The following is a 56,377-nucleotide window of genomic DNA, read 5'->3' on the forward strand; positions in this document are numbered from 1 at the left end:
CCCCCCCCCCCCCCCCCCCCCCCCCCCCCCCCCCCCCCCCCCCCCCCCCCCCCCCCCCCCCCCCCCCCCCCCCCCCCCCCCCCCCCCCCCCCCCCCCCCCCCCCCCCCCCCCCCCCCCCCCCCCCCGGGTCAGCGCACGACGAGCCGGACCCGCTTCTGGCCCTCGACCACGCGGTCGGCCGGCCCGGCCGTGCGGACCTTGCGCACCTGCTCGCGGCGCTCGGAGAGCTCCAGCGCGACCTGCAGCTCGTCGTTGCGCACCATCCGGTCGACGACGCGCTGGGCCTTGGCCACGGACGTGATCTGCCCGCCGGTCCACACCCAGTTGCCGCCGGTGACGTAGACCCGGCCGGTCATCCCGGCCGCCTTCCCCGGCACGGTCATCCCGACCGGCAGGTGCTTGGTGCCTTCCGGACCGGCCAGCACGGCGCGGAGCCGGAGCCACGTCCCGGCACGCGCGACGGCGGACTCCCCGCGGCCGAGGGTCACCCAGGTGCCTCCGCGCCGCTGCTGCACGGCGCTGAGCCGGTAGGTGGTGTCGTCGTCGACGGCCTCGGCGTCGACGTCCACGCCGGTGAGGTCGACGTCCTTGATCGAGCTGAGCGCCCAGACCAGGTCGCCCAGCTCGAAGCCGACGGTCGAGGCGAGGTCGTACTCCGCGGCGTAGCGGTCGCTGAAGGACAGCTCGAACGGCGTCCCGTCGACGTCGGTGCCGGTGATCTGCCAGGTGGCCGTCTCCGAGCCGCCTGCGATCGAGTCGACGACCCGGTCGTGGTTGGCGACCAGCTGCGCGAAGGTCGTCCAGGCGGCGGCGTCGGCGACGCTGTTGTGGCTGGTGCCGGTGCGCGTCTTGCCGCGGTGGGACAAGGTGCTGGTGATCGTCGTCGTCTCGGGCAGCGCCCCGAAAGACCCGGCGATGCCGGTCAGGCGGTCCTGCGACACGGTGCCGGCGGGCGCGCCGAGGTTGGCGATCTTCATGCCGGACCAGGCCGGGTCCTCCTGGACGTAGACCGCGGACGCCGGGTGCAGCGTCATGGTCGTCTCGCCGCGGAACTCCATGGGGTGGCCGAAGCCGACGACCCTCCCGTCGCACACCGCGGTCGCGGTGCCCACGCCGGCCTGCGTGACGTCGCCGTAGGAGAGCGAGGCGGCCATGTTGCCGCCCGGCACGATCGTCTCCGGGCCGGCCGCGGCCGACCCCGCTCCCCCGAGCCGCTGCACGTCGCGCCGGAGGTAGGGGCGGTCCTTCGCCGCGTCCAGCCGCTCCGGGCTGATCCCCGAGACACCGACGGGCACCCGCAGCGGGGCGAGACCCTCACGCGCCTCCGCACGCGTGACGTCGGTCGAGCCGGCGATGCGGGCGGCCAGGCGAGGGGCGACCGGGACGTGGTCCGGCAGCGCGGCGAGGTGCTCGTCCATGTGCTCGTACGGCGTCACGCCGGCCACCGGCGAGGGCCCCATGGACAGCCCGTAGGCGACCGCCCCGATCAGCCGGCCGTCGGCGGCGTACACCGGCGAGCCCGACATGCCCTGCCAGATCCCGGCCTTCGCGACGGCGGGCATCTCGATGCGGACCATGACCATGTCGAGGCCCGCGCCGATGCCGTCCTCCTGGACGCCGAGGACCTCGCCGGTGAAGGCCTCCGGCTCGGTGCCGCGCGTGACGGTGAGCCCGGTGACCGCGTCACCCGGCGCGAGGTCGGCGACGGGGAACGCCTCGACGCAGTCGTCCGCCGGCTCGGCCGAGGTGGCGGGGCCGCTGAGCGCGGTGCTCCCGAGCAGCAGGCCGCTGGTGGCGGTGAGAGCGGCCAGGGCGGTCGCACGGCGGCGGGCCGAGGTGCTGCGAGGCGTCATGGGGGTCATGCGGGGTACGTCCTCCCGGAAGGGGCGCTTGCTGCGCCGGTGCAACGTACGACGCGGAGCGCGCCGCGTTGGTTGCCTTCGATCTCGGTCGGGTCTCGATCGGGTGGCCGTCGGGTGTCCGACCGTAGGCTGGCGCGCGTGAGCACGCCGTACCGGAGCCTGCAGCGCGTCGAGGCCGAGGCCCGCGCGGACCTGCTGACCGTCGAGTCCTACGACGTGCGGCTCGACCTCGCCGCCGACGAGGCGACGTTCGGGTCCGTGACGACGATCCACTTCGACTCGCTCGGCGGGCCGACGTTCCTCGACCTCAAGCCGGCGGCCCTGCACCGGGCGACCCTCAACGGCCAGCCGGTCGACGCAGACCTCCTGGACCGCGGCCGGCTGCCGCTGGAGACCGCCTCCGGCCCGAACGAGCTCGTGGTCGAGGCCACCATGCGCTTCCGCAACGACGGCGAGGGGCTGCACCGCAGCGTCGACCCGGCCGACGGCCGGCACTACGTCTACGGCATGTCGTTCATGGACGCCGCCCCCAGCATCTTCGGCTGCTTCGACCAGCCGGACCTCAAGGCGCCGTACACGTTCCGCGTGGTCACCCCCACGGACTGGACGGTCGTCGGGAACGCGCCCGCGACCAGCGCCGAGCCCGGCGTGTGGGAGATCGGTCCGACGCAGCCGCTGTCGACGTACTTCGTCACTGTCGTCGCCGGTCCCTACCACCTGGTCTGCGACGAGCACGACGGCATCGTGCTCGGGCTGAGCGCCCGCCGCAGCCTGGCCGCAGCGCTGGACGCCGACGCCCAGGAGCTGTTCACGCTCACCCGGCAGTCCTTCGACGAGATGCACCGGCTCTTCGGGATCCGCTACCCGTTCGGCGACTACCACCAGGCGTTCGTGCCGGAGTTCAACGCCGGGGCGATGGAGAACCCGGGCTGCGTCACCTTCCGCGACCAGCTGGTCTTCGACACCCGGGTCACCCGCGGCACCCGGATCGCGCGGGCGACCACCGTGGCCCACGAGATGGCCCACCAGTGGTTCGGCAACATCGTCACGCCCCGGTGGTGGGACGACCTGTGGCTCAACGAGTCGTTCGCGGAGTACCTCGGCAACCGGGTCACCGCCGAGGTGACCCAGTACGCCGACGCGTGGGTCGACCACTCCTTCGTCCGCCGCCAGTGGGGCCTCGTCGCCGACCTCGGGCCGGGCACCCACCCCGTCGCCGGGAACGGCGCGGTCGACGCGACCGCCGCGCTGCAGGACTTCGACGGCATCTCCTACGTCAAGGGCTCCAGCATCCTGCGCCAGCTCGCCGCGACCCTCGGCGACGACGTCTTCTTCGGCGGGGTCGTCGACCACCTGACCCGGCACCGCTTCGGCAACGCCACCATGGACGACCTGCTCGACAGCTGGGAGCGTGCGGGTGCGGGCGACCTGTCCGCCTTCGCCGACCAGTGGCTGCGCACCGCCGGCCCGGACACGATCGTCCTCGACCGCGGTGCCGGTGTGCTGCGTCGCACCTCCCCCGACGGGCACCCCGCCGACCGCACCCACACCTTCCAGGCCGCCGTCGCGGGGCCGGACGGCTGGCGGACCGAGCAGGTCGTGGTGGCAGGGCCCGAGACGCCGTACGACGCCGGCAGCGCGCCCGTCGTCCTCGACCCGTACGACGACACCTGGGCGGTGCTGCACCCCGACGCCGCCACGGTGGCGGCCCTGCCGGCCCTCATCCCCGACGTGACCGATCTCGGGCTGCTGGCCGGCATCTGGAACAACCTGCGCAGCGCCCTGCACGACGCCGCCGTCGACCCGACCGCGATCGTCGACGTGGCCGTCGCGCGCTTCCCGGTCGAGGATCCCGAGGACCCGCACCGGGCCTTCCCCCGGCGCACCATCCCGTGGCTCTTCCAGACCCTGCTCCCCCTCGCCCCACCCGGCTCCGCCGCACGTCTGCACGACGCGGCCCGGGCCCGCCTCGCCACGACCGAGGCCGGCTCCGAGCAGCAGCTGGCCGCCCTGCGCGCCTCGATCCGCTCCGCCGGTGACCCGGAGCTGCTGCGCGGCTGGCTCGAGCAGACGCCCGAGGGCATCGACCTCGACCTCGACCTGCGCTGGCGCCTCCTGGTCCGGTTGGCCGCGCTCGGCGCGACCGACGTCGCCGAGCTGGACGCCGCGCTGGCCGCGGCCCCGACCGCGCAGGCCACCGTCGAGCACACCCGGGCCCGGGCGGCGCTGCCGGACGCCGAGGCGAAGGCGTGGGCGTGGTCCCGGTTCACCGGCGAGGTCGACGTGCCCAACTACGAGCTGGAGGCGGCCGGCCTGGGGATGTGGCAGCGGGGCCAGGAGGAGCTGACCCGCCCCTACGTCGACCGCTACTTCGCGGAGCTGCCCGCCACCGCCGGGGTCCGCAGCGGCTGGGTGCTCGCGGAGGGGGCTGAGGCGTTCTTCCCCGCGACGGCCATGGAGCGGCGCACGGTCGAGCAGGCCCACCGGCTGCTGGCCGACCCGGACCTCGACGCGTCGCTGCGGCGCCGCCTCGGCGACGCGACCGACCACCTGGAGCGCATGGTCCGGGTGCGGGAGACGTACCCGTCATGACGGCGCGGGTGAGGCCCCGCCGTCCCGGGCCGACTGTGCGCACCCGGGTGATCGAGCTGCTCAGCGATGGCGAACGGCGCCACGAGGACCGCCTGGTCACCGAGGAGCCGCTGGAGATCCGGCTGGCCTGGCCGGGCGCCCCGGCCCACCGCGTCTGGCTGACGATGCGCACGCCGGGCCACGACTTCGAGCTGGCCACCGGCTGGCTGCTGCACGAGGGCGTCGCCGACCCGCGCCGCGACCGCGGGATCGCCGGCGTCGCCTACTGCACCGACACCACGCTCGACCCCGAGCAGGAGTTCAACGTCGTCACCGTCACCCTCGACGGGCCGCCGCTGACCGACCCGGGCCACCGCCACGACGGGCTCTCCTCCGGTTCCTCGGCGTGCGGGGTCTGCGGCAAGGACAGCGTCGCCTCGGCGCTCACCGCGCGCACCGCGGCGCCGTGGGCCGGCGAGCTGCCGTCCGCGGACGTCGTACGCCGCCTGCCGGGGGTGCTCCGCGAGCACCAGCGGCTCTTCGAGCGCACCGGGGGTGTGCACGCCGCCGGGCTCTTCTCCGCGGCCGGCGAGGCGCTGGTCGTGCGCGAGGACGTCGGCCGGCACAACGCCGTCGACAAGGTCACCGGCGCCCAGGTGCTGGCCGGTGCCGACCCCGCCGCGGCCGCCCTCGTGGTCAGCGGCCGGGCCGGGTTCGAGCTCGTGCAGAAGGCGCTGGCCGCCGGCGTCGGCGCCCTGGTGGCCGTCGGCGCGCCGACCAGCCTGTCGGTCCGGCTCGCCACCGACGGCGGCCTCGCGCTCTACGGGTTCACCACCGCCCGGCGGTGCGTGCGCTACACCTGAGTCCCCTGCCCGCCCACCTGCTCCGGCGGGTGATCCTCCTCGCCCCCGGCGTGGGTCCGGGAGAGTGTCGGCGCCGCCTCCTACGGTCCTCTTGTGCGCATCCTCCACACCTCCGACTGGCACCTGGGCCGGTCGTTCCACCGTGAGGGGATGCTGACCCACCAGGCCGCCTTCGCCGACCACCTGCTCGAGGTGGTCGAGGCCGAGCGCGTGGACCTGGTCGTGGTCGCGGGCGACGTCTACGACCGGGCCCTGCCGCACGTGGACGCCGTCCGGCTCGCCGACGACATCCTCGTCCGGCTCGCCCGGTCGCGCGCCCGGGTGGTGGTGTCCAGCGGCAACCACGACTCCGCCCAGCGGCTCGGGTTCAGCTCCCGGCTGATCGACGCCTCGGGCGTCTTCATCCGGGCCGACCCCGCCGGCGTCGGCACCCCGGTCCTGCTCGACGACGAGCACGGCCCGGTCGCCGTCCACGCCCTGCCCTACCTCGACCCGCACGCGGTCGCCGACCCGTGGGGCCTCCCCCGCCGCTCCCACGAGGCGGCGCTCACCGAGGCGATGCGCCGGGTGCACGCCGACCTCGACACCCGGTTCGGCACCCGCTCGGTCGTGCTGGCCCACGCCTTCGTCAACGGCGCGCAGCCCAGCGACTCCGAGCGCGACATCTCCGTGGGCGGCGTCTCGATGGTGCCCACCAGCGTCTTCGACGGCATCGACTACGTCGCCCTCGGCCACCTCCACGGCCGGCACACGCTGACCGAGCGCGCCCGCTACAGCGGTTCTCCCCTGGCCTACTCCTTCTCCGAGGCCGACCACCGCAAGGGCTCCTGGCTGGTCGACCTCGGCCCGCAGGGCGAGGTGCGGGCGGAGTTCCTCGACGCACCGGTCCCCCGGCCGCTCGCCCGGCTCACCGGCACCCTCGAGGAGCTGCTGACCGACGCGCGGCACCGTCGCCACGAGTCGTCGTGGGTCCAGGCGACGCTGACCGACGAGGTGCGCCCGCTGCAGGCGATGGACCGGCTGCGCCGACGGTTCCCCCACGCCCTGGTCCTCGGCTTCTCGACGCCCGCGCCGGGCCTGGGCGCCGCGCCCGCGACCCGCACCAGCGGGCGCACCGACCACGACATCGCCTCCGAGTTCGTCCGCGAGCTGCGCGGAAGCGCGCCGACCGAGGACGAGCGGGCCCTCCTCGACGCGGCCGTCGACGCCTGCTGCGACGACCGGGACCTCGACCGGGCGGTCGCCGAGCGGGCGGTGGCCTCGCGATGAGGCTCCACTCCCTGGAGATCCGGGCGTTCGGGCCGTTCACCGACACCGTCCGCATCGACCTCGACCGCGCGTCCGCGGCCGGGCTCTTCCTCCTCTCCGGCCCGACCGGCGCCGGCAAGACCAGCGTCCTCGACGCGGTCTGCTTCGCCCTGTACGGCGACGTGCCCGGCGACCGGAGCAGCGCGAAGCGACTGCGCTCGGACCGCGCCCCCGAGGGCGTCGCACCCGAGGTCACCCTGGAGGCGACCCTCGGCCAGCGACGCTTCCGCATCGTCCGCTCCCCCGCGTGGGAGCGACCCAAGAAGCGTGGCAGCGGCACCACCACCCAGCAGGCCTCGGTCACGCTGTCGGAGCTCGTCGACGGAGCCTGGACGCCGCTGTCCTCCCGGCTCGACGAGACCGGGCACCTGGTCAGCGAGCTGCTGGGCATGAACCTCACCCAGTTCACCCAGGTCGCGATGCTCCCGCAGGGCCGCTTCCAGGCGTTCCTCCGGGCCAAGTCGGAGGAGCGGCACGACCTGCTGCAGAAGCTCTTCCGCACCGGCCGCTTCGCCGACGTCGAGCGCTGGCTCCGCGACCGCCGCACCGACCTGCGCCGGCGGTCCGAGGCGTGCCACCAGGAGGTGGCCGACCTCGCCAGCCGGGTGAGCGAGGCGGTCGACGCACCGCTGCCGTGGGACGTCCGGGACCTGACCGGGGTGGCCGACGACGGGGCGCTCGAGGCCTGGGCCCGGGAGCTCGTCACCACGGCGGGGGCGGCGGCGAGCGCCGCCGCGGAGCGCGCCGCCGCGGCCGCCGACACGGAGGCGGCGGACCGCACGGCGTTGGACGACGCCCGCCGCCTCGTCGAGCGCCGGGCCCGGCTCGACGCCGCGGTGGCCGAGCAGGCTCAGCTGGAGGCCGACGCGGAGGCGGTCGAGGCGGACCGGCGCACCGTGGACGCAGCTGGCCGAGCCGCGACCGTCGCGCCGGTGCTGCGCTGGGCCGACCAGGCGGGAGCCGCCCGCGAGGCCGCGTTGCGGGCCGTCCCCGCCGAGGTGACCCGCGACGACCGCGACCGGCTGCTCGTCGACTGCGAGGAGGCCGCCACGGCCGCGGCCCGGGTGCAGGCCCTCCAGCCGCGGGCGGCCAGGCTCGAGACGGTCCGCACCGAGCTGCGGCGGGTCGAGCGCCGCGCCGAGCAGGTCGTCGCCCTGACCGCCGTCGCCCGCGACCGCTGCACGGCCGCCCACCTGTCCGTGCAGCTCGCCGAGGTGCGCACCCGGCTCGATGCGCACGCCACGGCCGCTCGGCTCGAGCGCGACCTGGTCGCCGCGCGCGAGGCGTGGCAGGACGCGCGGGAGGCGACGGTGACGGCGCGCGAGCAGGCGATCGAGGTACGCCGCGCGCGGCTCGACGGGATCGCCGCCGAGCTCGCCGGAGCCCTGGCCGTGGGCGCGTGCTGCCCGGTCTGCGGCTCCGACGACCACCCGCAGAAGGCGCTCGCCGGCGCCGAGGCCCCGGGCGAGGACGCCGAACGGGCGGCCCAGCGGGCCGTCGACGACGCGGCGAGCACCGAGCACCTGCGCGACGTCGAGGTCCGCGAGCTCCGCACCCGGATCGAGCACGCCCGCGCCGCGGCCGGCGAGGGCGACACCGGCTCGCTCGCGGAGGAGCGGCGCGAGCTCGAGGAGCGGCTGGAGTCGCTGCTCGGCGCGGACCCGCGGGTGAAGGTGTCCGACCCCGCTAGCGCGACGGCCGAGATCGAGGCGCTGGTCGCCGAGGCCGCGGCGCTGGAGGCGACGCGCAGCGGGCTGACCCAGGAGGTCGCGGGCATCACCGCCGAGCTGCAGGCCGCACTCGAGGACTCCCCCGCCGCGGACCTCGATGCCGTCCTCGCGCGGCATCGCGCCCGCGAGCGCAGCGCACGGAAGGCGATCGAGGCGGTGGACCGCCTCGACCACGCCGAGAACGGACTGGCCGAGGCGATCGCGGCGCTCGAGGACGCCGTGGCCGAGGCCGGCTTCGGCTCCGCGGACGAGGCCGCCGCTGCTCTCCGTGACCGCGCGGCGTGCGCCCGGCTGACCGAGCGGGTCCGCCGCCACGAGGACCGCCTCGCCGCCGTGGCTGCCGTGTTGGCCGAGCCCGGGGCTGCCGAGCTGGCGGCCTCGCCGCTGCCGGACGTCGACGCGCTCTCGGCGGCCCATCAGCGCGCCCTGGCCGCTCTTGGCGAGGCGCGCTCGGCGGAGGCGCTGTGGTCGGCCCGTGCCGCCCGCGTCGGCTCCCTCGCGGACCTCCTGACGGCTGCGCTCGACGCCTGGACGCCGCTCCGCTCGGACCTGGAGCTGACCACCCGCCTGTCGGCGTTCGTGGAGGGCAAGTCGGCGGACAACCGGCTGCAGATGCGGCTCTCGGCGTACGTGCTGGCCTACCGGCTGGGACAGGTGGTGGCGGCCGCGAACGAGCGTCTGGCGCGGATGAGCGACCAGCGCTACTCCCTCGAGCACACCGGGCGCCGCGGCGCCGGCGAGACCCGTGGCGGGCTATCGCTTCTCGTCCGAGATGACTGGTCCGGCGAGGCCCGCGACCCCGCGACACTGTCCGGCGGCGAGACCTTCGTGGTGTCGCTGGCGCTGGCGCTCGGGCTGGCCGACGTCATCACCGACGAGGTCGGCGGCGCCAGCCTCGACACCCTCTTCGTCGACGAGGGCTTCGGCTCGCTCGACGCCGAGACCCTCGACGACGTCATGGACACCCTCGACTCGCTGCGTGACGGCGGCCGGGTCGTCGGCGTCGTCAGCCACGTCGCCGAGATGCGCGACCGGATCCCCACCCAGCTGGTGGTCCGCAAGGCGCGATCGGGGTCCACCGTCACCGTCGTCGGCTGAGCCGGGCTTCACGATCACCGCGGCTCTGGTGGCCCGGACCCGCGCGTTCCTGGTGACCCTCGTCTCGCGAGGGCACCCTGGTTGAGCGTCGTGGCAACGGCGGGGCGAACGTCGCGTCGCGCTCGCACCGCCGCTGTCGGACGCATGCTCGGCCCCTTGTGCCCCAACGTCGCAGGCGCGGGAGCGGAAGGTCATCGTCAGGCGTCGCCCGGTCGCACCAGACCTGATTCGTAGGCCAGCACGACCGCTTGGACCCGGTCGCGCACGCCGAGCTTGGCGAGGATCCTGTTGAGGTGGCTCTTGACCGTCCCTTCGCTGACGACGAGCTCGCCTGCGATCTCCGAGTTGGACAGGCCGCGGGCGACGAGGACCAGTACCTCCCGCTCTCGATCTGTGAGGGTGGAGACTTCGCGTGGGATCCCGCCTCCCGGCGGGCGGCGGGTGAACTCGTCCAACAGACGTCGGGTGATGGACGGCGCGAGCAACGTCTCGCCGGCGGCGGTGGCGCGCACGGCGGCCACCAGTTGCTCGGGGGGCGCGGTCTTGAGCAAGAAGCCTGTTGCGCCGGCGCGCGCGGCGTCGTACAGGTGGTCGTCCTGGTCGAAGGTCGTGAGCACGAGGATGTGCGGCGCATCGCCGGGTGAGGCACAGATGCGGGCGATGGCGGCTATCCCGTCGAGGCGGGGCATCTGGATGTCCATCAGGACGACGTGGGGCTGCTGGTCGCGGGTGAGCTGCACGGCCTCGACGCCGTCGTTCGCCTCGCCGACCACCTCGAGGTCGCTGTGCGCCTCGAGGATGAGGCGGATCCCGCTGCGCACCAGGGTCTGGTCGTCGGCGACGAGCACCCGCGTGCGGTCGCTCATCACACCGCCCGCGAGTGGCCCAGCGGGATGCGGGCACGGACGGCGAACCCACCCGCCTGACGCGGACCGACGTCGAGGCTTCCGCCGTACAGCTGGACGCGCTCGCGCATCCCCACCAGGCCGTTGCCGCCGACCCCGGTCGGTCGGCTACCGACGCCAGAGCCCTCGTCGAGGACCGAGAGCACCAGCTCCCGCTCGCCATACTCGATGCTCACCTCGGAGTGCGCCTGGGGGGCATGCTTCAGCACGTTCGTGAGGGCCTCCTGCAGGATCCGGTACGCCGTGAGATCGAGCCCAGGGGCGAGCGGCTGTGGAGTGCCCCTCACGTCGACACGCACCCCGACGCCCGCTTGACGAACGTGCTCGACGAGCTGGTCCACGTCGCCGAGCCCCACGATGGACGGGGACTCCTCGTCGGTGTCGCGCAGCATCTGCAGCAACCGCTGCAACTCCTCGAGGGCTTGTCGGCCCACCTCCTCGACCAGCAACAACGACTGGGTGGTCCGTTCGGGGTCGAGCGCGACGTACTGCCGGGCCGCTCCTGCGTGCAACACCATCACGCTCACGCTGTGCGCCACGACGTCGTGCAGCTCGCGGGCGATCCGCTGCCGCTCCTCCGAGACCGCGGCGGTCACACGCTGCTCTCGACTCCGTTCGAGGTCGTCAGCTCGGCGCTCCCACCAGGCACCGTGCTGACGGAGTCCGCGGACCACGCGTCCCGCTCCCCACACCAGTGCGAAGAGGCCGAGGTTCCCCACCGCATCGGCGACCGACCTCGCCTCGCTGCGCACCGCGGGCTCGACGACGAGGGCGGCGGACAGGACGAACAGACCCGCTACTGCAGCCGGGCGGCGGGCGTGCGCAGCGACGGAGTAGGTCAGGACCAGGACCGCCAGGAACCCGCCGGCAACGGGTGCCTCGCCGAGTGCCACCGTCTGCACGGTGATCGCAGCCACGCACAGGGACAGCCCGGCCAGGGGAGCGCGTCGTCGCGCTGCGAGGCTCGAGGTCGCCAGCGCGAAGCAGGCGGCCTGACCGGCCAGCGGCGCCGTGACGCCGTCGTTGGTCCACACCTCGTACTGGGTGAACGTTGTCAGCAGCGCGGCGGCGCCGACGTCCCACAGCGGGAGGCTCCGCTCCTCCGGCGGTCGCACGGACATGCCTCGGACGCTAGTGCACACCCGCCTCCGTGTCCTGCACCCCAGGACAGAGCACGCCCACCTCAGGTTGCAGCACGGTACGGCTGGATCCGGACCCGCGATGCAGGTGGTGTGGCCCCTGGATGGACGAGGTAGCCACGGGCGCGGCCATAGCGTCTCGGCATCCGACGTCCCCACCTCAGGAGCACCGCGATGCCGATCCTCTCCGACCACCCCACCACTCGTCGTTCCCAGGCAGCAGCGCTCGTCGCGGCGCCGGTCGCCGGCCTCGTGACGACGCTCACATGGCCCCGCACGCCGCTCGACCCCGCCGAGCGACTCGTCATCCTCGCCGACGCCGCGGAGCGCACCCAGGTGGCCCACACGCTCAACCTGCTGACGATCCTGCTCTTCATCCCGGCCGTGGCGGGCATGTATCGCCTGCTCCAGCCGCGCCGTCCACGAGCGGCGATGATCGGGAGCAGCCTGGTGGCCGCCGGTCTCGTCGGATGGAGCGGTGTGCTGGCGCTGAGCAGCGCGGAGCTGCAGATCGCACGCAACCTGGACGGAGACGCCGGCCTGGCTGCAGCGGAGTCCTTGCCGAGCAGCCCCGTGGCGGTCGCGATGACCGCGATGTTCCTCCTCTGCACCTTCGGCGGCCTGGTCGTCCTGACGATCGCCCTGTGGCGATCCGGGGTGACGCGCGGTTGGGTGCCCGCTGCGGTGGCGCTCGCCGTTGTCGGCGACATGGCGGCGAGCACCCTGACGGTCGTCGTCGTGGCCGTGTGGGTCCTCATGACGGCGTCCTTCGCCGCCATCGCGCGCGCACGGGTGGCTGCGCCCGTGACCAACCCAGAGGCGGTCGCGGCGCCGGCATGAGCGCCGGTCCCGGCTCCGCTGCGCCCTGTGGTGCCGGCGCAGCGGAGCCGAGGTCTTCCGCCGCCCATGGTGCGAGGATCCATCACGGCGGCGCAGCCCCGCGAGGGAGTCGCTCAGCCCAGGCCGGTCCAGCCGGAGACGTCGAGCCCCCAGTCGTCGGCGAGCCGGGCCGCCTGCGGGCGGTACATCGTCTGCAGCGACTCCTTGAGCCCCGGCGTCCACTCCCAATCGGCCTTCGACGACGAGCCGGAGGCCCGGGCCACCTCCTGCAGCGGCACGGGGTCCACGCCGATGCGGCGCCAGACCTCGTCGACGGCCGCCTGCGGGTCCTGCCGAATGACCTCGTAGACCATGACGTGCATGCGCTCCCTGCCGACGGCGGCGGCCCAGGCATCAAGCTGGTCGGCGTAGAAGCCGCTCCAGGTCTGCACCGTGATCGGCACCGGGTAGGGCCACGGCGACTTGCCCCGCGTGGCGGCCAGCCGCATCGCGGAGCGGAACCGCTCGACCGGGTCGCGAAGCAGCACGAGGATCGGAGCGTCCGGCACCAGCCTCGCCGCCGCGGCGGGGGCGGAGGCGTGGCGCAGGTACTGCGGCGTCCAGTCCCCGCGGCGTACGCCGTCGGCCGGGAAGAGCGAGAGGTAGTCCTCCGCAGGCACCCGGCCGTCGGCCACCTTGTGCAGCAGCTGCTGCTCCTTCTTGCCATTGGTGCCGAGGTCGACGGCGGGGTGCTGGGTCAGCAGGTCGGTGAACCAGGTGGTGCCGCTGCGCTGGGCGCCGATCCCCAACCACGCCGGTGAGCTCATGGGCAGCACCCTAACGACGCGGCCGCGCGGGCGCCCGGCCCGGTCGGCGGCACCCGATAGGGTCCCCGACATGAGCGAGCCGAGCCTCGACCCGACGTTCACCGCCCTCCCCCACCGGCGGCTCGGCGACGCGGCGCTGGAGCGGGCGCGCCAGCTCGGCGCCAGCCACGCGGAGTTCCGGTTCGAGCGGGTGCGCTACCAGGACATCGGCGTGCGCGACGGCTCGCTGCAGGGCGCCAGCGACAGCGAGGACCTCGGGTTCGCGGTCCGGGTGATCCACCGGGGCGCCTGGGGGTTCGCCTCCGGGGTCGTGCTGACCGACGAGGAGGCGGTCCGCGTCACCGAGACGGCCGTCCAGGTGGCGCAGGTGGCCGCGGCCATGACCACCGCCCCCGTCGAGCTGGCGCCCGAGCCGACGTACGACGACGTCACCTGGATCTCCTCCTACCGCGTCGACCCGTTCACCGTCCCGCTGGCTGACAAGGTCGCGCTGCTCGTCGACTGGACCGACCGGCTGCGCGGCCACGCCGCGGTCGACCACGCCAGCGCCAGCCTGCAGCAGGTCGACGAGCACAAGTACTACGCCGATCTCACCGGCACCCGCACCACCCAGCGGCGGATCCGGCTGCAGCCGTCCTTCGAGGCGATGGGGACCGCCGGCGACGTCTTCGACTCGATGGCGAGCATCGCCCCGCCGGTCGGCCGGGGTTATGAGTACCTCACCGACGCCGCCCTCTGGGACTGGGACGCCGAGCTCGCCGAGACCCCCGGCCTGCTGGCCGAGAAGCTGGCCGCGCCGAGCGTCGAGCCGGGCACCTACGACCTGGTCATCCACCCCTCCAACCTGTGGCTGACCATCCACGAGTCCATCGGGCACGCCACCGAGCTCGACCGGGCGCTCGGCTACGAGGCCAACTACGCCGGCACCAGCTTCGCCACCCCCGACCTCCTCGGGACCCTGCAGTACGGCAGCCCGGTCATGAACGTCACCGGCGACCGCACCGTCGAGCACGGGCTGGCGACCACCGGGTACGACGACGAGGGCGTGGCGACCCAGTCGTGGGACATCGTCCGCGACGGCGTGCTCGTCGGCTACCAGCTCGACCGGGCGATGGGCGCGATGATGCCCACCCTCAACCCCGGCCCGGACGGCCGCGGCCGCTCCAACGGCTGCGCGTACGCCGACTCCCCCGGCCACATCCCCATCCAACGGATGGCCAACGTCTCCCTCCAGCCGGCGCCCGGCCGCCCCGGCGACGGGCCGTCGACCGAGGAGCTAATCGGCCGGGTCGAGGACGGCCTCTACGTCGTCGGCGACAAGTCCTGGAGCATCGACATGCAGCGCTACAACTTCCAGTTCACCGGCCAGCGGTTCCACCGCATCCGCAACGGGAAGATCGTCGGCCAGGTCCGCGACGCGGCGTACCAGTCGACGACCACCGACTTCTGGGGCTCGCTGGAGGCCGTCGGCGGCCCGCAGACCTGGCAGCTCGGCGGGGCGTTCAACTGCGGCAAGGCCCAGCCGGGGCAGGTCGCCTCGGTGAGCCACGGCTGCCCGACGTCGCTCTTCCGTGGCGTGCGGATCCTGAACACGACCGAGGAGGCGGGGCACTGATGGCCGCGACCAGCCCACAGACGCTCCTCGAGCAGGCGCTGGCCGCCTCGAGCGCCGACGACTGCATCGTGATCGTCCGCGACAGCACCAGCGCCAACCTGCGGTGGGCCGGCAACACCCTCACCACCAACGGCGTCATGCACGCGCTGCGCGCCACCGTCATCTCGTTCGTCCGCACCGCCGACGGCACCTGCACCGGCTCGGTCACCGGCAGCGCCACCGACACCGCGCAGGTCCGCGAGCTCGTCGCCGCCGCCGACGCGGCCGCCCGAGCGGCGTCGCCGGCCGAGGACGCCGACGAGCTGGTCCGCGACCGGACGACGCCGGACTGGGACGACGCTCCGGTGCACACCGACATCCACGTGTACGACGACTTCGCACCCGCCCTCGGAGAGGCGTTCGGCCGCGCCGGCGCCGCCGGCCGGCTGCTCTACGGCTTCGTCAACCACGAGATGACGACGATCTACCTCGGCTCGACCACCGGCCTGCGGCTGCGCCACGTCCAGCCGACCGGCCACTACGGGTGCACCGGGAAGCCGACCGACCTCTCCCAGTCGGCGTGGGTCGGCGGCGCCACCCGCGACTTCCGCGACGTCGACGCGCTGGCGATGGACGCCGAGCTCGAGCGGCGGCTGGGCTGGGGCGCGCGGCGAGTCGACCTGCCGGCCGGGCGCTACGACACGGTGCTGCCGCCCAGCGCCGTGGCCGACCTGATGATCGACGCCTACTGGTACGCCGGGGCGCGGGTCGCCCACGAGGGCCAGTCGGTCTACAGCCGCCGCGGAGGCGGGACCCGGGTCGGCGAACGGCTGGCGCAGCCCGGCGTCCACCTCGCCAGCGACCCGGCGTACCCGGGCCTGGAGGCGGCGCCGTTCGTGGTCGTCAGCTCCTCGGGCAACGAGTCCTCGGTCTTCGACAACGGCCTGCCGCTGGGCCGCACCGACTGGATCCGCGACGGCGAGCTCACGGCCCTGCTGCAGACCCGCCACTCGGCGCGGATGACCGACCTCCCCGTCACCCCGGCGATCGACAACCTCGTGCTGGACGTCGACGGCGGCGCCGGAACCGCCGAGGAGCTCGTGGCCGGCGTCGACCGCGGCCTGCTGCTGACCTGCCTGTGGTACATCCGCGAGGTCGACCCGCAGTCGCTGCTGCTCACCGGCCTCACCCGCGACGGCGTCTACCTCGTCGAGGGAGGCGAGATCACCGGCGTCGTCAACAACTTCCGCTGGAACGAGAGCCCCGTCGACCTGCTGCGCCGGTTCAGCCACGCGGGCGCCACCGTGCCGAGCTTCAGCCGCGAGTGGGGCGACGACTACTTCAGCCGCACCGCCACCCCGGCCCTGCGGGTGCCGGACTTCAACATGTCGAGCGTGTCGCAGGCGATGTGACCGTGGGCGTGGGGAACACACCGGCAAGGATCGTCACGAGGTGTACGGCTCACCGCCCAGCCTGACAGTGCCGCCGTCGAGGCCCGATGAGAGCTCTTCACAGTCGCCCGTATTGGGTTCGCACACCGACAGGGTGTCGTCGAGGAGCTTCAGGATGTGGCCGTCGGGGCTCCACCCGAACTCGACACGGCTGTAGTGGCCGTCGAGGACGTTGCTCAACTGCCAGGAGTCCCCGGTCGCGACCGAGAAGAACTCGTAGTCGACGGACGACTCCGACCCCTTCATGTTGGGGAAGGCGCGCATGAAGCGGCCGTCGGGGGAGAAGAAGCCGTACCACCCGGGGCGCAGGTCGAGTTCGCCGACCAGGTTCCCGTCGTCCATCGATCTGATCAGCCATCTCTCCCGGTTCGACCAGTCGGCCCAGACGCCGCCGGCCACCTCGTAGGTGGACTCCGAGCCCGTGACCGGCCGGACGTCGCCGGTACGCCAGTCCCACTCGGTCCAGGCACCGTCTCCGCGGACCCAGACGACGTCGCCGTGGATAGCGGCGGGGGGAGCCCGCCACCCCGAAGCCTGCGTGTCGAGCTCGACCGGCTGTCGCGCGACCTCCTCGTCCGTCGCAGCGTCGTGCACCACGAGGTCGAAGCCTGCGTCGGTGGGCTCGGCGTAGGCGAAGCGGGGTGAGGTGGTCTCGAAACCCACGATCTGGTCGTCGAGGGCGACGTCGATCGACGACCACTCACCGGTCGGGGTGACCAGGGCGTAGCTCGAGCCCCCCTCGTCCCGATCAGGGTTGGTGCCCGACTGGATGACGACGCCCGCGGAGGTGTAGTGGAGCGCCTTGATGGGCTCGTGCCATTGGAAGCGGTTCGCCCCGATGGTGAGCTCGTCGTCGATGGCGTACGCCCCCTCCGAGACATACGAAGACATCGCGCGGGACGTGTCGGCGATCCGTAGGTCACCGTCGAGGCGCTCCTCGTCCGCCGGGCCGCGGTTCAGCGCCACGAATCCCGCAGCGCAGACCACGGCGAGGGAGGCGAAAGCAGATGCGCGGATGCGAGCCCGTCGACGGCGTGCCTGCCGGCCCCGCGCAAGGATCTGCTGGGCCGGCGGCGGCGGGACCCCCAACTCCTCCGCCCGCTCGTGCATCAGCGCGGACAATCGTTCAGTCATGGTTCGCTCCTTGCCTGGAGGGGACCACCGCGTCACCGAGAACCACACGCAGCCGGGCGAGGGCGGCGGAGGTCTGAGACTTCACGGTGCCCTGGGAACACCCCAGGACATCGGCGACCGCCGCCACCGACAGGTCGTCGTAGAAGCGCAGGACGACGACTGCCCGCTGGCGTGGTGCCAGCGAAGCGAGGGCCGCCATCAGTGCCGGACGGTCCGTCAGGTCCGCCGTCACCCCGGTCACATCCTCGGGGACGTGCTCGTGAGGCGTCTCGTTACGCCAGGAGCGACGACGGAACCACGAGGTGGCCGTGTTGACGAGCGTGGTGCGGGCGTAGCCGTACGCCGCCTCCGGTTCCTGGATCCGGCTCCACGCGACGTAGGTCTTGGTCAGCGCGGTCTGCGTCAAGTCCTCGGCCATCCCGTGGTCGCCCAGCAGCAAGTGGGCCGTCCGGTAGAGCCGCGGCCACGAGGCGTGCACGAAGTCCGCGAAGGCCGCATCCCGCCCGCGCTCGTTCATTCGTCGCCTCCGTTGTTGTGCTTTGTCAGCCTCACCTCGAAGACGCCGTGAGCCGGCGTTCGGTTGGGTGCGCTCGTCAGGCAAGCGATCCCGGGGGCGGTCGGAGAAGTCAGCGCTTCTCGAGACACCGAGCGTCACCCGGCGGAACGGCGGAACGGCGGAACGGACACGCGCGGATCTGCCGATGAGCGGATGCTTGCGCTATTCGCGGTACATCGGCGACGCCTGGCCGTAGCGCACCCGTCGGACTGCGCCGGGTAGCGCTCGAACTAAAGCCCAGGACGCGTCAACGGAGCAGCCCACGGTGAACTCAATCTCCTCGTCGACTTCGCAGGCCAGGCACCAGGCGTGGTCCTCGGGCCAGACGAGGTGAGGCTCTTGATAGGCGTCCTGCGCGGAGCCGTACCAAGCCAGCGCTGGCGCGTCTCTGAGTTCGTCCACGGGGCCAGTGAAGAGCAGCATCTCCCGATTCGGAATCGACACTCGCGGGGCCATGGGGACCGGCTCCCGACTCGTCCAGCCTTCCCAGACCGCGGCGTATCCGCTTCGAGGCGTGGTCGTGTGGTCTACCAAGGTCGCTAGTGCGGTACGCAGCGAAGGTTCTTCGCCGTTCAGGTCCGCGCCGTCGGCGAAGGCGACCCGCACGTACACGTCGAAGCCTGGTGGGCCATAGCGAACAAGATCCCACCAATCGGCATCGGACCGAAGCAGCCAATGCGCTGGGTCCGCGGTCGTAGCCGGTCGCACGTTCGACATGTCCCAATTTTGGCGCAGCCCCGATTGAAGGAACGCACTCATCTGCCGCGTTGAAGGCGGCGACGACTGAGTGGACCGGGCGGGAACTCGCTCAGGGAAGCAGGCCGTAGACGTGGGTGGGCGCGACCCGCACGACGACCCGCCGTTCGTGCACCATCGCGGCGCGGTAGGCCTCCCAGTCGTCGTGCTCTCCCGCTAGCGAGCGGTAGAGCTCGACTAGCTCGTCGGTCGTCGCGTCGTGTGGGTCGACCGCGACCTCGGAGAGGCTGACTTCGCCCTCGACGACCGCGTAGGACCAGAAGTTGTCCCCGTCGACGTGCACTGCCGCCCACGGCGTGCGCCGCAGGTTGGCGTACTTCGCGCGGCTGGTGGTGATCGACACCCGGATCACGTCGTCGTCACCAACGCCGGCGAGGACGTTGGACAGCTGCGGCTTCCCGTCACGCTTCACGGTCACCAGGACAGCCTGGTGGTTGCGGCGTACGGCGGCGAGGGCGTCTGCGATCTCCATGCCGACGATCTTGCCCCGCCGTCGAGAACTCAGCCGTGCACCCTGCAGTTCCGCTCCGCATGGTCGCCGTCCTCGATCCCCTTGGCGACGCGGACCGCTCTCTGAGCGCGCCGCCGTCGGAGGTCCGAGCCAGGGTGGCTGCGACCACGTACCGGGTGAGCGCGCCGCGGTACCCGGACGTCGGGGACCCGGCCCGGTGGTTCATCCCTGTGGGTCGAGGCCTGGGACGCCGTTGCTGCGCAGCGTGCCGATCGCGTGATGCACGGCCTCGCGGGCCGGCGGCTGGAGGCCGAGGACGGGCCGGGGCAAGTTGGGGTGCTGGACCAGTCCGAGCTCCTCAGCGAGTGCGGACACCACGCGGTAGCTGCCGTGCTGGGCGAAGAGGTCCCACAGGGGACGGAGTTGGTCGGACAATTGGGTCGCCCCTGCCGCATCGCCGCTCGCTGCTGCCTCGACGATGTCTTGGCACGCCCGTGGGAGGGTGCCGCCCAGGACGCTGTACCAGGCGTCGCACCCGGCGTTGAGCGCGTGAACGGCGACGTAGTCGCCACTGATGCCGATGGTGACGTCGGCGGGAATCCTCGAGCGGAGGGCGTCGATCCGCTCGTGCATCGCGGCTGGTCCGGCCTCGACGGGTGGGATCTTGATGGATGCCACGTTCGGCAGCTGGGCGATGCGGGCGTGAAGGTCGTCGGTGAAGGTGACGTGGGTGGTGCCGGGGTTGTCGTAGACGACGATCGGCACCGAGGAGGCGGCGTCCACGTCCTCGAAGAGGCCGTAGACCTCCTCGGAGGTGAGTGGCTGGTAGGACACCGGCGCGAGCAGCAGGCCGGCCGCACCGGCGGCTTGGGCTTGCTCGGCGTGCCGCAGCACCTCGCGGGTGCGGGTCGCCCCGATGCCGGCGACGACCGGGATGCCGCCGGCGTTGGCCACCGCCAGCTGCACGACGCGGGCGCGCTCGTCACCGGCCAGGTAGGCGTAGCTGCCGGTGGAGCCCAGGACCGTGATGGAGTCGACCTTCGCGGCGCTGAGGCGTCCGATGAGGTTGGTGAACGCCGCCTCGTCGATGCCACCGCCATGGCGGTCGTCGGTGATAGGGGTGAGGGGGAAGGCACTCAGGCCGGTGAAGGGGCCGCGTTCGATCGGACTGGTCAGGGCGGCTGGCTGGGTCGGGTCTGGCACGGGTGCTCCTGGAACGGTGGTGCCGGGTACCCGTGAAGGGGTTTCCGGCTATTCGGCTGGCTGGCTGACTGGGTTGGTGTCAGTGGGCCGGGCCGTAGGCGGTGGTCAGGGAGACGTCGAGGTCGGCGATGAGGTCGTCGGCCGACTCCAGGCCGACGGCGAGTCGGACCAGGCCGTGCTCGCGGAACGGCTGGGCGAAGGCAGCGGCGGGTCCCTCGGGGTACTCCTCGTAGGCGACCAGCGTTTCGTCGTGACCCAAGGAGACCGCGGAGGTGATGACGCGGAGGTCGTTGACGAACGCGAGGCGGTCCGTGTGGGTGCCGCCTAGGGCGAAGGAGACGACGCCGCCGAAGCCGCCGGCCAGCTGGCTGTTGGCGACCTCGTGCTGCTCGTGACTCGGCAGGCCCGGGTAGCTGACGTGGACGACGCGTGGGTCGGCGGCGAGGAACTCCGCGATGGCCTGGGCGTTCTCGCACTGGCGTGCCAGTCGCAGCGGCAGGGTGGTGGAGCCGCGCATGATGAGCCAGGCGTTGAACGGCGAGATGGCTCCGCCTGCGTGCCACAGGGCGCCGGTGCGGACCTGCTCGACGAGCTCGCGGTTCCCGATGACGGCGCCGCCCATGGCGTCCCCGTGTCCGTTGTAGTACTTCGTGAGTGAGTGGATGACCAGGTCGGCGCCGTGGTCGAGGGGGCGCATCATCGGGGGCGGGGTGAAGGTGGAGTCGATGGTGAGCAGGGCGCCGGCGTCGTGGGCGATCCGCGCCAGCGCTGGAATGTCGGCGACGCGGAGGTCGGGGTTGGCGATTACCTCGGTGTGGACCAGTCGGGTGGTGGGCCGTAAGGCGGCACGGACGGCGTCAAGGTCGGTGATGTCGACGAAGTCGACCTCGATGCCGAGCTTCGCGGGGAAGACGGTCTCGAATAGCCCGGCTACCCGCATGTAGACGACGTTGGACACCACGGCGTGGTCGCCGGGGTTGAGGACGGTGAAGAACGCGGCGTGCAGTGCCGCCATGCCGGTCCCGAACACCGCGGCGGCCTGACCGTGGTCGAGGCGGGCCAGCTTCTCTTCCAGACCGCGCTGGTTCGCGCCGTGTTCGCGGGTGTAGACCAGGCCCGTGAAGCCGGGGTCGTCGATGGTGCTGGGGTCTTCGGGCAGCCGGTAGGAGTTCGCCATCACGATGGGGGTCCGGATGGCGCCGGTCGTCTGGTCGGCGTGGTTGCCGCCGTGTACTGACCACGTGTTGCCCGACAGGGTGTCGAAGTCGTGCTTGTCCGGCCTGGTCGCGGGTGTGCGGGTGGCGTGCTGGTGAGTCATGGGTTCTCCTGCGCTCGCGTGCGGGTCAGCGCGGTCGTCGTGGTGGGGACGGGTAGGTGGCTGCGTGGGGTCGCTGGTCAGTCGTGGCTTGCTGCGGGCTTGCTGGCGGCGCCGACACCAGGCTCGAAGACAGTGAGCGAGAAGCGTGCTTGCGTGGCGCCGTCGTTGGCGTAGGAGTGGTCCACGTCGCTGGCAAACGAGATCGCATCACCGACTTCGAGGACCTCGCTCTGCTCACCGACGCGGACAGTGACGGTGCCCTCGCGGACCTGCAGGATCTCCTTCGTCCCGGGGACGTGGGCCTCGCTGTCGTGCCGGTCGCCGGGGGCGAGGGTCCAGTCCCACAGCTCGAGCACGTCCGGTGGTGCCGTGCCGGCCAACAGCACACCGCGTCCACCGCTGGCACCGGTCCACAGAGCCGGCGCCTCGCCATCGCGCACGACCTTCACCCGCTTGGTCTGCGGAACCGCGACCAAAGCCTGGAGCCCGATGCCCAGGGCGTCGCTGATGCGCAGGAGCGTGGTGACGCTCGGGTTGGCCTCGCCCTGCTCGACGTTGATCAGCATCCGGCGGCTCACGCCGGTGACGTCGGCCAGCTGGTCCAGCGTCCACCCCCGGGCCTGCCGTTCGGCGCGCACCGTACTGCCGATAGCGGCGGAGAGCTCGCGGGCACTGTTGTCCATGTGGTGCACCTTAGTGCACTCTTGGTGCAATGCAATGGTAGCTTGAAGGAGTTCACATGACCGCCAGCCCGACCGGCCGCCCCGACGGCACGGCACCCGCAGAGGGCGCCACCTCGCCTGGGCCCGCAGGTGCCACGGGCGTCACGTCCGAGGAGCGGGCTGCTGTCCTGCGGACCGTGGCGCGGCGGGTGCTGTGGCTCTCAGCGGCCATCGTGGACGCCGCGAACCGCGGCCGCCCCAACGCAAGCGGTGTCAAGGTCGGCGGCCACCAGGCCTCGTCGGCCTCGATGGTCGACATCATGGTCGCCCTGTGGTTCTGCTCCCTGCGCCACTCCGACCGGGTCTCGGTCAAGCCGCACGCCTCCCCGGTGCTGCACGCCATCAACTACCTGCTCGGCGACCTCGACCCTCGCTACCTGACGACCCTGCGGGAGAAGGGTGGACTGCAGAGCTACCCGAGCCGACTCAAGGACCCCGACACCGTCGACTTCTCCACCGGCTCGGTCGGCATCGGCGCCACCGCCGCCCTGTGGGCCGCCATCGCCCACCGCTACACCCGCTCCCACTTCCCCGACACCCCCGACGCCGGGCGGTTCATCAGCCTCCTCGGCGACGCCGAGCTCGACGAAGGCGCCATCTGGGAAGCCGTCGCCGACCCCCAGGTCGCCTCCCTCGGCGAGCTGCTGTGGGTGGTCGACCTCAACCGCCAGTCGCTGGACCGCGTCGTTCCCGACATCCAGATCGAGCGCCTCCAAGGCATGTTCGCGGCCGCCGGATGGCAGGTGGTCACGCTCAAGTGGGGCCGGTTCATCTCCTCCCTGTTCGACCGGCCCGGCGGGCTTGAGCTGCGCCGTCGCCTCGAAGAAATGCCGAACGAGGAGTACCAGCGCATGCTGCGCGTCCCAACCTCCGAGGTGCCCGAGCGGATCCTGGCCGGACAACCCTCCAGCGACCTGTGGGACCTCGTCACGTCCATCCCCGCCGACGACCTCGCCGTAGCTGTCCGCGACCTCGGAGGTCACGACCTGCCCCTGCTCGTCGACACCTTCGACGGCGCCGACGACCACCGCCCCACCGTGGTGTTCGCCTACACCATCAAGGGCCGCGGCCTGGCCACCGAAGGCCACCCCAACAACCACTCCGCGCTGCTCACCGAACCGCAGATGCGGGAGCTGGCCCGCACCTGCGACATCGACACGACCTCACCGTGGGCCACCTTTGACGAGGGCTCCGAAGCCGGCCGGCTCTGCGCCGAGCGAGCCCATGCCCTGCGACGACCCGCCCCTACCGCCACACCATCCCTGACTGTGCCGACCTCGCTGGGGCACCCGCACCGCAAGCCCGTCTCTACCCAGGCCGCGCTCGGACGGCTCTTGGCCGACCTCGTCCGCGACGCTCCCGACGTCGCGGCCCGCCTGGTGACCTGCAGCCCCGACGTCGCCTCCTCCACCAACCTCGGAGGCTGGATCAACAAGACCGGCGTCTGGTCGGTCAAGGAACGCCACGACTGGTTCGCCGACGACCGCGAACGGGTCCTGCGATGGTCCGAGAGCGAATCCGGCCAGCACATCGAGCTCGGCATCGCCGAGGTCAACCTCGTCGGCCTGCTCGGCGAGCTCGGCACCACCTGGTCCCGATGGGGCCAGCGACTCATCCCCGTCGCCACCATCTACGACCCGTTCGTCAGCCGCGCCCTCGAGCCCTGGTCCTACGGCATCTACGCCGGCGGACAGTCCATCCTCATCGGCACCCCGTCCGGCGTCACCCTCGCCCCCGAAGGCGGCGCACACCAGTCCATCACCACCCCCTCCATCGGGCTCGAGCAACCAGGGTGCATCGCCTGGGAACCCGCGTTCGCCCAAGACCTTGAATGGACCTTCCTCCACGCCGCCAGCCGAATCGGCATCCCCGGGGGCACGTCCTCCTACTTCCGCCTCTCCACCCGACCCCTCGACCCCGCCGACGCGAACCTCCCCGAGGAGCCCGCACTCCTCGAGCGGCGACGCCGCCAAGCCATCGCCGGCGGCTACCGCCTCACCAACCACCCCGCCGCCGAAGACCACGTCACCCTGGTCGGCGTCGGCGCACTCATGCCCGAGGTCCTCGATGCAGCGAGGGTCCTCCACACCCAGGGGGTCACCGCTGGGGTCGTCTGCCTCACCAGCCCCGACCTCGTGTACCGGTCCTTCCACGAGCGAGGCAACCGCGAATCCGGCACGGTCGGCGCCATCGCCGACGAGTTGTTCCCCGCCCACGCGCCCGCACCGCTGGTGACCATCCAGGACGGCCACCCCCACACCCTGGCATTCCTCGCCGCCCTCCGCGGCGACCGCATCCGCTGCCTCGGCGTCACCGACTTCGGCCAGTCCAGCGACCTCGCCGACGCCTACGCCCTCCACCGCATCGACGCCGCCTCGATCGTCGACGCCGCACTCGGCCTCACCGGACGGTGATTCCGACCGCCTCGACCCCGGTGTAGAGCGCTCCGGCAGATCGCGTAAAAGCGCACGCATCTGCCGCTTTCCGCGCGATTCGGGGGCTGGCAGGCTCGACGGCGAGTCCGTTCCCGTGACAGATGCCGCAGTGTCATCGCGATGCACGCGACCTGCAGCCATCCGGTCGCCGGGGTGGTGGTGTTGTCGAACGACTTCGCCAGCCGGCGGGAGCGTCGGAGGGCAACCTCGACGCGCCAAGCGTGCCGGATGGGACGGAAGACCGGCTGCTTGTCATCCCAGCCCATCAGAACCGGCTCTAACCGCTCGGTGACGCCCTGCCTGGCCAGGTGCTCAGGCATCAACTCACTCGCCCGGTTCTCGTCGGTGAGGCGGGCACCACCACTGCGGCCACCAGAAGGCCGGTCACGTCGACGTACGACGGAACCGCCCGTACGGCTGACCCGTCCCACCGGCCGTCGGCGCACAACGGCAGCGCCACACGCCATCAGGCGCTTCGCCGGTGAAGCTCGGGATCGGGAGCGACGATGACTCGTGGACTGACCAAGCGCACGATCCTTCCCGCCGGGGTGATCGCCGCCGGGTGCCTGGCCGGGGCGCTTCTCGCCGCGGGCCCGGGCTCGACCGACGCGTCGGGGCTCGATCCGCGAGCTGGCGGTGGTTTCGACAAGCTCAACCACCGAGACGGCGGGGTCTCGACAGGCTCGACCGACGAGTCGGGGCTCGCACGACGGACAGAGCTTGCTGGTCGACCCGGAGACGCAGCCCTGTGCCATGGCCGAGAAGACCACGGTGGAGGACACCCTGCTTCGCAGCACGGCACCGATCCGCGTGCCCGACGAGAGCACGGCAGGTGGCGACCTCACCGCCGGCTACTTCTGCTCCGATGCCACCGGCCACCCCGTCTTGGAGCTCGACCACCGGCTCTGGGTCTTCTACGAGGACGGCTATCCGCAGGAAGGGCGGTCCGCGTGGCTTCACGACCTCGCTAACCAGGCCGGAGGCGAGATCGTCGAGATCGACGGTGTTGAAGCCTGGGTGATCCCCAGCGAGCGGCCCGGCGTCCGTAGTCAGATCCTGATCCCGCTGCCTGACTCCGACCGGCTGATCCGGATCCACGCTCCCTACGGCGTCGCGCCGAGCAGGCTTCACCGCCTGGCCACGTCGATCGACCTCCGAGGACCGATTGAGGCCACGTGGCACCCGTTGGCGGTCACCAGGTGACGCCGCGCCGCTCCTCAATCTCCGCCGCCCGGGCTTCCTCGCGGGCGTGGAGCCGGCCCAGCAGGAACGCCGTGCCCGTGTCCGCGCCGGCCGCCAACGCCCGCAGCTCGTCGCGGACCATGGACGCGTCCTGGTGCACGCCGAGCTCGCGGGTCATCCGCTTCGCACGCTTGCGGGCCTTCTTCGCCTCCTTGCCGAGCACCGGCTCGGCAACCTCAGCGGCATAGCGCCACCGCTTCGCGGCCTTCCGCACCTCGTGGACCTCGGTCTCCGCGTCGGCGACCCGCTCGGCGACGCGGCGCTCCTGCTTCGCCAGCCGCTTGCGCAGCAGCTTCGCCGTCACGGGCTTGGTGAACGCGGGGTCGGTCGCCAGGGCGTCGAGCGCGGCCAGCAGGGCGAGGTGGCGGTCCCCGGCCAGCTCCTCGCCGACCTCGCCCAGCGCGACCCGCTCCCGCTCGTCGTACGTCGACCGCACCAGCCGGCGCGCGGCGGCGACGCCCTCGCGCTCGTCCTCGAGCAGGTCGAGCAGCCGGGTTCGTATGGCGTCCGCGTCGCGCGCCGCGGCCAGGGCCCGGCTTAGGTGGCGCAGTTCGTCGCGGAGCGGCTCGGTCCGCTCCTGGTCCAGCGCCGGGCGCAGGACGGCGAGCGCCGCGCGCAGCCGACGCGCGGCGATCCGCGTCCGGCGTACCCCGTCGGCGTCCCCACGCCTCGCCTGGCACTCGCGGAGGCGGAGCTCGGCCACCTGGGCGGCCAGCCAGGCATGGACAGGGTCCTCGGGCGCCCCCGCCGGAGGCAGCCGGTCACCGAGAGTGACCGCGATCTTCCGGGCCAGCGGGCGCAGCTCCGCGCCCGCCTCGGCCAGGAGCTCGTCGGCGGCGGCCAGCAGGTCGGGGCCGCCCTCGACCAGCTCCAGCTCCCACTCGCGCCACCGCACCGGCGCCCCGCCGGTCGGCGTGCCGGTGACCTCGTCGTCCGCGAGCTCGGCCAGCACCGTGCCGTCCTCACCCAGCAGGCGGTACGACGTGCGCCGGGTCGCGACGACCGCGACCGGCACCAGCGTCGCGCCGAGCGTCCACGGCACCACCAGGTCACGCAGCCGCGCGGGCACGGTCCGGCCTCGCCCGAGCCGGTGGTGCAGCTCGTCGCGGCCGCCCGGCGCCGGCAGCTTCAGGTGCCAGCCCTCATCGGGCCCACCGGACCGGGCACGCAGCGTGAGCCCGGCCCGCGTCAGCGCCAGCTCCGCGGTGTCGTGGTACGTCGCCTCGAGCTCGTGGACCTCGGGATCGGCGACGCTGACGACACCGGGAAGCCCGGTGAGGTCGGGAAGCCGTGCGTCGGCCTGTGGCGCGTAGGTGTGCTCCACCTCGCGATGGACGTGCGGGCGTGCGGCCATGGCCAGCAAGGTACCCACCGACCGATCCGGGACCGCTCGTGATCAGCATGCAACCGGCTGCCGGCCCCGGGCGTATCCCCGGCGACACCAGACCGCGCCACCGACAGGAAGCACCACCATGCGCACCAGCACCCTCCTCGCCGGCCCCGTCCTCGGGCTGGCCGCCACCACCCTCGTCGGCCTCGGCGCCACCAGCGCCGCCGCCACCGAGTCGAGCTCCGAGTCCACCACCACCCGCGAGCGCGGCACCGTCATCGAGTGCGGCGGCAGCTACCGCGGCCAGGACGTCTTCGTCTCCGTCTACGAGAACGACGCCCACATGAACGTCCTCCAGGTCGTCGTCGGCGACGACGGGCTCGGCTCCTCGCGCCAGTCCGCGAAGGGGTTCGTCGACGGCCGCAACGTCCGGGCCGCGCTGAAGCTCGACGGCGACAAGGTCCGCGTCACCGGCAGCGCCACGCCGTACGGCAAGCGGGTCGCCGTCCACGAGGAGCACGACGACGCCGGCCAGCACATCGTCGTCGACGGCTACCACCGCCAGCTGCGCACCGACCTCACGATGACCTGGCGCAAGCAGAGCGTCGACCTCGACTGCGACGACGCGTTCCGCTTCGACCTCACCGTCACCACGACCGACACGACCGGCGACAGCGCGAGCTGAGCACCGGTCGCGTCACCACGGCCAGCAGCGGCCGTCAGCGACCCGGATGTCCCCCAGGTACGGGGGCGTCCGGGTCGTACGGCGTCCGGGTGAGGACGAACGTCGCCACCTCGAGGTGGCCGACCGACCCGTCCGCGCGGCGGACGACGTGGAGCTCCTCGCCGTGGTGGTGGCCGGCCGTGCCGACGACCCGCCCGTCGACGACCGCGAACCGCCACTTGTCGACCCCGTCGGCCGTCCGCGCCACGACCTCTCCCCCGGCGCCCTCCAGGGCGAGGACGAACGGGGTGTTCCCCCAGTGCCAGGTGCCGAGCACGCCGTCGAGCCCGGCCGGCACCTCGCTCGTCGGACGCCACGGCGGCGGGAGCGTCGGCTCGCACTCCTCCAGCTCCTCGAGCAGCGTGCGGGCCAGCAGCGCGGGTGAGAAGCCCGTGGTCGCCGGGGCGAGCACGACCGCTCCGGTCCGCCGCTGAGGATCGGTGAAGCAGGCGGCGAGGAAGCCCGGCATCGAGCCGGTGTGCCCGACGAGCGTGCCCGAGCCGCCGGCCACGACCTGGAAGCCGAGCCCGTGCGCGGCCGCGAGCCCGTCGCGCGGCGCACCCGCCTGCGGCCCCGACGCCCGGCGCAGCCACTCGGCGTCGAGCACGTCCGGGTGGCCCTCGAGGAGGAACGCGGCGTACGTCGCGAGGTCGGTCAGCGTCGACCACACTTGGCCCGCGGGCGCCATCGCGCGGGTGTCGGTGGCCGGCTCGGCCACCAGCTCCCGGGTGTAGGGGTCGACGCTCCAGCCCTGCGCCGCCGCGCCGGTGGGGAGGTACGTCGTGCGGTCCATGCCGAGCGGAGCCAGCACGTCGGTCTCCACGCACGACCACCACGACCGGCCCCCGACCCGGGCGACCACCTCGCCCAGCAGCGCGTAGCCGAGGTTGGAGTAGTGGAACCGGTCGCCGGGCGTCGTCACCGCGCCCGACCCGTCGTGGGCGTCCATCAGCTCCTCGAAGGAGACGCCGTCGGACCGCTCCCACCACGGACCGGCCGGCTCCGCCTGCGCCCCCGACGCGTGGGCCAGCAGGTGCCGGACCGTCCGGTCGCCGTAGGGCACCTCGCCGAGCACGGTGGAGACCGGTCGGTCGAGCTCGAGGCGGCCGTCGCGGACCGCCCGGAGCACCAGCACGGCGGTGAGGGTCTTGGTGATCGAGCCGATCCGGTGCTGCACGTCGGCGGCGCCGTGGCCGGGCACCGGCGGGTCGCCGTACGTCCCCCACCACGCCAGCGCACCGTCGCGCACCACGCCGGCGGTGACCGACGGCAGCCGGCCCGCCGACTGCGCCCGGGCGAGGTGGACGAGGAGCCGGCGGCCGGTGTGCGCGGTGACGGTCATGGCGCCCATCCTCGCGCGCCTACTCCGCGAACGCCTCGAGCGGCGGGCAGGAGCACTGGAGGTTGCGGTCGCCGTAGGCCTGGTCGATCCGGGCGACCGGCGGCCAGTACTTGTCCGCGGCGCCGTTCGGGCCCGTGGTGCCGGCCGGGAAGACGGCGAGCTCGCGGGAGTACGCGCGGTCCCACTCGCCCACCAGCGCACGGGAGGTGTGGGGCGCGTGCCGCAGCGGCGACTCCTCCGCGCTCCACTCCCCCGCGGCGACCCGGTCAATCTCCGCCCGGATCGCGATCATCGCCTCGCAGAACCGGTCGATCTCGGCGAGGTCCTCGGACTCCGTCGGCTCGACCATGAGGGTGCCCGCCACCGGGAAGGACATCGTCGGCGCGTGGAAGCCGTGGTCGATGAGCCGCTTGGCGACGTCCTCGACGCTGACGCCGGTCTCCTTGGTGATCCCGCGGACGTCGAGGATGCACTCGTGGGCGACCAGGTCGCCGTGGCCGCGGTAGAGCACCGGGTAGTGCTCCCCCAGCCGCGCGGCGACGTAGTTGGCCGCGAGCACGGCGACCCCCGTGGCGCGGGTCAGGCCGGCGCCGCCCATCATCCGCACGTAGGCCCACGAGATCGGCAGGATGCCGGCCGAGCCGTAGGGCGCCGCACTGATCGGGCCGATGCCCTCGCGCCGGGTGACGTCGGGGTGCATGCCGTGCGAGGGCAAGTACGGCGCGAGGTGCTCGCGCACCGCGACCGGACCGACCCCGGGGCCGCCGCCGCCGTGCGGGATGCAGAAGGTCTTGTGCAGGTTCAGGTGCGACACGTCGCCGCCGAACTCGCCGGGCTTGGCGTGCCCGAGCAGCGCGTTGAGGTTGGCCCCGTCGACGTAGACCTGGCCGCCGGCGGCGTGGACTACCTCGCAGAGCTCGGTGATGGAGTCCTCGTAGGCGCCGTGCGTGGAGGGGTAGGTGACCATGATCGCGGCCAGGTCGTCGGCGTGCTTCTCGCACTGCGCGCGCAGGTCGTCCATGTCGACGCCGCCGTCCGCGGCGGCCTTGACGACCACCACCCGCATCCCGGCCATGACCGCGGAGGCGGCGTTGGTGCCGTGCGCGGACGACGGGATCAGGCAGACGTCGCGGCCGGTGTCGCCGTTCGCGCGGTGGTAGCCGCGGATGGCGAGGAGGCCGGCCAGCTCGCCCTGCGAGCCGGCGTTCGGCTGGATCGAGACCCGGTCGTAGCCGGTGACCTCCGCCAGCCAGCCCTCGAGCTGGTCGACGAGCAGGTGGTAGCCGGCGGCGTCCTCGGCCGGCGCGAACGGGTGCAGGTCGGCGAAGCCCGGCAGCGAGACCGGCTCCATCTCGGTGGTCGCGTTGAGCTTCATCGTGCAGGAGCCCAGCGGGATCATGCCGCGGTCCAGCGCGTAGTCGCGGGCGGAGAGCCGGCGCAGGTAGCGCAGCATCTGGGTCTCGCTGTGGTGGGCGGAGAAGACCTCGTGCTCCAGGTACGGCGTGGCCCGCCGCAGGCCCTCCGGCAGCGCGTCGGCGGTGGCGCGGTCGAGCGCGGCGATGTCGGCGCCACTGGTCGAACCTGTCGCGGCCCCGAAGGACTCCAGGACCCGCTCGAGCGTCGACCGGGTCGTGCACTCGCTCGTGCTGATCCCGACGGTGTCGGCGTCGACGAGCCGCAGGTGGAGCCCCCGCTCGCGGGCGGCGGCGACGACCTCCTTGGCCCGGCCGGGGGCGGGCACCGCGAGGGTGTCGAAGAACTCCGCGTGCAGCGGCTGGTGGCCCGCCTCGGCCAGCGCAGCGGCCAGCACCGCGGCGTACCGGTGGGTGCGGGTAGCGATGGCGCGCAGCCCCTCGGGCCCGTGGTGCACGGCGTACATCGAGGCGACGACGGCGAGCAGGACCTGGGCGGTGCAGATGTTCGAGGTCGCCTTGTCCCGGCGGATGTGCTGCTCGCGGGTCTGCAGCGCCAGGCGGTACGCCGGCCGGCCGTCCGCGTCGACCGAGACGCCGACGAGGCGGCCCGGGAGGTGCCGCTCCAGCCCGCTCGCGACCGCCATGTAGCCGGCGTGCGGGCCGCCGTAGAACAGCGGCACGCCGAAGCGCTGCGAGGAGCCGACCACGACGTCGGCGCCCATCGCGCCAGGCGACTCCAGCAGCGTCAGCGCCAGCAGGTCGGCCGCGACGACGGCCAGGCCGCCGGCCTCGTGCGCCGCCTCGATCACCGGGCGCGGGTCCAGGACCCGGCCGGACGCGCCCGGGTACTGGACGAGCACGCCGGAGACCGGCCCCTCGGGCAGCCCCTCGGTCAGGTCGGCGACCAGGACCTCGATCCCCATCGCCTCGGCGCGGGTGCGGACCACCTCGATGGTCTGCGGCAGGGCGTCGGCGTCGACGACGAAGGGGCCCGACGCCTTGCGCTGGGCGCGGCGTACCAGCGTCATCGCCTCGGCGGCCGCGGTGCCCTCGTCGAGGAGCGAGGCGTTGGCGGTCGGCAGGCCCGTGAGGTCACCGATGACCGTCTGGAAGTTCAGCAGCGCCTCGAGCCGGCCCTGCGAGATCTCGGGCTGGTAGGGCGTGTAGGCGGTGTACCAGCTGGGGTCCTCGAGCACGTTGCGCCGGATGACCGGCGGGGTGAGGGTGGCGTGGTAGCCGAGACCGATCATCGCCTCGGCGGGCCGGTTCAGCGCGGCGATCGCCCGGAGCTCGCGAGCCGTCGCGTCCTCGGACTGCGCGGCCGGCAGGTCCAAGGCCGCGGCGGTGCGGATCCCGCCCGGCACGGCGGCCTCCATCAGCGCCTCGAGGGAGTCGAAGCCCAGCCGGTCGAGCATGCGCGCCTCGTCGTCGGGGCGGACGCCGATGTGGCGGTCGACGAACGGCAGCGCTGCGTCGAGGGCGGCCAACGAGGGGCTGGGCTGCGAGGGGCTGGGCTGCGAGGGGTCGGGCTGCGAGGGGTCGGGCTGCGAGGGGTCGGGCATGGCAGGCTCCTGACACGGTGGTCTCGGGGCCTCCCCCTCTGTCGCACCCTCGGTGGCGCTCCAGAGTTGCCTGGTCCGCACGGTCCGGGCGCCTGAGAGGTTCCGGGGAGGAATTGCCCCTTCGGCGCTCTGCTCCGGGACCTGCCGGGCCCGGAACGGAGACTCTCCCGTGCGGGATCGTCAGCGCGGCCGAATCTACCAGCAGAGGGACGACTCAGGCCCGCCACCCCGAGGGGCGACGGGCCTGCGGCGTACGTCGTGTGGGTGGTGCGTCAGCCGATCTTGCGGGCCGCGCGGCGGGCGGCGAGCTCGTCACCGGCCGTGGTCTCCGCGGCCTCGTCGGCGGCGGTGCGCTCGCTCGGCAGCTCGGCGAGGGTGCCCTCGATCTCGCGCCAGACGCCGCCGATGGCGATGCCGAAGACGCCCTGCCCGCCCTGGAGCAGGTCGATGACCTCGTCGTTGCTGGTGCACTCGTAGACCGAGGCCCCGTCGCTCATCAGCGTCACGCGGGTCAGGTCGTCGGTCCCCCGCTCGCGCAGGTGCTGGACGGCGGTGCGGATCTGCTGGAGCGAGATGCCGGCGTCGAGCAGCCGCTTGATCACCTTGAGCAGCAGGATGTCGCGGAAGCTGTAGAGGCGCTGCGAGCCGGAACCGCTCGCCCCGCGGACGGTCGGCTCGACCAGCCCGGTGCGCGCCCAGTAGTCCAGCTGCCGGTAGGTGATGCCGGCCGCGTTGCACGCGGTCGGACCGCGGTAGCCGGTGTCACTGGGCAGCGGCGACACGTCGTCGGTGAAGAGGAGACCCTGCTCCTCCGCCGCCTCGGCGGCGACGGCCGCCTCGACGCTGTCGCGCTGCTGCTCCTGCTCGTTCACACGGTCCTCCGCGGGTCTACTCCGTTTGCGCGTAACTACCGGGGAAGGTGCCGCAGCCGCGCGAGCGCAACCACAACGGTGGAGTTACAACAGAGACAGTTCAAGGTAGGCCTCGACCACAGTGCCCGTCAAAGATGCCCGACGGCGTGTCGCGAACCCTCAACCTGTGGTCGAGGGTCAGGCCCGGCGCCCGGAGCTCACTGCGACTCGAAGTCCTCGGGCGTCACCTGGTCGAGGAACTCGCGGAACTTCTCGACCTCGTCCTCCTGCTCGGCCGGCACGGCCAGGCCGGCCTCGTCGAGGACCTCCTCGGAGCAGACGATCCTGGTCCCCGTGCGCAGCGCGAGCGCGATCGAGTCGGAGGGCCGCGCGCTGACCTCGGCGCCGGAGCCGAAGACGAGCGTCGCGAAGAAGACCCCGTCCTTGACGTCGGTGATCCGCACCTCCGTGAGCTCGTTGCCGGTCGCCTCGAGCACGTCCTTCATCAGGTCGTGCGTCAGCGGCCGCGGCGGCACCACGCCCTGCTGGGCGAACGCGATCGCGGTGGCCTCGACGGCGCCGATCCAGATGGGGAGGTAGCGCTCCCCCGTCACCTCGCGCAGCAGCACGATGGGCTGGTTCGACGGCATCTCCACCCGGACACCCATGACATCGACTTCGCGCACCTCTTCACCCTACTCGGGCGCGGTAGACCCTCCCCGACCGCCGAGGTGGGTCGCCTGCAGGGTCGACGTGGGTCGGCTGCAGGGTCGACGTGGGTCGGCTGCAGGCTCGAGGTGGGCCGCCTGCAGGTGGTCCGGCGGGAAGCGCCCCACTTCGACCCTGTGTCCGCGCCACTTCGACCCTGTGCGCGCGCCACTTCGACCCTGTGCGCGCGCCACTTCGACCCTGTGCGCGCGCCACTTCGACGGGTCAGGTGGACCCCTTCGACAGGCTCAGGACGAGCGCAGGCCGGCCTTGACGAGGGTGGCGTGCAGCCGGACGGAGAGGGCGGCGATCTCACTGACCGCCTCCTCGGCGCGCGCTCGGGCGGCGGCGTCGCGGCCGCGCTTGTGCGGCGCGACGACCTGCTCCACCAGGCCGACCTCGCGGTCGGCCGCGGTCTTGAAGGCGCGCAGGTGGCGGGGCTCGAAGCCGAAGTCGGCCAGCTCCCGGGCGGTCTGGGCGATGACGAGCGAGTCGGTGTCGTAGTGGCCCGTCCCCGGGCGGGCCGACACCAGGCCGTACTGCTCGAGCTGGTCGAGCAGCTCCTCGGAGATCCCGGCGATCTTGACCAGCTCGCGCCGCGACAGCCGCATGGAGTCGTGGCGCCGGAACGACTCCGGGCTGGGCAGGCCGTCGGCGGCGAGCGCGACCTTCGGCACGGTCGGGACGACGGCCTCGATCGCCGGCGGCTCCAGCCCGCGGTCGATGGCGTCGAGGTGCTCGCCGATGACCTTGAGCGGCAGGTAGTGGTCGCGCTGCATCCGCAGGACGTAGCGCAGCCGGTCGAGGTCCTCGGGCGAGAACTTCCGGTAGCCGGCGGGCGTGCGCTCGGGCTTGATCAGCCCCTTGTCCTCGAGGAACCGGATCTTCGGGATCGTGATGCCGGGGAAGTCCGGGCGCAGGTGGTCGAGGACCTCGCCGATGTTCATCCGGGCGCGCGGCGCCCCCGCGGGCCCCGCGGCGGTCGAGCCGGTGGAGCTCATCCGGTGGCGGCCTAGCTGCCCTGGTGACCGGCGAAGAAGACCAGCCGGTACTTGCCGATCTGGACCTCGTCGCCGTCCTTGAGCCGCACCTTGTCGATCCGGTCGCGGTTGACGTAGGTGCCGTTGAGGGAGCCGACGTCGCTCACGGTGAAGCTGTCACCGGTGCGGTCGAACTGGGCGTGGCGTCGCGACACGGTCACGTCGTCGAGGAAGATCTCGCTCTCCGGGTGCCGGCCCGCGGTGACCACGTCGGCGTCGAGGAGGAAGCGGCTGCCCGAGCCGGGACCGCGCTGCACGACGAGCAGCGCGTGGCCGGCCGGGAGGGCGTCGACCGCGGCGGCGTCGACCGGGTTGAGCTGCCGGTCGGACGTCTCGGTCTTCTCACCGAGGCCGATCTGGATGGTGGCGGTCGAGTCGCCCTGCACCGGCTGACCGGCGGAGGTGATCGGCGACGCGCCGGTGCCGGTCGGCGTCTCGGTCGTCAGCCGGTTCCCGCACTGCGCGCAGAAGCGGGCGTCGTCGGGGTTCTGCCTGCCACACGCGGTGCAGTACGGCATCGGGATCCTCCCGGGGAGCGGCGTCGGACGGGCGGTGCGGGTCGTGCGGTCCTCCTCGTGCGAGGACGGTGCCGTGCGCCCAACCCTCACCAAGGGGTTGAGGTTGACGGTTGTCCGAACCTATCAGCCGGCGGCCCCCGATCAAGGCGGACCCGGAAGTTCGCCGGAGCGGCTCAGGACTCGAGCGAGGCCTCGTACGTCGCCGCGTCCATGAGGCCGTCGAGCTGCCCGGCGTCGGACGGGACGACCTCGTAGAGCCAGCCGCCGCCGTACGGGTCGTTGTTGACCAGCTCCGGCGTCGCGTCGAGCGACTCGTTGCGGGCCACCACCTCGCCGGAGACGGGCGCGTAGACGTCGCTCACCGACTTCGTCGACTCCAGCTCGCCGCAGGTGCTGCCCGCCTCGAGGGTCTCACCGAGCTCGGGCAGCGAGACGTAGACGATGTCGCCGAGCGCGTCCTGGGCGTAGTGGGTGATGCCCACCCGCACCGACCCCTCGGCCTCGCCGGGGGTCCGCAGCCACTCGTGCTCGCTGGTGTACAGCAGGTCGTCGGGGTACAACGCGTCTCCTCGGTGTGACGGCGGTCCGGCGGTGCCCGGGCGATGACGAGCACCCTACTCGGCGCCGGCCGACGCCGCGCTACTCGTCGGGGTCGAGCTCGGCGAACCGGGTCCGGGGGAGGTCGCGGACGCTCTCGATGTCCAGCGTCTGCCGCTGCTCGACCTCGACGACCGCGTGGTCGGCCTCGAAGGCGTCCTGCGGGCCCTGGTGGAAGGTGACGGCGCCCTCGAGGGTGTGCGGCTCGCCGATGGCGTCGATGACGTACGGCGGACCGACCAGCTCGCCGTCGACCAGGAGGCCGCCCTCTGTCTGGGCGAAGGAGGTCGACGCGACCAACCGCACCTTCCCGTTGACCTGCATCGCCTCCGCGCCGACCGTGCGCAGCTCCTGGACCAGGTCCAGCATGTCCTGGACCTCGACCGGCCGGTCGGTCTCGGTGATGGTGATCCGGATGCCCGGCCCGGTCACCGGGGTGAGGCCGGCCAGGACCGACAGGGTGGCGACCTCCGACTGGGCCTCCTCGAGGGCGGTGCGGACCTGGTCGGAGTCGGAGCGGAGGTCGTCGCGGGCCTCCTCGAGCCGCCGCAGCTCGGACTCGGCGCGCTGCGTCGTGCCCGCCAGTCCGTTGAGCACGTCGATGAGGTCCTGCTCGCGCAGACCGGCGTAGGTGTCGTCGACCTCGGTCGCCCGGACCTGCACGATGCCCGCGAAGCCGACGAGGGCGAGCAGGACACCGACCACCACCTGGCTGCGCGAGGGGCGGAACAGGGCGTGACGCAGCCGGTCGCGCCCGGTGGGCGGCGTCTCGGTGGAGCCGGCCCCCGGGTGTGCCTGGTCCTGCCCGCGCTCAGGCATGGAAGAGGTGGCGACGGATGGCCGCGACGTTGGAGAAGATCCGGATGCCCAGGACGACGATCACCCCGGTCGAGAGCTGGCCGCCCACCCCGAGCTGGTCACCGAGGTAGACGATCGAGGCGGCGATCACCACGTTGCTGAGGAAGGAGACGACGAAGACCTTGTCGTCGAAGATGCCGTCGAGGTAGGCCCGGAGGCCGCCGAAGACCGCGTCGAGGGCCGCGACGACGGCGATGGGCAGGTACGGCTCCAGCGCCAGCGGCACGTCGGGCTGGAAGACCAGCCCCAGCACGATGCCGAGGAGCAGGCCGAGCGCGGCGATCACAGTGCGTCCTCCGGCGGTCGTGGTCCGTCTCCCTCGAGCGGACCGGCGTGGCGCAGATCCCGGAGCCGGGCGCTCGGAAGCTCGAGGGAGTCATCGTCTCGCATCGTGAAGGTTAGCCCGTACCTCTCGGCCGCAGCGAGCAGCGCGTCCCCCTCGCGCGAGTTGAGCAGGTCCGCCTGGAGCGTGCGCTGGTCGCCGATCGCCTCGACGACGTACGGCGGGGAGAGGTTGACCCGGTTGACCCGGACGGTCAGCCCCGACATGCGGATGGCCGAGGAGGACGTGAGGCGCTGCCCGTTGATGGCGATCGCCTCCGCGCCGGCCCGCCACAGCGCGTTGGCGACCAGGCGCAGGTCCCTGTCGTAGACCATGCTGTCCTCCACCTCGGGCGGGCCGTCGTCCAGCGTGACCGCGATCCCCGGGCCCTGGACCGCCGCGTACCCGGCCACGACACCGAGCCGGCGCAGCCGGCTGGCCACGTCCTGGTACGTCGTCCGGGTGCGGGTCAGCTCCTGGTCGAGCTGGACGTTGCGCTCGCGCATCGTGACGACCCGGTCCTGGAGCCGGGCGACCCGCTCCCGCTCGTCGCTGATCTGGCGCAGCAGCGTCGCACGGCCGGCGGCGTCGACGTCCTCGTTCTGCGAGGTCTGGACGGCGGCCGTCGTGACGAGGATGCCGAAGACGGCGGCCACGGCCGCCGCGGTCCGGTGCGGCCCGGCCCGGCTGGGCCGCCGCTCACCGCCGCCCGCCGCGGCGGCACGCACCCGTCGCTCGGCGGCGTGCAGGTAGTCCTCGTCCAGCGACTGCTGGGTGATGAGGGTGAGCAACGGCAGGGCGGCGCGCTCCTGCACGGCGGCGGCGCGCTCGCGCCCGTCGTCCGCCGGCTGCTGCTCGGGGCCGGGCTCAGGCACCCTGCGCCGCCCGACGACGTGGCTCGGTGGTCGCCAGGAGCCGGCGCACCTGCCAGGCGTAGAGGACGCCGGCCCACCAGTAGAGGCCGATGCCCCAGATCGTGAACGCCCAGCCGAAGACCCGGGCGAGGGAGGCGACGACGCCCTCGCCGTCACCGAGCAGCAGCAGGGGGAACGCGTAGAGCAGGTTGAAGGTCGCGGCCTTCCCGAGGAAGTGGACCGGCAGGGCGGTGTACCCGCGGGTGCGCAGCAGCGGCACGAGGCCCCACATCAGGAGGTCGCGCAGCGGCAGCAGCACGGCCACCCACCAGGGGATGACCTCCCGCAGGGCCAGGCCGACCACGGCGGCGAGGATGTAGAGCCGGTCCGCGACGGGGTCGAGGACCTGGCCGAGCAGCGTGATCTGGTCCCAGCGCCGCGCGAGCCAGCCGTCGAGGTAGTCGGTGATGCCGGAGACCATGAGGACCGCCAGCGCCCACTCGTCCTCCTCCGGCCCGAGCACGAGCCACAGGAAGAGCGGTACGCCGGCGAGGCGCGCCATGCTGAGCACGTTCGGCAGGGTCCACACCCGGTTCGAGCGGGGACTGTCTGCTGCCACCCGCACAGACTAGTCGGAGGCCGCTCCGGTGGGCTCGTCGTGGTGCGCGGCGTCACGGATCTCCCCGACCAGCTCCTCGAGCAGGTCCTCCAGGGCGGCCAGTCCGAGCGTCCGGCCCTCCTCGTCGACGACCCGGGCCATGTGCGCACCCCGGCGCTGCAGCGTCTCGAGGGCGTCGTGCAGCGGCTCGTCGGCGCGCACCGGTGCGAAGGGCCGGACCCACTTCTCCTCGACCGGCCGCTCCCGGCGCTCCTCGTCGGGCTCGAGGACGTCCTTGATGTGCAGGTAGCCGAGGAGCTCGCCGTCGGGCGCCGCGACCGGGAACCGGCTGAAGCCGGTGGCCGCGCAGAGCGCCTCGACCTGCGCACCGCTGGAGCCCCGCTCGACGACGGCGAGAGTGTCGGTCGGCATGAGGACCGCCGCCACGGTCTTCTCGGTGAAGCCCAGGGCGCCCGCCAGCCGGTCGTACTCGTCCTCGCGCAGCAGGCCCTCGCCCCGGGACTCCTCGACCAGCGCGGCGACCTCCTCCCGGGTGAACGCCGAGGTCAGCTCGTCCTTCGGCTCCACCCGCATCAGCCGCAGGGTCGCGTTGGCGATGGCGTTGAGGGCCACGATCACCGGCCGGAGCACGGTGACGATGCCGAGCATCGGCGGACCGAGCACCAGCGCCGCCCGGTCCGGACCGGCGATGGCGATGTTCTTGGGGACCATCTCCCCCAGGACCACGTGCAGGTAGGTGACGACCGTCAGCGCGACGACGAAGGCGACGGGGTGGAGCAGCGCCTCGGGCACGCCGAGGGCCTCGAACCCGGGCTCGATCAGGTGCGCGATCGCCGGCTCGCCGACGGCACCGAGGCCCAGGGAGCAGATCGTGATGCCCAGCTGCGCGCCGGCCATCATCAGCGAGACGCTCTCCATCGCGCGCAGGGTGGTGCGGGCCATCCGCGAGCCCGACTGGGCCAGCGGCTCGATCTGGCTGCGCCTCGCCGAGATGAGCGCGAACTCGGCGCCGACGAAGAAGGCGTTCGCGCCGAGCAGGACGGCGGCGAGGACGAGCGCCGCGGTGTCGCTCATCGCTCGCCCCCGCGCTCCGCGCCGTCGACCGGAACGGCGGCCGCGGTGTCGTCACCGCGGGTCTCGGGGTCGAGCCCGTCGTGGATCCGCAGCGACAGCCGGTCGACGCGGAGCCCGTCCATGTGCTCGACGGTGAGCACCGCCAGCCGCTCGCGTGGCTGCTCGGGATCGCTGGTGTCCGGCACGGGCACCTCGGCGACGTCGCCCGTGGCCGGCATCCGCCCCAGCACGCGCAGCACCAGCCCGGCGACGGTGTCGTAGTCCTCGTTCTCCGGCAGCGCGACCCCCGTGAGGTCCTCGACCTCGTCGGGACGAAGGAGGCCGGAGATCGACCAGCTGCCGTCGCGGCGCTGGCGGCCCCGCGAGCTCATCCGGTCGTGCTCGTCGGCGATGTCGCCCACGATCTCCTCGACCACGTCCTCCAAGGTGACGATGCCGGCGTGACCGCCGTACTCGTCGAGGACGATGGCCATCTGGAAGCTCTCGGTGCGCAGCTGGGCCAGCAGCGGGTCCAGGCGCAGGGAGTCGGGCACCACGATCGGCCGCGCCATCAGGTGCTTGACCTTCGTCGTGCTCCGCTCGTGGAGCGGCAGCGCCACGGCGTTCTTCACGTGCACGGTGCCGACCACGGCGTCCTCGTCGTCGAGCACCGGGAACCGGGAGTGGCCGGTGGTCCGTGCGAGCTCGATGACCGCGGAGGCGCGGTCGTTGGCCTCGAGGCTGTGGGTGCGCACCCGGGGCGTCATGATCTCGCCGGCGGTGCGGGTGCCGAACTCCACCGAGCGCTCCATCAGCTCGGCGGTGTCCGCGTCGAGGGTGCCCTCGTCGGCCGAGCGGGCGATCAGCGACGCCAGCTCCTGAGAGCTGCGCGCGGAGCGCAGCTCCTCCTGCGGCTCGAGGCCGAGCCGTCGGACCAGGGCGTTGGCCGAGCCGTTCAGCACCCGGATCGGCACCCGGATGGCGGCGGTGAACATCCGCATGGGCCGCTGAGTGGCGCGCGCGGTCGCCAGGGGCAGCGCCAGGGCGAGGTTCTTGGGGACGAGCTCCCCGAAGAGCATGGTGAGCACCGTCCCGCCGGCAAGCCCGAGCCCGACCGCGAGCGGTCCGATCGCTCCGTCCGGCACGCCGACGGCGGCGAGCGGCTCGTCGATGAGGTCGGCGACCGCCGGCTCGGCGAGGAAGCCGATCCCGAGGTTGGTGATCGTGATCCCGACCTGAGCGCCCGACAGCTGGGTCGAGAGCGACCGCAGCGCCGCCTGCACGCCCTTCGCGCCCGGGTCGCCCGCGTCCGCGGCCTGGTCGACCTTCGTCCGGTCGACGGTGACGAGGGAGAACTCGGCGGCCACGAAGACACCGCAGGCGGCCACCAGCAGGAGGGCCACGCCGAGCAGGAGCAGGGCCGTCACGAAAGCTCTCCTGGAACGGAGAGCGGGCTACTTTGAGAGCCGTCCATCGGGGGTGTCTGGGTCCTTGTCGAGTCAGGGCGGGTCAGCGGACCACCCTACAGGTCCAGGCCGTGATGACCCCTGTGCGTGGCGCGCATAGCCCGACCGGGCCATCCCGGATCGGGCTGGAACCTGACGCGCAGCCAGCCGACATCCGACAGACTGGGCGCGGCCGCGAACCGGGGGGTATCACGCAGGCTGCCTGTCATCGCCGTACCCATGCCCCCCGTGACACGGAGCACCCCCCTGTGACCGACCTGTCCGCGAACCCCGCCCGGCCCCAGACCGACCGCCCGGCGCTGGCCCGCCGCTCCGCGCTCACCGGCGCCGTCACCGGCGCCGTCGCCGCAGGGGCTGGCGCCGCCCTCGTGCCGACCGCGGCCCAGGCCGCGACGCGCTACCGGCCGGCCCGCTTCCGCGGCGCCCGGCTGCTCAGCAGCGCCGACCGGCACCTGGTGACCCGCTTCTCCTACGGCATCACCCCCGCGCTCGCCGCCGACGTACGCCGCGCGGGCGGCGGGCGCCGGTGGTTCGAGCAGCAGCTCGTCCCCGACCGGGTCACCGACAGCACCGCCGCCCGGACCCGCGGCTGGTGGCCCAGCCTCGATCGGGGCCCGCAAGAGCTCTGGAAGCGCCAGGTCGAGGAGGTCGAGGGCGGCTGGGAGGTGATGGCCGACTACGCCCGCTGGGCGCTGGTCCGCCGGATCACCACCCGCCGGCAGGTCCACGAGCTGATGACCGAGCTGTGGGAGAACCACCTCAACGTGCCGGCCGTCGGCGACGCCCAGTTCACCTACCGCGTGGACTACGGCGACACGATCCGGCGCCACGCCCTCGGCCGGTTCGACGAGCTGCTGCACGCGGCCATCACGCACCCGGCCATGGGCATCTTCCTCGACAACGCCGTGTCGACCGCACGGCACCCGAACGAGAACCTCGGTCGTGAGCTCCTCGAGCTGCACACGGTGGGCCGCGGCCACTACGACGAGGACGACGTCAAGGCCTCGGCGCGGATCCTCACCGGCTACCGCGTCGACCTCTGGCGGACGTGGACGGCCACGTACGTCACCAAGGACCACTGGACCGGCCCCGTGCAGGTCATGGGCTTCTCCGACGCCAACGCCGCTGCCGACGGCCGCGGGGTCGTGCGCCGCTTCCTCTCCTACCTCGCCCACCACCCGGCCACCGCCCAGCGCGTCGCCCGGCGGCTCGCGGTGAAGTTCGTCAGCGACGACCCGCCGCAGGCGCTCGTCGACCAGCTCGCCCGGGTCTACCTCGAGCACGACACCGAGATCCGCCCGGTGCTGCGCGCGCTGGTGGCGAGCTCGGCGTTCCGCAGCTCGGTCGGCGCGAAGGTCCGCGATCCCGGCGAGGACGTCGTCGCGACCTACCGCGTGCTGCGGCCCCGGCTGAGCGCTGCGCCCGCCGGGGAGGCCGGCAACGCCCACGCGGTGAAGGCGATGCTCTGGCAGGTCGAGAGCGTCGGCACCGCGCCGTTCTCCTGGCCGCGGCCCGACGGGCAGCCCATCGACAACGAGTCGTGGGCCACGCCGTCCCGGATCGTCGCGTCCATGGAGGTGCACTACGCGCTCTCGGGCCGCTGGTGGCCGCGGGAGGGCATCGCCTACCGCACCCCGACGCAGTGGCTGCCCCGCCGCCGCATCCGGTTCGACCTCCTCGTCGACCACCTCTCCCAGCAGCTCCTCCACCGACGGTCCACCGCGGCCCTGCTCCAGGCCTGCTGCGAGGCGTGCGACGTGTCGCCCCGCGAGCTCATCTCCGCCGACCACGGGCTGGTGCGCTGGAACTTCCACCGCCTGCTCGCCACCCTGCTCGACTCCCCCGCCCACCTGACCCGGTGATCACCATGCCCTCCCTCCCGTCCTCCCCCACCGCCTCCTGCTGCGAGGAGTTCGCGCGCGTCTCGCGCCGCGGTCTCTTCGCCGGTGCCCTCGCCCTCGCCGGCACCGCCACGGCCATCGGCTCCGCGGTCGTCACGGCCTCCCCCGCGCAGGCCGCCTCGGCCCGGTCGGTCCTGGTCGTCCTCTCCCTGCGCGGCGCCGCCGACGGGCTCTCGCTCGTCGTCCCGCACGCCGACCCCGTCTACTACGCCGCGCGCCCCCGCATCGCGGTACCCGCCGAGCGGTTGCTGGCCAAGGACGACATGTTCGGTCTCCACCCGCAGCTGGGCGCCCTGATGCCCCTGTGGAGCTCGGGCCGGCTCGCCGCCGTCCACGCCACCGGGCTGCCCGCCCCCAACCGGTCGCACTTCGCGGCGATGGAGGAGGTCGAGGACGCCGCTCCCGGCTCCTCGACCCGGCAGGGGTGGCTCAACCGCCTCATCGGCACCGACGCCAACCGCTCGCCGCTGCAGGCGCTCAGCCTCGGCGGCGGCGTGATGCCGGCCTCCCTCTACGGTCCCGAGGCGGCGATGTCCGCCGGGGACGTGGAGTCCGTCGGCATCCCGGGTGCCGACCAGTACGACGCCAAGGGCGGTCGCACCCGCTCGCTGCACACCCTCTGGGACGGCCAGTCGGGCCCGCTGGGCCGCGCGATGCGGTCGACGTTCGACGCGGTCGACGGCTTCGCACCGGTCAAGGAGACCCCCGACCGCCGCTCGTCGTACCCCCGCAGCGACCTGGGCCGGGCGATGGCCGAGGTCGCGCGGGTCGTCAAGGGCGACGTCGGCGTGGAGGTCGTGACGGTGGACCAGGGCGACTGGGACATGCACTCCGACCTGGGCACCCTCGAGTGGGGCCGGATGCGGCGCAACACCGAGGACCTCGGCGCCTCGATCGCCGCGTTCTTCGCCGACCTGGGCTCGCTCGCCTCCAAGGTGACCCTGGTGACGCTGAGCGAGTTCGGGCGCCGGGTGACCGAGAACTCCAGCACCGGCCTGGACCACGGCTACGGCAACGTGATGCTGCTGGCGGGCGCCGGGGTGAAGGGGGGCCGCTACTACGGCACCTGGCCGGGGCTCACCAACAGCCTGGACGCCGACCTGCTCGTCACGACCGACTACCGCAGCGTCCTCTCGGAAGTCGTCGCCAGCCGCTTCGACGCCTCGACGGCCGCCGTCTTCCCGGGGTTCCAGCCGGAGCAGGTCGGCGTGATGACCAGCCTGTAGCCGGGAGCGTCGGTGGACGGCCGCCCGGGCCGCCACCACAGTGGGCTCCGTGCGCGTCGTCCAGTGGGCCACCGGCGGGGTCGGCAAGGCCGCGATCGAGACCATCCTGCTCCATCCCGAGCTGGAGCTGGTCGGCTGCTGGGTGCACTCGGCCGGCAAGGGCGGGCGTGACGTCGGCGAGCTCCTCGGCCGGGAGCCGCTCGGTGTGCGCACCACGACGAGCCTCGACGAGGTCCTGGCGATGGACGCCGACTGCGTCCTCTACTCCCCGCTCGTGCCGGACCGCGACGTGGTGGCCGCGCTGCTGCGCTCGGGCAAGAACGTCGTCACGCCCGTCGGCTGGTTCTACCCCTCCGAGCGGGACGGCGCGCCGTTGGCCGCCGCGTGCGAGGAGGGCCGCTCGACGCTGCACGGCACCGGGATCAACCCCGGCGGCATCACCGAGCTCCACCCGCTCGTCTTCTCCGCCCTCTCCTCCGCGGTGACGTTCGTCCGGGGGGAGGAGTTCTCCGACATCCGCACCTACGACGCGCCCGACGTCGTCCGCCACCTCATGATGTTCGGCGGCCGGCCCGAGGAGGCGATGGGCGGCCCCATGCTCGGCCTGCTCTCGGGCGGCTTCGTGCAGTCGGTGCGGATGTGCCTCGACGCCCTGGGCTTCTCCCGTGACGCGGAGATCCGCACCGCGCAGGCGGTGGCGGTGGCGACGGCGCCGATCGACTCGCCGATCGGCACCATCGAGCCGGGGCTGGTGGCGGGCCAGCGCTTCGTGTGGGAGGCGGTCGTCCGGGATCGGGTCGTGGTCCGCGTGGCGGTGAACTGGCTGATGGGCGAGGAGCACCTCGACCCGGCCTGGACCTTCGGACCGGAGGGCGAGCGCTTCGAGGTCGAGTTGCAGGGGGACCCACCGGCGCACGTGACGATCAAGGGGTGGCAGCCGGCGTCGGTGGCCGAGGGCCTCGCCCGCAATCCCGGCGTGGTCGCGACGGCGGTCCACTGCGTCAACTCGATCCCGTACGTCGTGGCGGCCGAGCCGGGGATCCGGACCTATCTCGACCTGCCGCTCGTCGCCGGGCGCGCCCATCCCGACCTCGCCTGAGCGCCCACCTCTCCGCGGCGCCGCCCGGCCCGGTCACTCCCGGGAGCCGCGTCGCTCCGCGCGTCGCTCGGCCGCCTCGTCGCCGTGGAAGAGCCCGGCCGACTCGTCGTGCCGGTCGACCGTCGCCTGCTGCTGGGGGTCGCCGACCAGCTGCACCCGCTGGCGCGGGAGGCCGGCGCTCTCGTGCTCGCGGACCCACCCGACCAGCTGCTCGCGGACGAAGCACCGCAGGTCGAACAGGCGCGGCGCGTCGGCAGCGGTCACCAGCACCCGCACCCGCACCCAGCCGCCGACGGCGTCGGTCACCTGCAGCACCTTGACCCGCCCGTCCCAGAGGTCGGTGCGCTCGAGCACCCGGTCGAGCTCCGTCCGCATGCCGCCGACGTCCACGCGCCAGTCGACGTCGAGCTCGACGGAGCCGAGCAGCTCGGAGCTGTGCCGCGTCCAGTTCTGGAACGGCGTCGACGTGAAGTAGGTGCACGGCAGCACCAGCCGGCGGTCGTCCCACGCCCGGACGACCACGTAGCTCAGCGTGATCTCCTCGATCCAGCCCCACTCCCCGTCGACGACCACGACGTCGTCGATGCGCACCGCGTCGCTGAAGGCCACCTGCAGCCCGGCGAAGACGTTGCTCAGCGCGCTCTGGGCCGCCACGGCGGCCACCACGCTGATCAGACCCGCCGACGCGAGGACGCTCGCCCCCACCGCCTCGACGCCGGGCAGGCTCAGCAGCGCCGCCCCGGTGACGACGATGACCCCCGACGCGATGGTCAGCCGGCGGATGATGAGGACCTGCGTGCGCAGCCGCCGGGCGTGCCGGTTGTCCGGGGCGTCGGTCCGTTGCCGGTTCCGCCGGAGGCCGAGGTCCTCGACGAAGAGCACCGCTGCGGTCAGGAGCCACCCGACCGCCACGATGGTCAGGACCTCTTCGAGCTGACGGATCCAGTACAGCTCGCTGTCGACCGATCGCTCGAACCGGTGGATCACCGGCCGGGCGGCCAGGACGACCACGAGCACCCGGAACGGCAGCCGGACCACCCGGTGCAGCCGGGCCGCGGGCGCCCAGCGGCGGCCGAGCAGGTTCGCGCCCAGCCGCGCGACGAGGATGACGAGCAGTGCGCCGACCAGCGCCACACCGGCAGCGGCCAGGTCGTCGGTCCATCGGTCCATCGGCCCATCCTCGCGGAGCGGCCGCCCGCGACGCCATCGGGTCCGCCGCCGGCCGGCGCCGGACCGGTCGTTGATCAGCTGACGAGCTTGAGGCCGATCACGCAGCCGACGAGGCCGGCCAGGAGCAGCACCCGCACGACGCTCACCGGTTCGGCACCGGTCACCATGCCGACGGCCACGGTCAGCGAGGCTCCGATCCCGACCCAGACGGCGTACGCCGTCCCGAGCGGCAGGCTGCGCATGGCGTAGCCGAGGCCCACCATGCTGGCGCTCACGGCGACGAGGAAGACCCCCGTGGGGAGCGGCCGGGTGAGGCCGTCGGAGCGGTCGAGCGCCACCGCCCAGACCGCCTCGAGCATGCCGGAGACCACCAGCACCAACCAGGCCACGTCGAGCTCCTCCTGGCCGTCTTGTCGCCCGCCGGGTACGGCTCCCTCGTCCGGTGGGCCGATGGCCGGCCCGGTCCGGAGGCTACCGGAGCCGGAGGGCCTCAGAGCACGAAGATCGCCAGCAGGACCACGGTGACCAGGAGCGAGAGCATCAGCGAGCCGAAGCAGCCGAGCCGGTTGCTGAAGAAGAAGAACATCAGGCACCCGGCGCGTTCTTTGACGGGTGCGCGTCCTGGTCGGCGGCGTCCTCGTTGCCGCCCGCGGTCGGGCGCTGGTCGGCGCCGTCGACCGCCGGCTCGTCCACCCCGGTCGGGCCGGTCTCGCCCGGCCCGGTCAGGGGCGGCTCGGAGTCCTGGTCGTGGGGGTCGGGGTTGCGCGTGGAGTCGGTCATGGCGGTCCGGTACCCGCCGCGCGGCGCTGCACCGGTCGCCCGTGAGGGTGAGGTTCTCGCGCCCGGCGACCGGGCACCAGCAAGCGGCACGACCCATCAGAACTCACTAGGAGCATCCGTGAAGCGCGCCCTCATGCTGTACGTCGTCCGCCTCCTGTGGGCCGGTCCCCAGCGCAGCGGCAACTGACGCAGCCGACCACCCACCGCGACCGGGCCGTCCCTCGTGGGGGCGGCCCGGTCGCGTCTCGCTCGGGTCTCGGTCGGGTCTCGGCGGCCCGCTCAGCGGTGGGTGCGGCCGGACCCACCCGACCGGCGGTTCTTCACCTGGTCGATCGCGGACTTGATCTTCGCCTGGTTCTCGGGCTTGCGCGACTCGTCGTACAGCTTCTTGGCGATACCCAGCATGGCCGCCGATCTCATGATCTTCATGGAGCGCCGGTACCCCGTCCACCACCGAAGGAGTCGCTCACCTGGCCGTGGTCCAGCACCCGCGCGGTGAGCGCTCCCCGGGCCGCCCGGCTGCGCAGCTCGGCGACCAGCGACTCGTCGTCTCCCGCCACGACCGTGAGGTTTCCGGGCCGCCGGGCCCGGAGGGTCGCCGGCTCGACGGCGACGGCGGTCCGGGCGAAGACCGAGCGGAGCCCGGCGACCACGTCCCGCGTCGCGGCGAACGGCGCCCGGTCGCTGAGGTTGAGGAGGAACCAGCCGCCTCCCTGGAGGACCCGGCGCACGTCGGCGAAGAACGCGACGGTGACCAGGTCGGGGGGCACCCGGCCGGCGTCGTAGGCGTCGAGCACCACCAGCTCCGCGGAGTCCTCGGCCAGGGCGGCCATCCCCGCGCGCCCGTCGACCGGCCGGACCCGCACGCCGCTGCGCCGGGGCAGCGGCAGGCGCTCCCGCACGAGCACGGTGAGCTCATCGTCCGGCTCCAGCACCACCTGCCGAGAGCGCGGACGGGTGGCAGCGACGTAGCGGGCGAGCGTGAGCCCGGCGCCGCCCACGTGGACCACCCGGGTCGGCTCGCCCGCCGGTCGGTGCAGGTCGACCACGTCGCCGAGGCGGCGCACGTAGTCGAACGCGAGGTGGGTGGGGTCCGCGAGGTCGACGTAGGACTGGTCGCGACCGTCGACGCGGACCAGGTACGCCTCCGCCCGGTCCGCCGCGACCACCTCGCGCACGGGGCCGTCGAGGCCGCCCGCTCCCGACCCGCCCGCGCCCGATCCGCCCACCCCGGACCCGCTCAGCGCCGCAGCAGGGCGGCCATCTCGGGCAGCTCGAAGACCTCGGCGGTCTCCAGCGCCGACCGCGGACCCTGCGCCGGGTCGGCCCCCGCCTCGAGCAGCGCGGTCACGATGTCGGCGCGCTGGCGGAAGACCGCGGCGGCGAGCGCGGTCTGCCCGCGGTCGTTGGCGCGCGCGTGGTCGGCGCCCCGGTCGAGCAGGCCGCGGACCAGCGGGGCGTGGGTGTGGTATGCCGCGAGGATCAGCAGCGTGTCGCCGGCGCCGTTGGTGAGGTCGACCGGCAGGCCGGCGTCCACGTGGTCGAGCAGGAGCGGCTCGCCCGCTCTCGCGAGGTCGAACATCGAGCGCAGGAACTCCAGCTCCGCGTCGGTCAGTCCCGTGGTCAGCCCCGTGGTCAGCCCCGTGTTCGCCCCGTCTTCGCTCATCGCAGCGAGGGTAGCCACCCGGCTGCGAACCGCTCGCCGATCAGCCGGTGGGTGGCCGCGTCGGGGTGCAGCGCGTCGGGGAGCGGCAGCCGGTCCGCGTCGGCCTCGCCGTACAGCTCTCGGCCGTCGAGATAGGTGATCGCGGGGTCCTCCTCCGCCCTCTGCTCGACGATCCGGGCCAGCTCGGCGCGGATCCGGCGCAGGGTCAGCCGCGTGCGGTCCGAGGGATCTCCGGTCGCGACGAAGCGGACACCGTCGGCGCTCACGTCCGGCGCGGCGGGGCCGGGGGTGTCCTCGTGCACCGGGCAGAGGATCGGCGAGACGACCAGCAGCGGCACGTCGGGGTGGCCGTCGCGGATCGTGTCGAGGAAGCCGTGGACGGCGGGGGCGAAGGCCCGCAGCCGCATCAGGTCGAGGTTCACCAGGTTGACGCCGATCTTGACGCTGACCAGGTCGGCCGGGGTGTCCCGGATCGTGCGGGCGACGAAGGGGTCGAGCAGGGCGCTCCCGCCGAAGCCCAGGTTGACCAGCTCGACGCCCGCCTGCTGGGCGGCCACCGCGGGCCACGTCTCCGACGGCCCCGCGGCGTCCGAGCCGTGGCTGATGGAGCTGCCGTGGTGCACCCAGACCGGCCGCCCGCGATCCGGCACCGGCGCCACCGGCGCGTCGGTGCGGAGCTCCACCAGCTCGGTGATCTCCCGGTGCGAGAGCCACAGCTCCAGGTCCTTCTCGCCCGCCTCGAGCCCCGAGAAGCGGAGGGTGGCGACCGGGCCCGGCTCGGTCGTGGTCTCCCCCGACGCCATGTCCACCGTCATGACGTGACCGCCGCCGGCGACGGCGCGGGCGGCCAGCCTCCCGTCGACGACCAGGTCGTGCACGCCGTCGGGGCGCCGAGGCACCCCTCGGTAGGCGACCTTGGTGGGCAGCACGTCGAGCTCCAACGCGGTGGCGCGGGTACGGACGACCAGGCGGACGCCGGACGGCTGTGCCTCGGCCATGGCCAGCTGGCCGTCGGGGACCTGCCGCCGGGCCCACGCCGGGAGCCGGTGCGGCAGCCAGCCGCGCTCGGTCCGCTCCAGCTCCAGGGCGCCCCACACGAGCTGGGGCGTGATCGGCGTGGTCGTCCAGCCGCTGCGGTCGTCGACGCTCACGGGGCAGCAGCCTGCCAGACCGGTCACTGCCCTCCCCCGGCTGGACGCCCGGCCCGGCGGGTACGGGGTGGGCATGAGCGAGCAGCCCGAACGCCCCGCACAGCCCGGTATCGAGACCGACGTGCCGAAGAAGGTCGTCGCCGACGTCCAGGCGGCCTTGGACGCCACCTTCAACGCCCGCGCCGACGGCTTCCCGGACTCGGTCGAGGAGCACCTCCGCACACAGCTGCGGGAGCGCGGCGTGCTCGACGGGGTCTCCGACACCTGGGTGATGCAGGCGGCGGGCGCGATCGCGGCGGGTGAGCCCGTCGCGGCCGAGCCGGGCGACGCCTGACCCTCCTGCCTCCGGCCACGCCGCTCACCGGGGGGTGCGACGATGCCGCCCATGCCTGCCTACTGGATCGCCACCTACGTCGAGGTCACCGACGAGGCCAAGCTCGGGCGGTACGCCGAGCTGGCCCTCCCGGCCATCACCGCCGGGGGCGGCCGCTTCCTCGCCCGCGGGATGCCGGAGCTCACCTACGAGGCCGGCCGGGCCACCCGCACCGTGGTCATCGAGTTCGAGAGCGTCGAGGCCGCGCGGGCCACGCACGACAGCCCGGCCTACCAGGAGGCGCTGGCGGCGCTCGACGGCGGGGCGGTCCGGGACCTCCGGGTGGTGCCCGGCGCCTGAGCCGCGAGTCACCGGCCGGCACCTACGCTGGGTGACGTGGCACGGCGGCGGACAGCGGCACTCGCGCTCGCCGGTGCGCTCGGGAGCGGGGCACTGGCGGGTGGCTGCGCCGACACCTCGACCTCCGGCGGCGAGACGCCCGCCCTCGCCCCCGACTACTCCTCCACCGGGCCTGCCCAGGGCGATGACGGCCCGGCAGGCCGGGCCGGCGCGTCCCCGGACGCGCTGCACCCCGCGGTCGAGGAGGCCCTCGACGGCAGGCTCCGCGTCGCCGCCGACGCCGCCGCGCTCGCCTCCGGGCTGCGCGCCGCCGACCGGCTCGTGCAGGACCCGGACACACCGGAGGACGTGCTCGCCGCTGCGGCGCGGGTGCAGCAGGTCGCCTACCGCCGGCTCGCCCAACGCCCGCGCTGGGACGACACGGTCCTGCGCCGGCTGCCGCGGAAGCTGCGCGCCGCGACCCGCGCGAACGTCTCGTCCCGTCGCGAGTTCCTCTCCATGCACACCAACCCCGGGGACACCCTTCCCGCCTGGCGCATCGTGGCGCCGGAGCCGGCCGACGAGCTGCTCTCGTACTACCGCGAGGCCCAACGCCGCTTCGGCGTCGACTGGGAGTACCTCGCCGCCATCAACCTGGTCGAGACCGGCATGGGCCGCATCCGCGGCACCTCCGTCGCCGGCGCCCAGGGCCCCATGCAGTTCATGCCCGCTACGTGGGAGCAGTACGGCCGTGGCGACGTCCACGACCCCCGGGACGCGATCCTCGCCGCGGCGCGGTACCTCGACGCCCGAGGGTTCAGCGAGCCCGGCGGGCGGCCCGGCGCGCTCTACGCCTACAACAACCACCCGGCGTACGTGCGGGGCGTGACCCGGATCGCCGAGGTGATGCAGGAGCGTCCCCGCGCCTTCCGGGCCTACCACCGGTGGCAGGTGTACTACCGGACCGAGGTGGGAGACGTGCTCCTGCCGGTCGGCTACGACGAGCGTCGCTCGGTCGACGTGCGCCGTTGGCTGCGGCGTCACCCTTCGGCCACCGTCCTCCCCGGCCCGGGATAGAATTCGCCCGCGCGGCAACGCGTGAGGCCAGGACGCAGGCCTCCTCGACGGTGGAGGCACGGTGACATCTGCGACGGGCGCACCCCACGGTGCGGACAGCGTCGGTGCCTCCCCGGGCGACCGCGCAGAGGCCGCTCGACGGCTCGCCCACGCCAGTGACCGGAGCCGCTCCCTCGACCGGCTGTGCGAGCTCGCCGCCGCCCTGCTCGACACGCCGTCCGCGCAGGTCTCCCTGATCAGCGACGTCCAGGTGGTGGTGGGTGGCTACGGCACCGGCCCCGCCGAGCCGCAGGGTCTGTCAGCACCGACGCCCGCCGAGGACTCGCTGTGCACGGTCACCGTCGGGCTCGGCCGGCCGCTGGCGGTCTCCGACGCTCCGCACGACGCCCAGGTGGCCCACCTGCCGCCGGTGACCAGCGGCGCCGTCGGGGCCTATCTCGGCGTGCCGCTCGTGACGGGGACGGGCCATGTGGTCGGCGCCCTCTGCGCCTACGACGGCTCGCCGCGCTCCTGGTCCGACCGCGACGTCACCACGCTCGAGCGGCTGGCGGAGTCGGTGGTCGCGGACCTCGAGCTGGCGGCCCTCAGCTTCGACTTCGAGACGGGCCAGGTGGCGTGGCGGCTGGCCACCGATGCCGCGGGGGTCGGCGCCTTCGACTGGGACCTGCGCACCGGCCTGCTCCGGTGGGACGACCGCCTCCTCGAGCTCTTCGGCCTGGACCGCGGCTCCTTCGACGGCCGGATCGAGACCTTCAACGCCACCGTGCACCCCGAGGACCTGCCCCGGGTGACCGCCGCCCTCGCCTCCGCGATCGCCGCGTGCGGAGAGTTCGCCACGGAGTACCGCATCCAGCTGCCGGACGGGCGGCTGCGGTGGATCGCTGCGCGCGGGCGGGCGCTTCGAGGCGACGGAGGCGTCGCCGTCCGGTTCCTCGGCGCGGCGTACGACACGACCGCGGTGCAGGAGGGCGAGGCCCGCGTCGCCCGCGTGCTGGAGTCGATGCCGACGGCCTTCTTCCAGCTCGACCGGGACTGGCGGTTCAGCTACCTCAACGGCGAGGCGGAGCGCCTGCTGGGGAAGGCCCGCGAGGAGCTGGTCGGCCAGGTCGTCTGGGAGGCGTTCCCCGCCTCGGTCGGGACGGACTTCGAGACCTACTACCGGCGCGCGGTCGAGACCGGCGAGCCCGTCGCGTTCGACGCCCACTACCCGGCGCCGCTGGACGCCTGGTACGAGGTCCGTGGCTGGCCGAACCCCGACGGGTTGGCCGTCTACTTCGTGGAGGTGACCAGCCGCCACCGGGCCCAGGAGCAGGTGGCGCGCGCGGCCCGCCGCGATGCCCTCCTGGCGCACGTGACCGAGCGGCTGAGCGGCACCCTCGACCTCGGCGAGGCGGTGGCCCGCCTCGGCGCGCTCGTGGTCCCCCAGCTCGGCGACTGGTGCGTGGCGACCCTCGTGACCGACGTCGGCCACGACGGACGCCCACCCACCCTGCGCGACGTCGGTGGCTGGCACCGCGACCCGGACTTGCAGCCCCTCGTGGAGCGCTTCGCAGACATCCGGCTGGCGCACCTGCTCGACACCTCGTTCCTCGCCGGCATCCTCGCCTCCGACCAGCCGATCGTCGTCGAGGACGTCGCCGAGGCGTTCGCCCGGCTCTTCGAGGAGGGCGAGGTCCGCGACCTCGTCCGCCGGCTCGCCCCCGAGCACGCCGTCGTCGTCACGCTGAGGGGCCGCGACCGGGTCGTCGGCCTGCTCACGGTGCTCCGCGCTCCCGGGACCGGCGCCTTCTCCGCCGACGACGTCGACACGCTGACCCAGGTCGCCACGCGCGCGGGCCTGGCGCTGGACAACGCCCGGCTGTTCGCCGAGCACCGCGACCTGGCCGAGGGCCTGCAGCGCAGCATGCTCACCGCTCCCCCGCAACCCGACCACCTGCAGATCGCGGTGCGCTACGAAGCGGCCGCCGAGACCGCGCAGGTGGGCGGCGACTGGTACGACGCGTTCCTCCAGGACGAGGGCGCGACCGTGGTCGTCATCGGCGACGTCGTGGGCCACGACACCGCTGCGGCTGCCGCCATGGGCCAGGTGCGCAGCATGCTCCGCGGCATCGCCGTCTTCACCGGCCACGGCCCGGCCGACGTCCTGCACGGCGTCGACCGGGCCCTCGACACGCTCCAGGTGGACACGACCGCCACCGCGGTGGTCGCCCGCCTCGAGCAGACCACGGAGGAGAAGGACCGGGGCGTCACCCGGCTGCGCTGGTCCAACGCCGGGCACCCGCCACCGGTCCTCGTCCGCGCCGACGGCCGGGTCGAGATCCTGGCCAGCGACGAACCGAACGTGCTGCTGGGGCTGGAGCCCGGGGCGGAGCGCTCCGAGCACGAGCTGGTGGTCGAGCGCGGGGCGACGTTCCTGCTCTTCACCGACGGCCTGGTCGAGCGTCGCGGCGAGGACCTCGACACGGGACTGGAGCGGCTCCGGATGGAGCTCACCCAGCTCGCCGCGGCCGACCTGCCCCTCGACCGGCTCTGCGACCGGCTCCTGGGACGCATGGTGCCCAGTCGCCGCGACGACGACATCGCGCTGGTCGCCGTACGCCTCCACCCGCAGGACGGGCCGCGGCCGGAGGAGGCCGGTCCCACCCGGGTGCCGGCCTCGGTCGACCCCGCCTCGCCCGGCGCGAGCAGCCGGGTCGTCCGGGCTCGGTTCGCCGCCGACGCCGTCAGCGTGCCCGTGGCCCGCGCCTTCATCCGCGACGCCCTCCAGTCCCACCCGCCGACGCTGGTCGAGAACGCCGCCCTCTGCGTCACCGAGCTGGCTGCCAACGCCGCGCTGCACAGCGGCGGGCACGCCCTGGAGGTCTCGGTCCGGCTCGACCCCGAAGGCGTCACCGTCGCGGTCGCAGACGAGGGCGACGTGCCCGCCGAGGCGGTGGTGCCGCGGATGGTCGTCGACAGCACCGGGGGGCTCGCCGAGGAGGCCACGACGGGCCGAGGACTCGGGATCGTCTCGGTCCTGGCCGCCGAGTGGGGCGTCGAGCGCACCCCGGACGGCAAGCGGGTGTGGGCCTGGGTCGTCGACGAGCCCGCCGAGCACCCCGTGCGCCCGCCGGACTCGCCGCCGAGCCCGTCGCCCGCCCTGCACGGCCCCGACGACCTCCCCGACGGATGGGGCGCGGTGCAGGTGGTCGGCTGCCCCGTGTCGCTGGCCCTCGCCTCCGACCAGCACTTCGACGAGCTGGTGCGCGAGCTCCAGCTGCTGGCCGCGGCGCGCGAGGACGGCGGCCCCTGCGAGCTGGTCGTCGAGCTCCAGCAGCTCATGGCCCGTCCGGCACCCGCCCGCCACCTGGCCCGGCTCACCGCCCAGCGCGCCGCCGCGGCCGGGCAGGAGGAGGTCGACCTCGAGCTGGTGCTGCCGCGCGCGGCCGCCGAGGACGTCCGGCGCCTCGTCGACGCGCTCGTGCTGGCCGACCGCCTGTGCGAGGAGCAGCACCTGCTCACCCTCTGCGCCACTGAGGGCGTCCGGCTCTACCGTGCCTGGATGGCCCAGCAGGTCGCCGGTCAGCTCCTCGACGGGCAGGCGCCGGAGGCCTGGTCGGTCTGGGTGAGCCGCACGTCCCCCGACGCGGCCGTCCGGCCCGCGCAGGAAGCCGGGGACAGCTCCGCCTGAGCCGGCCGTGACCGGAGCCGTCGGCCGGTCTCAGCGCTCGACGTACACCGACCTGCCCAGCTCCAGGAACTGGGCGGACTTCTCCGACATGCCGGCCGCGACGGCGGCGGTGGTGGTGTCCATACCCCGCTGCGCGGCGTAGTCGCGGACGTCTTGGGTGATCCGCATCGAGTCACCCAGCGGCCGGTTCGGCGAGGACGGCGCCTACGTCGTGGTCCGCGACGCGGGAGCTCACGCCGCGCGGGTGCCGTTGCACGAGACGTTCCACCTGTACGTCGACGCGCACGGCGTGCTGCGCACCGACCACGAGCTGCGGCTCTGGGGCGCGCCGGCAGTCCGCCTGCACTACAAGCTCGAACGCGTGTCGTGACGCTGCACAGCCTCCACCTCGCCGAGGTCCCGCGGGTCGTCGGGACACGTGCGCTCCCACGCCCGCCGACGAGCTCGACCGGCGGCAGGTGCTCGACGGGCAGGCACACGAGGACTGGTCGGCCGGGATGGTGTCGCGCTGTGCCCGCCGGTCAGGTGGTCGCGTCGGCCCAGTCGCGTGCCCGTCGACTGGAGACCAGCAGGAGCAGAGCAACGTCGACGACACCGAAGACGATTGCCTCCGTCTCCTGCCACCAGATCAGCTTGGCGAGCGTGAAGAGGATGCCGAACGTGGCATAGGCGATCACGCCGCGTCTGCCTCGTTCGCTGCCTCGGGCCAACGCCACGCCGGCCATCACTCCCAGGGCCGAG

General features: G+C 73.4%; 52 protein-coding genes and 2 riboswitches (1 of these 54 cut by a window edge). Of the genes, 18 read left to right on the forward strand and 34 right to left on the reverse strand.

Going from position 1 to position 56,377, the window contains the following annotated elements:
* Positions 1-129: 129 nt before the first annotated feature.
* Entirely contained in the window at positions 130-1,863 is a 1,734-nt protein-coding gene (locus ACSMHG_RS13115; protein WP_435745725.1) for a hypothetical protein, read from the reverse strand.
* 138 nt (positions 1,864-2,001) lie between these two features.
* On the opposite strand from ACSMHG_RS13115, the gene pepN reads away from it, so the two are divergent.
* The 4 genes from pepN to ACSMHG_RS13135 all read left to right on the forward strand — a co-directional run bounded on the left by pepN (position 2,002) and on the right by ACSMHG_RS13135 (position 9,433).
* On the forward strand, positions 2,002-4,455 hold the full coding sequence (gene pepN / locus ACSMHG_RS13120) for an aminopeptidase N (protein WP_435745727.1): 2,454 nt from the start codon (positions 2,002-2,004) through the stop codon (positions 4,453-4,455).
* A 47-nt stretch (positions 4,456-4,502) separates the two neighbouring features.
* Positions 4,503-5,297 carry a formate dehydrogenase accessory sulfurtransferase FdhD gene (locus ACSMHG_RS13125; RefSeq protein WP_435745729.1) on the forward strand — a complete coding sequence of 265 codons (795 nt, stop codon included), beginning with the start codon at positions 4,503-4,505 and terminating at the stop codon, positions 5,295-5,297.
* A gap of 93 nt (positions 5,298-5,390) precedes the next feature.
* On the forward strand, positions 5,391-6,566 hold the full coding sequence (locus ACSMHG_RS13130) for an exonuclease SbcCD subunit D (RefSeq protein ID WP_435745731.1): 1,176 nt from the start codon (positions 5,391-5,393) through the stop codon (positions 6,564-6,566).
* Positions 6,563-9,433, forward strand: coding sequence for an AAA family ATPase (locus tag ACSMHG_RS13135; RefSeq protein WP_435745733.1), 2,871 nt, complete (start codon positions 6,563-6,565; stop codon positions 9,431-9,433). The genes ACSMHG_RS13130 and ACSMHG_RS13135 overlap by 4 nt, the downstream gene beginning before the upstream one ends.
* A gap of 197 nt (positions 9,434-9,630) precedes the next feature.
* Here ACSMHG_RS13135 and ACSMHG_RS13140 read toward each other — a convergent pair whose 3' ends face one another.
* Both ACSMHG_RS13140 and ACSMHG_RS13145 read right to left on the reverse strand, forming a co-directional pair.
* Positions 9,631-10,299 carry a response regulator gene (locus ACSMHG_RS13140; RefSeq protein ID WP_435745736.1) on the reverse strand — a complete coding sequence of 223 codons (669 nt, stop codon included), beginning with the start codon at positions 10,297-10,299 and terminating at the stop codon, positions 9,631-9,633.
* Positions 10,299-11,459, reverse strand: coding sequence for a sensor histidine kinase (locus tag ACSMHG_RS13145; protein WP_435745738.1), 1,161 nt, complete (start codon positions 11,457-11,459; stop codon positions 10,299-10,301). Before ACSMHG_RS13145 ends, ACSMHG_RS13140 begins: the two co-directional genes overlap by 1 nt.
* A 192-nt stretch (positions 11,460-11,651) precedes the next feature.
* Between ACSMHG_RS13145 and ACSMHG_RS13150 the strand changes: the two genes are divergently transcribed.
* Positions 11,652-12,317: a hypothetical protein gene (locus ACSMHG_RS13150; protein WP_435745740.1), complete on the forward strand. Its 666-nt coding sequence runs from the start codon at positions 11,652-11,654 to the stop codon at positions 12,315-12,317.
* Between the two features lie 113 nt (positions 12,318-12,430).
* Here the strand turns inward: ACSMHG_RS13150 and ACSMHG_RS13155 are convergent, their stop codons facing one another.
* Positions 12,431-13,123 carry a sulfotransferase family protein gene (locus ACSMHG_RS13155; RefSeq protein ID WP_435745742.1) on the reverse strand — a complete coding sequence of 231 codons (693 nt, stop codon included), beginning with the start codon at positions 13,121-13,123 and terminating at the stop codon, positions 12,431-12,433.
* Positions 13,124-13,193: 70 nt separating this feature from the next.
* Here ACSMHG_RS13155 and ACSMHG_RS13160 point away from each other — a divergent pair, with 70 nt between their 5' ends.
* Both ACSMHG_RS13160 and ACSMHG_RS13165 read left to right on the forward strand, forming a co-directional pair.
* Positions 13,194-14,738 carry a TldD/PmbA family protein gene (locus tag ACSMHG_RS13160; protein ID WP_435745744.1) on the forward strand — a complete coding sequence of 515 codons (1,545 nt, stop codon included), beginning with the start codon at positions 13,194-13,196 and terminating at the stop codon, positions 14,736-14,738.
* The gene (locus tag ACSMHG_RS13165) at positions 14,738-16,129 is read left to right on the forward strand and encodes a metallopeptidase TldD-related protein (protein ID WP_435745746.1); all 1,392 of its coding nucleotides are present in this window, start codon (positions 14,738-14,740) and stop codon (positions 16,127-16,129) included. The genes ACSMHG_RS13160 and ACSMHG_RS13165 overlap by 1 nt, the downstream gene beginning before the upstream one ends.
* A 33-nt stretch (positions 16,130-16,162) precedes the next feature.
* Here ACSMHG_RS13165 and ACSMHG_RS13170 read toward each other — a convergent pair whose 3' ends face one another.
* The 7 genes from ACSMHG_RS13170 to ACSMHG_RS13200 all read right to left on the reverse strand — a co-directional run bounded on the left by ACSMHG_RS13170 (position 16,163) and on the right by ACSMHG_RS13200 (position 22,269).
* Positions 16,163-17,302, reverse strand: a complete 1,140-nt coding sequence (locus ACSMHG_RS13170; RefSeq protein WP_435745748.1) for a hypothetical protein — start codon at positions 17,300-17,302, stop codon at positions 16,163-16,165.
* Entirely contained in the window at positions 17,295-17,819 is a 525-nt protein-coding gene (locus ACSMHG_RS13175; RefSeq protein ID WP_435745876.1) for a SigE family RNA polymerase sigma factor, read from the reverse strand. Before ACSMHG_RS13175 ends, ACSMHG_RS13170 begins: the two co-directional genes overlap by 8 nt.
* 201 nt (positions 17,820-18,020) lie before the next feature.
* Positions 18,021-18,575, reverse strand: coding sequence for a hypothetical protein (locus ACSMHG_RS13180; protein WP_435745750.1), 555 nt, complete (start codon positions 18,573-18,575; stop codon positions 18,021-18,023).
* A 91-nt stretch (positions 18,576-18,666) separates the two neighbouring features.
* On the reverse strand, positions 18,667-19,086 hold the full coding sequence (locus ACSMHG_RS13185) for a PPOX class F420-dependent oxidoreductase (protein ID WP_435745752.1): 420 nt from the start codon (positions 19,084-19,086) through the stop codon (positions 18,667-18,669).
* A 201-nt stretch (positions 19,087-19,287) separates the two neighbouring features.
* Positions 19,288-20,268 carry a dihydrodipicolinate synthase family protein gene (locus tag ACSMHG_RS13190; protein WP_435745754.1) on the reverse strand — a complete coding sequence of 327 codons (981 nt, stop codon included), beginning with the start codon at positions 20,266-20,268 and terminating at the stop codon, positions 19,288-19,290.
* 79 nt (positions 20,269-20,347) lie between these two features.
* Complete coding sequence (locus ACSMHG_RS13195) at positions 20,348-21,586, reverse strand: trans-sulfuration enzyme family protein (RefSeq protein WP_435745756.1); 1,239 nt, start codon at positions 21,584-21,586, stop codon at positions 20,348-20,350.
* A 77-nt stretch (positions 21,587-21,663) separates the two neighbouring features.
* Positions 21,664-22,269 (reverse strand): helix-turn-helix domain-containing protein, encoded by a 606-nt coding sequence (locus ACSMHG_RS13200; protein ID WP_435745758.1) that lies wholly within the window; start codon positions 22,267-22,269, stop codon positions 21,664-21,666.
* A 56-nt stretch (positions 22,270-22,325) separates the two neighbouring features.
* Between ACSMHG_RS13200 and ACSMHG_RS13205 the strand changes: the two genes are divergently transcribed.
* Positions 22,326-24,722 (forward strand): thiamine pyrophosphate-binding protein, encoded by a 2,397-nt coding sequence (locus ACSMHG_RS13205; protein WP_435745760.1) that lies wholly within the window; start codon positions 22,326-22,328, stop codon positions 24,720-24,722.
* 774 nt (positions 24,723-25,496) lie between these two features.
* The gene (locus ACSMHG_RS13210; RefSeq protein WP_435745762.1) at positions 25,497-25,946 is read left to right on the forward strand and encodes a hypothetical protein; all 450 of its coding nucleotides are present in this window, start codon (positions 25,497-25,499) and stop codon (positions 25,944-25,946) included.
* Here ACSMHG_RS13210 and ACSMHG_RS13215 read toward each other — a convergent pair.
* Positions 25,936-27,339, reverse strand: a complete 1,404-nt coding sequence (locus tag ACSMHG_RS13215) for a CYTH and CHAD domain-containing protein (protein WP_435745764.1) — start codon at positions 27,337-27,339, stop codon at positions 25,936-25,938. The two genes, ACSMHG_RS13210 and ACSMHG_RS13215, sit on opposite strands and share 11 nt — an antisense overlap.
* Positions 27,340-27,457: 118 nt before the next feature.
* Between ACSMHG_RS13215 and ACSMHG_RS13220 the strand changes: the two genes are divergently transcribed.
* On the forward strand, positions 27,458-28,000 hold the full coding sequence (locus ACSMHG_RS13220) for a hypothetical protein (protein ID WP_435745766.1): 543 nt from the start codon (positions 27,458-27,460) through the stop codon (positions 27,998-28,000).
* Positions 28,001-28,034: 34 nt separating this feature from the next.
* Here ACSMHG_RS13220 and ACSMHG_RS13225 read toward each other — a convergent pair whose 3' ends face one another.
* The 13 genes from ACSMHG_RS13225 to ACSMHG_RS13285 all read right to left on the reverse strand — a co-directional run bounded on the left by ACSMHG_RS13225 (position 28,035) and on the right by ACSMHG_RS13285 (position 41,205).
* Entirely contained in the window at positions 28,035-29,381 is a 1,347-nt protein-coding gene (locus ACSMHG_RS13225; protein ID WP_435745768.1) for a serine hydrolase domain-containing protein, read from the reverse strand.
* Between the two features lie 19 nt (positions 29,382-29,400).
* On the reverse strand, positions 29,401-32,358 hold the full coding sequence (gene gcvP / locus ACSMHG_RS13230; RefSeq protein WP_435745771.1) for an aminomethyl-transferring glycine dehydrogenase: 2,958 nt from the start codon (positions 32,356-32,358) through the stop codon (positions 29,401-29,403).
* A 70-nt stretch (positions 32,359-32,428) separates the two neighbouring features.
* Positions 32,429-32,538: riboswitch (glycine riboswitch) on the reverse strand.
* Between the two features lie 92 nt (positions 32,539-32,630).
* Positions 32,631-33,230 carry a MerR family transcriptional regulator gene (locus ACSMHG_RS13235; RefSeq protein ID WP_435745773.1) on the reverse strand — a complete coding sequence of 200 codons (600 nt, stop codon included), beginning with the start codon at positions 33,228-33,230 and terminating at the stop codon, positions 32,631-32,633.
* 197 nt (positions 33,231-33,427) lie between these two features.
* Positions 33,428-33,895 (reverse strand): bifunctional nuclease family protein, encoded by a 468-nt coding sequence (locus ACSMHG_RS13240; RefSeq protein WP_435745776.1) that lies wholly within the window; start codon positions 33,893-33,895, stop codon positions 33,428-33,430.
* A gap of 270 nt (positions 33,896-34,165) precedes the next feature.
* Positions 34,166-34,918: a transcriptional regulator FtsR gene (ftsR, locus tag ACSMHG_RS13245; protein ID WP_435745778.1), complete on the reverse strand. Its 753-nt coding sequence runs from the start codon at positions 34,916-34,918 to the stop codon at positions 34,166-34,168.
* An 11-nt stretch (positions 34,919-34,929) separates the two neighbouring features.
* A complete protein-coding gene (locus ACSMHG_RS13250; RefSeq protein WP_435745780.1) occupies positions 34,930-35,475 on the reverse strand; it encodes a zinc-ribbon and FHA domain-containing protein in 546 nt (181 codons plus the stop codon).
* Between the two features lie 173 nt (positions 35,476-35,648).
* A complete protein-coding gene (gcvH, locus tag ACSMHG_RS13255; protein ID WP_435745782.1) occupies positions 35,649-36,035 on the reverse strand; it encodes a glycine cleavage system protein GcvH in 387 nt (128 codons plus the stop codon).
* 79 nt (positions 36,036-36,114) lie between these two features.
* Positions 36,115-36,891, reverse strand: coding sequence for a DUF881 domain-containing protein (locus tag ACSMHG_RS13260; protein WP_435745784.1), 777 nt, complete (start codon positions 36,889-36,891; stop codon positions 36,115-36,117).
* Positions 36,884-37,216, reverse strand: coding sequence for a small basic family protein (locus tag ACSMHG_RS13265; RefSeq protein WP_435745787.1), 333 nt, complete (start codon positions 37,214-37,216; stop codon positions 36,884-36,886). The genes ACSMHG_RS13260 and ACSMHG_RS13265 overlap by 8 nt, the downstream gene beginning before the upstream one ends.
* Positions 37,213-38,127 (reverse strand): DUF881 domain-containing protein, encoded by a 915-nt coding sequence (locus tag ACSMHG_RS13270; protein ID WP_435745789.1) that lies wholly within the window; start codon positions 38,125-38,127, stop codon positions 37,213-37,215. Before ACSMHG_RS13270 ends, ACSMHG_RS13265 begins: the two co-directional genes overlap by 4 nt.
* Positions 38,120-38,725 (reverse strand): cardiolipin synthase ClsA, encoded by a 606-nt coding sequence (gene clsA, locus ACSMHG_RS13275; RefSeq protein ID WP_435745791.1) that lies wholly within the window; start codon positions 38,723-38,725, stop codon positions 38,120-38,122. The genes ACSMHG_RS13270 and clsA overlap by 8 nt, the downstream gene beginning before the upstream one ends.
* A 9-nt stretch (positions 38,726-38,734) precedes the next feature.
* Complete coding sequence (locus ACSMHG_RS13280; protein ID WP_435745793.1) at positions 38,735-39,799, reverse strand: hemolysin family protein; 1,065 nt, start codon at positions 39,797-39,799, stop codon at positions 38,735-38,737.
* Positions 39,796-41,205 (reverse strand): hemolysin family protein, encoded by a 1,410-nt coding sequence (locus tag ACSMHG_RS13285; RefSeq protein ID WP_435745795.1) that lies wholly within the window; start codon positions 41,203-41,205, stop codon positions 39,796-39,798. The genes ACSMHG_RS13280 and ACSMHG_RS13285 overlap by 4 nt, the downstream gene beginning before the upstream one ends.
* 287 nt (positions 41,206-41,492) lie before the next feature.
* Here ACSMHG_RS13285 and ACSMHG_RS13290 point away from each other — a divergent pair, with 287 nt between their 5' ends.
* The 3 genes from ACSMHG_RS13290 to ACSMHG_RS13300 are packed head-to-tail and all read left to right on the forward strand — an operon-like array spanning position 41,493 to position 45,470.
* A complete protein-coding gene (locus tag ACSMHG_RS13290; RefSeq protein WP_435745797.1) occupies positions 41,493-43,106 on the forward strand; it encodes a DUF1800 domain-containing protein in 1,614 nt (537 codons plus the stop codon).
* Between the two features lie 5 nt (positions 43,107-43,111).
* Positions 43,112-44,371, forward strand: coding sequence for a DUF1501 domain-containing protein (locus tag ACSMHG_RS13295; RefSeq protein ID WP_435745800.1), 1,260 nt, complete (start codon positions 43,112-43,114; stop codon positions 44,369-44,371).
* A gap of 49 nt (positions 44,372-44,420) precedes the next feature.
* Entirely contained in the window at positions 44,421-45,470 is a 1,050-nt protein-coding gene (locus tag ACSMHG_RS13300) for an NAD(P)H-dependent amine dehydrogenase family protein (protein ID WP_435745803.1), read from the forward strand.
* 33 nt (positions 45,471-45,503) lie between these two features.
* On the opposite strand, the gene ACSMHG_RS13305 is transcribed toward ACSMHG_RS13300, so the two are convergent.
* The 7 genes from ACSMHG_RS13305 to ACSMHG_RS13335 all read right to left on the reverse strand — a co-directional run bounded on the left by ACSMHG_RS13305 (position 45,504) and on the right by ACSMHG_RS13335 (position 50,237).
* Positions 45,504-46,640, reverse strand: a complete 1,137-nt coding sequence (locus tag ACSMHG_RS13305; RefSeq protein WP_435745805.1) for a mechanosensitive ion channel family protein — start codon at positions 46,638-46,640, stop codon at positions 45,504-45,506.
* Between the two features lie 74 nt (positions 46,641-46,714).
* On the reverse strand, positions 46,715-47,029 hold the full coding sequence (locus tag ACSMHG_RS13310; protein WP_435745807.1) for a DMT family transporter: 315 nt from the start codon (positions 47,027-47,029) through the stop codon (positions 46,715-46,717).
* Positions 47,030-47,040: 11 nt separating this feature from the next.
* A riboswitch (guanidine-III (ykkC-III) riboswitch) is annotated at positions 47,041-47,105 on the reverse strand.
* Between the two features lie 120 nt (positions 47,106-47,225).
* The gene (locus ACSMHG_RS13315; protein ID WP_435745809.1) at positions 47,226-47,420 is read right to left on the reverse strand and encodes a hypothetical protein; all 195 of its coding nucleotides are present in this window, start codon (positions 47,418-47,420) and stop codon (positions 47,226-47,228) included.
* Positions 47,421-47,699: 279 nt separating this feature from the next.
* Positions 47,700-47,849, reverse strand: a complete 150-nt coding sequence (locus ACSMHG_RS13320) for a hypothetical protein (protein WP_435745812.1) — start codon at positions 47,847-47,849, stop codon at positions 47,700-47,702.
* A complete protein-coding gene (locus tag ACSMHG_RS13325) occupies positions 47,846-48,649 on the reverse strand; it encodes a spermidine synthase (protein ID WP_435745814.1) in 804 nt (267 codons plus the stop codon). The genes ACSMHG_RS13320 and ACSMHG_RS13325 overlap by 4 nt, the downstream gene beginning before the upstream one ends.
* Positions 48,650-48,660: 11 nt before the next feature.
* Entirely contained in the window at positions 48,661-49,086 is a 426-nt protein-coding gene (locus ACSMHG_RS13330; protein WP_435745815.1) for an ankyrin repeat domain-containing protein, read from the reverse strand.
* Positions 49,083-50,237 carry a GDSL-type esterase/lipase family protein gene (locus ACSMHG_RS13335; RefSeq protein WP_435745817.1) on the reverse strand — a complete coding sequence of 385 codons (1,155 nt, stop codon included), beginning with the start codon at positions 50,235-50,237 and terminating at the stop codon, positions 49,083-49,085. Before ACSMHG_RS13335 ends, ACSMHG_RS13330 begins: the two co-directional genes overlap by 4 nt.
* Before the next feature lie 73 nt (positions 50,238-50,310).
* Between ACSMHG_RS13335 and ACSMHG_RS13340 the strand changes: the two genes are divergently transcribed.
* The 4 genes from ACSMHG_RS13340 (at position 50,311) to ACSMHG_RS13355 (ending at position 55,636) form a co-directional block, all read left to right on the forward strand.
* Positions 50,311-50,571: a hypothetical protein gene (locus ACSMHG_RS13340; protein ID WP_435745819.1), complete on the forward strand. Its 261-nt coding sequence runs from the start codon at positions 50,311-50,313 to the stop codon at positions 50,569-50,571.
* A gap of 51 nt (positions 50,572-50,622) precedes the next feature.
* Entirely contained in the window at positions 50,623-50,910 is a 288-nt protein-coding gene (locus ACSMHG_RS13345; RefSeq protein ID WP_435745821.1) for a DUF1330 domain-containing protein, read from the forward strand.
* Positions 50,911-50,946: 36 nt separating this feature from the next.
* Positions 50,947-51,966: a lytic transglycosylase domain-containing protein gene (locus tag ACSMHG_RS13350; protein ID WP_435745824.1), complete on the forward strand. Its 1,020-nt coding sequence runs from the start codon at positions 50,947-50,949 to the stop codon at positions 51,964-51,966.
* 61 nt (positions 51,967-52,027) lie between these two features.
* Positions 52,028-55,636: a SpoIIE family protein phosphatase gene (locus tag ACSMHG_RS13355; RefSeq protein ID WP_435745826.1), complete on the forward strand. Its 3,609-nt coding sequence runs from the start codon at positions 52,028-52,030 to the stop codon at positions 55,634-55,636.
* 30 nt (positions 55,637-55,666) lie between these two features.
* On the opposite strand, the gene ACSMHG_RS13360 is transcribed toward ACSMHG_RS13355, so the two are convergent.
* Positions 55,667-55,804 carry a hypothetical protein gene (locus tag ACSMHG_RS13360; RefSeq protein WP_435745829.1) on the reverse strand — a complete coding sequence of 46 codons (138 nt, stop codon included), beginning with the start codon at positions 55,802-55,804 and terminating at the stop codon, positions 55,667-55,669.
* On the opposite strand from ACSMHG_RS13360, the gene ACSMHG_RS13365 reads away from it, so the two are divergent.
* Entirely contained in the window at positions 55,794-56,006 is a 213-nt protein-coding gene (locus ACSMHG_RS13365) for a hypothetical protein (protein WP_435745832.1), read from the forward strand. The genes ACSMHG_RS13360 and ACSMHG_RS13365 overlap by 11 nt on opposite strands.
* A 151-nt stretch (positions 56,007-56,157) precedes the next feature.
* On the opposite strand, the gene ACSMHG_RS13370 is transcribed toward ACSMHG_RS13365, so the two are convergent.
* Positions 56,158-56,377 carry the 3' portion of a hypothetical protein gene (locus ACSMHG_RS13370; RefSeq protein WP_435745835.1) on the reverse strand. Its footprint extends 182 nt past the window's final position, so only the last 220 of its 402 coding nucleotides appear in the window; its start codon lies off the right edge, out of view; its stop codon occupies positions 56,158-56,160.

Source organism: Nocardioides ureilyticus, assembly GCF_051280745.1.
Lineage (GTDB): Bacteria > Actinomycetota > Actinomycetes > Propionibacteriales > Nocardioidaceae > Nocardioides.

Bases quoted from the DNA above. Each gene is read 5' to 3' on its own strand.
- ACSMHG_RS13250 (WP_435745780.1), bottom strand. From the start codon at position 35,475: ATGCCGTACTGCACCGCGTGTGGCAGGCAGAACCCCGACGACGCCCGC.
- ftsR (WP_435745778.1), bottom strand. From the start codon at position 34,918: ATGAGCTCCACCGGCTCGACCGCCGCGGGGCCCGCGGGGGCGCCGCGC.
- ACSMHG_RS13165 (WP_435745746.1), top strand. From the start codon at position 14,738: ATGGCCGCGACCAGCCCACAGACGCTCCTCGAGCAGGCGCTGGCCGCC.
- ACSMHG_RS13360 (WP_435745829.1), bottom strand. From the start codon at position 55,804: ATGCGGATCACCCAAGACGTCCGCGACTACGCCGCGCAGCGGGGTATG.
- ACSMHG_RS13145 (WP_435745738.1), bottom strand. From the start codon at position 11,459: ATGTCCGTGCGACCGCCGGAGGAGCGGAGCCTCCCGCTGTGGGACGTC.
- ACSMHG_RS13175 (WP_435745876.1), bottom strand. From the start codon at position 17,819: ATGAACGAGCGCGGGCGGGATGCGGCCTTCGCGGACTTCGTGCACGCC.
- ACSMHG_RS13200 (WP_435745758.1), bottom strand. From the start codon at position 22,269: ATGGACAACAGTGCCCGCGAGCTCTCCGCCGCTATCGGCAGTACGGTG.
- ACSMHG_RS13155 (WP_435745742.1), bottom strand. From the start codon at position 13,123: ATGAGCTCACCGGCGTGGTTGGGGATCGGCGCCCAGCGCAGCGGCACC.
- ACSMHG_RS13135 (WP_435745733.1), top strand. From the start codon at position 6,563: ATGAGGCTCCACTCCCTGGAGATCCGGGCGTTCGGGCCGTTCACCGAC.
- ACSMHG_RS13345 (WP_435745821.1), top strand. From the start codon at position 50,623: ATGCCTGCCTACTGGATCGCCACCTACGTCGAGGTCACCGACGAGGCC.
- ACSMHG_RS13170 (WP_435745748.1), bottom strand. From the start codon at position 17,302: ATGACTGAACGATTGTCCGCGCTGATGCACGAGCGGGCGGAGGAGTTG.
- ACSMHG_RS13280 (WP_435745793.1), bottom strand. From the start codon at position 39,799: ATGAGCGACACCGCGGCGCTCGTCCTCGCCGCCGTCCTGCTCGGCGCG.
- ACSMHG_RS13115 (WP_435745725.1), bottom strand. From the start codon at position 1,863: ATGACCCCCATGACGCCTCGCAGCACCTCGGCCCGCCGCCGTGCGACC.
- ACSMHG_RS13185 (WP_435745752.1), bottom strand. From the start codon at position 19,086: ATGGAGATCGCAGACGCCCTCGCCGCCGTACGCCGCAACCACCAGGCT.
- gcvP (WP_435745771.1), bottom strand. From the start codon at position 32,358: ATGCCCGACCCCTCGCAGCCCGACCCCTCGCAGCCCGACCCCTCGCAG.
- ACSMHG_RS13330 (WP_435745815.1), bottom strand. From the start codon at position 49,086: ATGAGCGAAGACGGGGCGAACACGGGGCTGACCACGGGGCTGACCACG.
- ACSMHG_RS13205 (WP_435745760.1), top strand. From the start codon at position 22,326: ATGACCGCCAGCCCGACCGGCCGCCCCGACGGCACGGCACCCGCAGAG.
- ACSMHG_RS13180 (WP_435745750.1), bottom strand. From the start codon at position 18,575: ATGTCGAACGTGCGACCGGCTACGACCGCGGACCCAGCGCATTGGCTG.
- ACSMHG_RS13210 (WP_435745762.1), top strand. From the start codon at position 25,497: ATGGCCGAGAAGACCACGGTGGAGGACACCCTGCTTCGCAGCACGGCA.
- ACSMHG_RS13340 (WP_435745819.1), top strand. From the start codon at position 50,311: ATGAGCGAGCAGCCCGAACGCCCCGCACAGCCCGGTATCGAGACCGAC.
- ACSMHG_RS13195 (WP_435745756.1), bottom strand. From the start codon at position 21,586: ATGACTCACCAGCACGCCACCCGCACACCCGCGACCAGGCCGGACAAG.
- ACSMHG_RS13260 (WP_435745784.1), bottom strand. From the start codon at position 36,891: ATGCCTGAGCGCGGGCAGGACCAGGCACACCCGGGGGCCGGCTCCACC.
- ACSMHG_RS13140 (WP_435745736.1), bottom strand. From the start codon at position 10,299: ATGAGCGACCGCACGCGGGTGCTCGTCGCCGACGACCAGACCCTGGTG.
- ACSMHG_RS13225 (WP_435745768.1), bottom strand. From the start codon at position 29,381: ATGACCGTCACCGCGCACACCGGCCGCCGGCTCCTCGTCCACCTCGCC.
- ACSMHG_RS13315 (WP_435745809.1), bottom strand. From the start codon at position 47,420: ATGACCGACTCCACGCGCAACCCCGACCCCCACGACCAGGACTCCGAG.
- ACSMHG_RS13305 (WP_435745805.1), bottom strand. From the start codon at position 46,640: ATGGACCGATGGACCGACGACCTGGCCGCTGCCGGTGTGGCGCTGGTC.
- ACSMHG_RS13220 (WP_435745766.1), top strand. From the start codon at position 27,458: ATGCGCACCAGCACCCTCCTCGCCGGCCCCGTCCTCGGGCTGGCCGCC.
- ACSMHG_RS13320 (WP_435745812.1), bottom strand. From the start codon at position 47,849: ATGAAGATCATGAGATCGGCGGCCATGCTGGGTATCGCCAAGAAGCTG.
- ACSMHG_RS13295 (WP_435745800.1), top strand. From the start codon at position 43,112: ATGCCCTCCCTCCCGTCCTCCCCCACCGCCTCCTGCTGCGAGGAGTTC.
- ACSMHG_RS13160 (WP_435745744.1), top strand. From the start codon at position 13,194: ATGAGCGAGCCGAGCCTCGACCCGACGTTCACCGCCCTCCCCCACCGG.
- ACSMHG_RS13215 (WP_435745764.1), bottom strand. From the start codon at position 27,339: ATGGCCGCACGCCCGCACGTCCATCGCGAGGTGGAGCACACCTACGCG.
- ACSMHG_RS13150 (WP_435745740.1), top strand. From the start codon at position 11,652: ATGCCGATCCTCTCCGACCACCCCACCACTCGTCGTTCCCAGGCAGCA.